Raw genomic sequence first — 57,671 nt, 5'->3', positions numbered from 1 at the left:
AGAATCGTTAGAATCTCAACTTATACCAGAAATATATCCAAATCCAGTAAGCGATTATCTGAATATTCGAGCAAATTCAGATTATGAATTATTCAACTCACTTGGAAATCTAATGAAATCAGAAAAAAACGCTACAAAAATTGAAATGAGTGGCTATCCTGCAGGTATATACATTTTGAAATCTCAAAATAAAACATATAAAATTATTAAGAACTAAGTAAATTTAAAAAAAGGGCTGTCAAAAAAAAGACAGCCTTTTTTTATAAAAAGGTTTAATTATATGCATAAATATAGATCAAGATTCATTAGCTAAGAATTTTCACGCAATTAAATTAAAAATTAGCAAGTACATAAATATTTAAATCTTTTTCATCGCAACATGCGGAATATCATCTTCTAAATACATTTCGGAAGTTTGCACAAAACCGTGGCTTTGATAGAATTTAGTTAGATATTGTTGTGCCGAAATTGTAATGGCTGTAGTTCCATAACTAGAACTTATCGTTTCAATAGCCACTTGCATCAATTCATGTCCTAATTTTAAGGCACGGTATTTTGGAGCAACCACTACCCTACCTATAGAACTTTCCTCGAAATAATCGCCAGCATCAAACAAACGACAATAACTAGCCAAATCTTCTCCGATATAACCTAAGACATGAATCGCTTTACCATCTTTGTTATCAATATCTAAATACACGCAATTTTGCTCCACTACAAAGACTTCTGAGCGCAAATATAGTACTTGATATAGTTCTTCAGTAGAAAGCTCCTTAAAACGCTTTATTTTAAATATTTGTTTCATGAATTACGAATTTAAAAGTAAAAGTATCGAAAATAATAGATACTTGGAAAACTTGAGGTATAAACTAAAAAAACCTAACAGGTCTCAAAGTCCTGTTAGGTTTAAATTACATTACAAAAAAAGAACACCTAGGCGTTCTCTTCATTATATTTTTAATTTCATTCCTGGTTGCAATTCATTCTCTTTAATGTTATTCTTTTTACGTAACTCAGCAACCGTAGTATTCATTTTCTGAGAAATTTTAAATAAAGAATCTCCTTTTTGAACTACATAAAGACGTTGTTCTTCAAATAACGACTTCTTTTTAGGCGCCTCTGGAACTACAGTGGTTTGTTTTTCAATTTTAAGCTTTTGTCCTACATTAATATTATTAGAAACTAAACCATTCCATTGCATAACCGCTTCCACCGACACTTTATGTGAACGGGCAATACTTCCAATATTATCCCCTTTTTTAACCACATAGTCTTCGCTTACAACTAGCATTTCAGGTTTAGGTTCCGCTAACTTAATAACATCACCAGGATTTACTACTGCTCCCACTTCTAAATGGTTCCATTTTTTTAAATCAGAAACATAAACGCGGTATTTTTTTGCAATAGCATATAAAGTTTCACCAGGTTGCACGGTATGATGAGCACTCGCTGTATCTTTAACGGCTACCGCATCTTCTACTTTCGATTTAACCTCTCTAGTCGCTTTTACCTTAGGTTCTTTTACAGTAGCTTCAGCTAAAACAACTGGTTCAGGTTCTTGAACAGCGTGAGCAGCCACCGTGTTACTTTCATCATACTTAATACGAAGTTTAGCACCAGTTCTGGCCTGAGTTCCTTTCAAGCGGTTCCATTTTTTAATATCGGCAACAACTACATTGTACTTTTCAGCAATTTGAGACAAGTCCTCTCCTTTGCGAACCGTATGGAATTTTTGCAATAAAACCTTTTTAGGTTCCACTTTAACAATAGCTTCTTGAACTACCGTTTCCGTTCCTAAAGTATCTTTTACAATACGAGGTTTAACAGTTTTGATAAAAGGTTTTTCACGTCTGCTTTCTTCATAATCCACATACGCATACACTTTATCTTCATTAGAAGCTAAAACTGCAATTTTCTTTTTGGGCAAACAGATAAAATTAGTTTTTCCTGTTACATAAGGAACCACTTTCATTTTATAAGATGGATTCAAAAATTCAATTTCTGATTCCGATATGTCTAATAAGCTAGCTAATTGTTTGAAGGAAACTTTACGTTTTAAAGCAATAGTATCCGTTTCAAAATGTTTAACCACCGGCTTATAAGGCACCATACCATGTTCTTTGTGGTATTCAAATATGTACATGGTAGCTAAGAAAGCAGGAACATAGCCTTGCGTTTCTCGCGGTAACTTATTTTTGATGTTCCAAAAATTTTGAAATCCACCCGAACGACGAATCGCTTTACTTACATTACCCGCACCTGAATTATAAGATGCTAAAACCAATTCCCAATCGCCAAAGATTTTATACATCCCTTGCATATATCGTGCTGCCGCGTCAGTAGCTTTGTACGTATCTTTACGCTCATCTACATACGAATCGATTTTTAAGCCGTATTGCTTTCCTGTTTCAAACATAAACTGCCACAAACCAGTAGCCCCTACTCTGGAAACCGCACTTGAACGTAAAGCAGATTCAACAATTGCCAAATATTTAATTTCTAGAGGCACATCGTAACGTGCCATAGCTTCTTCAAACAAAGGAAAATAATACTGAGATAATCCCATCAAACGCTCATATGAACGTTTACGATTCTTAAGAAAATTTTTAACTAAATTCTCTAATTGTGGGTTGTATTCAATATTGAAAGGCGATTTTTCATCCATTAAACGCAAACGTTCTTTGAACAAATCGGTAGGTAAATCAAAATCCACCTTGGCATTCAAATCTAGGTTTTTGATGTCCGAAACGATACCATCAAAAATATCTTGAGTATTCGATAACTCCTTGATGTATTGATTATCGATACAATCCGAAGTTTCATCTGCTATAAATGTTTTTTTAATAGAATCCAAATAGGAAACTTTAACCACTGGTTTCACAACAGAATCTTTGACAATTCCTTGTTGACCAAAAGTGACACAGGCAGATAAAAGTAAAAATAGATTGAGGGCTTTCTTTTTTCTAATCATCAGCTTTAATTTACAAATAACTTATTTTCAGCTATTTATGTTAGATTTACAAACATAAAACCTAAATTTGAATAATAACAATAAAAAGTGTTAAAATTGACTTAATTAGTTCAAAATAGCCGCAATACCAGGTAAAGTCTTACCTTCTAACATCTCTAACATGGCACCACCGCCTGTAGAAACGTAACTCATTTTAGGCTCAAAACCAAATTGTTTTACAGCCGCAACGCTATCGCCACCACCTACTAATGAGAAAGCTTTATTTTCTGTAGCTTCCGCAATAAAATTACCTAATTCGATAGTTCCATTAGCAAAAGTATCCATTTCAAAAACTCCTAAAGGCCCATTCCAAAGTATCGTTTTAGAATCTAATATTACTTTTTTGATAGCATCTAATGATTTTGGACCTACATCCATACCCAACCAGCCTTCAGGAATTGCATTTACATCTACCACTTTAGTATCTGCATCATTAGCAAATTTATTAGCGGCCAAAACATCGACTGGTAAATGAATTTGAACCCCTTTTGCTTTAGCCTTTTCCAAGATTTCAAGGGCTAAATCTAATTTATCATCTTCGCATAAAGAGTTTCCAATTTGTCCACCTAAAGCCTTGATAAAAGTAAAAGTCATTCCACCACCAATAATCATGTGGTCAATTTTGTCTAAAACATTTTCAATAACTGTAATTTTTGAAGAAACTTTACTACCTCCTAAAACGGCTGTAACTGGTTTTTCGCTGTTATTTAAAACCTTATTTAAGCTTTCAATTTCTTTAGCTAATAAAACACCAAAGCATTTATCATTTGGAAAAAATTGTGCTATAATTGTGGTAGAAGCGTGGGCGCGGTGTGCGGTACCAAAAGCATCATTCACATAAACATCACCAAGGCTGGCAAGTTTTTGAGCAAATACCACATCACCCGCTTCTTCTTCTTTATAAAAACGTAAGTTCTCTAGTAATAAAATATCCCCTGCTTTCATGTTTGCTGCAGCATTTTCAGCAACAGTACCTATACAATCAGAAGCAAAAGTAACTGGACGACCTAAAATTTCAGCTGTACGAGCCACGATATGACGCAATGAAAATTCATCTTGCATTCCTTTTGGTCTTCCTAAATGAGACATTAAGATAACACTTCCTCCTTCGTTTAAAATTTTTTCAATCGTTGGTTTAGCTGCTTCAATACGCGTGCTATCAGTAACGTTGAAAGTATCATCTAAAGGCACGTTAAAATCAACGCGGATTAATGCTTTTTTATCTTTAAAGTTAATGTCGTTTAATGTTTTCATTGTGTTGTGTAAATTAATTAGCGATACAAAAATAAAATAAAAAAGGCTAATATTTATTCAAGTCAGATACTTAAAATAAATATTAGCCGTATAATTAAAAAGTAACTATACTAATCTTCAGCTACTGAGTTCTGTGTACAAGGACAATTACTGATACCTTGGAAGAAATCCCATCCTAGGGTCAACATATGCGTTCCTGAATTATACTGTGCCAATTCATTAGTAGTAATTTGATAAGAATACCCCATATAAAACTGACTCTTTTTTAATCCTAACATAGGTCCGATAGATAAAGGTTTCATAGGTTGATCATTTAAGAAACGGTACGTAGCACCAAGCCAGAAATAACCCGTACGCTGAAAATCCATATATCTATATTTCAGATTGACGTCTGTACTCGAACGTCCATCACTTTGAAAATATTGGAAATAAACTGAAGGTTCAATTTCAGATCTTGAATCTCGGTTACCACGAAAAACATAACCACTATAAATTTGATAATTACGAAGTAAACTAGGTTCCGGTGCTGTGTTAAATTGACGCAAATCTTTACTTAACAAATTACTTACGTTTAACGCAGCATAAAACCTATTCTTTCGATATAAGAAACCTACATCAAAATTACTATTTGCAGTAAAACGATCATTAGGTAAACTCTCAGATTTTATTTCACTAGTTTCAATTCTGAAATTATTGAAGTTATAAGAAATACCAAAAGACAAATATTGTTTGGAAGGGTAATCCAAAATGATATGGTGGGCAAAACTCAATTTACCACCAGCTTGTCTGGTATTACCATTCTTATCATTATACACTTGAATTCCCACACCTGATTGATCTAATATTCTAAAATCGGCATATAAAGCTTGATTTTGCGGGGCATCCTTAATTCCTACCCATTGTAAAAAACCGTTAGCCCTCACTCTAGCATTATCACCTATCCCAGCAAAGGTAGGTGATAACACAAAAGGATTATCGGCTAAATATTGTGTGGCAGCAGGTAAATGCAACTCTTGAGCAATTCCTGAACTAACCATTGACAACCCAATAAGGGTAAACACTTTTTTGGCTTGTGTATATAAAAAATCTAATGTCATAGCTCTTGAGTTAAATTATCTGTATAAAGTAAAATGTCCAACAAATTCTTGACCATCATTACTGTCAACTTTAATTACATACCAGTAATCCCCAGAAGGCAATTCTTTACCATCATATTTACCATTCCATCTAGCACCTACAGGTAACGTAGCTAATAAACGTCCGTAACGGTCATACACTTTAGTCACTAAACGAGGGTACACAGTAGGATCAACAAAATCAGGTCCCCAGTCGTCATTTTGTCCATTTCCATCAGGAGTAAGTACATCTGGTACTTTAACTGGAATATAAGGGAAATATTTGCTAAAGCTTGCACTACATCCATTAATATCAATCGCAATCACTTTAATGAGTTTGTATTGTTCATAATAGATAAAAGTATCTTGAGACCCTGATTGCATCAATTGTCCATCAGCATAAAACTCGTAAGTATAACTTCCACCGCCACCAGTAGCTACAGCCATCACAGTATTCAGACCAGATTGACTCAATGTAACTTCTAAAGGCATTAAAGGTACAATCGGCTGAGCGGTTACAACCGTTTTGATACATTTGGTTGGACTAGTAACTGTAACCGTAAAATTACCACCATTAACTAATGTAGGATATACATTAGAAGCAAAAACAACGTTTTGATTAGCAGCAGTAACATTGATCACAGGATTTAATGGAACTGCAGCAGGACTCACACCTTCAAATAACTGAATAGCAGTGCCTATTGGGAAACTAGAGGCATTACCAGTCAATAAATTATTACTTACCGAAAGCATATAAACAGGTACATTGTTAACACAATCTACAGATTGTAATAAGAATGGATTTATATCATCACCTGCTTTAATTTCAAATACATCAGTCCAAGAACATCCATTACTGTCTATGATATCAACATTATATAAACGTGCTGCTAAAACAGCACTAGTATCGTAAGTTGTTTGACCAATAGGGATTTGAGTATAAGTACTCACATTAGGCTTAGGACTACCAGCTGCATAAATAGCAATCTTATACCAACCACCCGCTGTAATAGTTCCACCACTTATATTGCGAATTATCACACGACCATCCATATTTCCATAACAAGTTTCCCCGATTACGTCATTAACAATATCGATACTTGCAAACACTTTTGTTGCAGGTTCACCAATTGGAATTGGGAACTTATTTAAAGCAAGACATCCGTTGCTGTCTTTAACTGTAAGATTATAAACTCCAGCAGGTAAATTAGTGATATTGAATCCACCTGTAGCATAAGGATTAGTGATATCAAAAGTTTCTTGAGGTCCAAAAAGAGGGGTTAGTATATATTGTATAGTACCTGTACCTCCAGTTATAACTAAGTTAATAATACCATCGCTACCCCCTTTACATTTTGCATCAGTTTTAGTTGCAGTAACTACAAAAGGAACATTAGGACCTTTTATTTCAAAACTTCTAGTAACTGGAGTACAAGCAAAACCAGGGTTTCCACTAGTAACAGTAATTGTGTAAATACCTCTTGGTAAACCTGTAAAGTTACCAGTAGTATTATTAGAAATATTTACAGGACCCGTAAGATTATATATATAACCTCCTAAACCACCTACTGCCTGTACTGAAATACTTCCATCTGTATCCGAGAAACATTTTAATACATCTTTAATCGAAATTAAATTTAATGCTAATGGTTCTAAAGTATCAATAGTAATTTGAGCTACACTAATACAATTATTAGCATCCATTACATAATATTTATGAGGCCCCGGAGCAACATTAGCAATCACGATTGAGGATGCAAAACTTGCAGAAGTAAAACTTCCGTTAAGTGAAATATCATAACGATAAGGAGGAACACCTCCAGCAGCACTTAACAATAAATTTTGGAAACTATTGTTACAATTCTGAGTACCTACAACTTCTGCTAAAGTAGCTACTACTTGAGTTGGTTGATTAACTACAAAATTAAAAGTTGAACCACATGAATCATAGTCGTCATTTATCGTTATTGAATAATTACCAGCGCTCAATCCTGTAAATAAAGGAGCTGCTTGAGGACCAGAAGAAGGTCTAGCAGGAGCCGATAAATAATTCAAAGTATAGGTATAATTAGCTGCAATATTATGACCTCCAGTAACATTAGTAATATTTAATTGACCATTAACATCACCAAAACAAGATAAATTTACATTAGGAACATTAGCATTAATTTTAGCAGGTTGACTCAAAGTAACATTAACTGTATTCGTACAATTATTTTCATCCTTAACTGTAACTGTATAATTACCCGCACTTAAACCAGTAAACACGTTATTAGTTGTATATGCAACATTTACAGGACCTGTTAACTGATATTGAAGGACACCTGTGCCTCCATTTCCGCTAGCTGAGATAACCCCTTGAGTATTAGTACAAGTAACATTTGCTGTTTCAGAAGCACTAATAAGCAACTCTGGAGCAGTACCAATTGTTAATAAAGGTGTTTTATAAGTACAGAATGGAGAACTTGTTTCAGTAATGTTTACATAATAACTGCCAGTAGCTAATCCTGTAATTAGAGTAGCTGAATTAGTATTAGTTGATACAGTAGGCTGAACAACAGCATTAGTTAATGCATCATGAACAACATAATTGAAATTACCAGTGAAATTTTGAATATTTAAATTCATTGCTCCTGTATTTCCACCAAAACATTTTACATTACTAGCTAAAGTCAAATCAGCATTGATGAAATTGTAAGGTGTAACATCATGTTCTACAATTGTACTACATAGAGTAGTTAAATCAGTAACAAGGAAAGTATAGTGTCCTGGTTGCGTGATATCAAATTGATTTACATTCAATCCAGCACCTTGAATAACCACAGCAGGTACCGGGGCAGGAGTAGGAGCTAGATATTGATAACTATAATTACCAGAACCACTAGAAACAACAATACGTATTTGTTCATTATTGGTACACGTAATCTTCACAATTGCTGGATCAATACTTGCTATTACAGGAACATAAGCTGGAATTGTTAATGGTAACGTATTTGCAATACAACCATGAGCATCTTTCACAAATAATGTAAAAGTTTGAGCAGCTCCATTATCAGCAATGTTAAATTGATTTCCAGAAACAAAATTAGTACCGTTTATGCTATAAGTATATCCAGGAGTTCCATCGTTAGCGGTAATAGTAATCACAGCATTTTGCAATGCATTGCTCGCATTACAGCCATATGGTGTAAATGCAGCACTAACTGTTAATGGAGTTGGTTCGTTTATAGTAACAAATTGTTGTAGTGAACAATTACGATTATTAATTCCTTGAACGGTATAAGTACCAACCGGTAAATTGCTAAACACATTTGCTACACTATTAATAGGGTAGGTCAGTGTTGGGTTAGTACCTGCAATTATTGAATAAATGATAGGTAAATTACCATTCAACGTTGTTACGGTAATAGTACCATTATTTCCACCATTACAACTCACATCTGTGGCAACTGTTGAAAAATTAACAGTTAATGGAGCTTCAACTTCTATCGTAGCTTGTTTACTACAAACTTCGTTAAGACCTGTAACTGGATTTAAGAAAGTATCATTAATCTGAACAGTATAAGTACCTGGCGTCAAGTTATTAAATACGTTACCTGCTTGAGCTGGAATAATAATTGGAGATGGAGCTATCGTTTGATAAGTATAATTACCAGAACCACCACTTCCTGAAACTGTAATTTGACCACTATTAACAGGAATACAATCTGCATCCGCTGTAACTGAAAGTGCTAAATTTAAAGTTGGGTAAATACGTATAGTACCAGTTCCAGTACAATCATTTTTGTCTTTAATAGTTACTGTGTATAGACCAGGCTGAGTTACATTAAAAGTACCAGATGCTTGATAAGATACACCATCAATACTAAACTGATAAGGCGCAATTCCGAATAATGGATTTGCTGTAGCTGTAAAAGTATATACCGTTCCATCGCTTGTGCATTGGTTAGCAGCAACACCAGGTAAAATAACTTGAGGGTCCGAGTCTAAACCTACATTAACATTTATTGATGTTTTACAGTTGTTGGCATCATTTACCCAAATATCCCAAGAACCGCTACTCAAATTAAAGATGTTGTTAGTTACAAATAAAACTGGTGCTGGAGATCCAGCTACTACAGCTTCATAACTATAAGGAGAAGTACCTCCAAAACCTTGTACTGTAACAACTCCAGTCTTAGAACAAGTAGCATTAACATTGTTTACAAGATTTAAACCAATAGCATTAGGTTGACCAATTGCTATTGTTGTTGTAGCTGTACAACCTGTAACATTATCAGTAACAACTATAGTATAAGATCCAGCTGTTAAATTCACTAGATCAAAGAATGATGAGGATTGATTGATCACAGGTGCACCTCCATTAACCGTATAACTATAATTTCCAGTAAAATTACCTACAGAAATTCTAATACTAGCATTATTACCACCATTACAAGAAACAGCTGTTAACTGTTGCGCACTTGCAGTAATATTTATAACTGGTTTAATATCGAAATACTTAGTGGTTGTACAACCATTAGCATCAGTAACTTGGAATAAATACGTATTAGGGGCTAAACCACCAAAAATATTACCCGGTTGATTAGGAACCACAACTGGGGAAAGTATTGCGTATTGATAAGGTCCCACTCCAGAAGTTACACTAGTAACTGTGACAGTACTCGTAGTTGCTAAGCATGTAATAGCAGTAGCAGAAAAAGCCATATCAGTAGGTGGAGTCAAGTTAGGCACTGTTAAAGTGGCAGCAGCAGCAGAAATACATCCTTTGCTATCCATAACAAGTACACTAACTGGTCCATTAGCTACAGTAGAATATGTAGCTGTGGTAGAGTAATTAGTACCACCGTCAAAACTAAATTTATAAGGTGGAGTTCCTCCTGCTCCATTTGCAGTAACTGTTGCAGCTTGAATACTATTACCCACACCACATGTTAAACCTTGAGTTAAAGAAATTCCAGCAATTACAGGTAATGGTTGCCCTATGATTACATTTGTAACACTTGAAATACAATCTTTAGCATCTTTAATCATAACTGGATAAGTAGCTGCAGATAAACCTGCAAATACATTAGAGGAAGTGTAAGTTAAGCCATTGTTTATACTATATAAATAAGGTGCTAAACCGTTAGATGCAGTTATCGTAATGCTACCATCAGAACCTGCTGCACAACTTACATCATTTTGTGTAAATGTAAATGTTGGCGTCGTCTTAGGAGTAACAACAATTGGATTTGAAACAGCTGTACAACCTTGTGTGTCTGTAACTTGGAAATAATAAGTACCAGCAGTAGTTATCGTATGTGTGGCACCTGCTGTTGTAGGAGCAAATGGTCCTGCAACATTAGTACTCACTCCGTAAGCAACATAAGGTGCAGTTCCTTGACTCGCAAAAAGATTAACAGTAGCGTCATGACTACATGCTAAATCTTGAACTAAATTAGCTTGCAATAATAACTGTGGTGCAACGATAACTGAAGTAGAAGCTATACATGAATTAACATCTTTTACAAAGAAATAATATGTACCAGCAGAAGAAACACTAAATGTATTAGTAGCCACAAAAACAGCTGGTGGTGTATTTACAGTATTCATTCCGTAAACAATATTCCCATTAAAAGTTGTACCGTTAACTGTGAAATTCAAAGTAGTACCTGTATAACATTGTTGTGGTATTGCATTAATAGTAGGTAATGCATCTTTAACAATGGTATGTGAAATCATTTTCGTACAATTATTTGCATCTTTTACCCATATATCCCAATTTAAAGAAATTGCAGGATCTAGAACACCTAAATTTGATGCAACATAGCCTCCTGGAGGCGTGCCAGCTGGCATAAAAGCATACATATAAGCTGGTGTACCACCAGTGGCAGTAACCGTAACTTGTGCATTTGCATTACAATTAGCATTTACACTTGTAGCAACAACTAAATTTAAAGGTTGAGATGGCTGTGTAATAAGGAAATTATAATTTGCACTACATAATGTACCCGTTGCTTCGGTCACTTTGATATTATAATTACCAGGTGGTAAATTAGTAAGTGTAGTAGTCACTGGTCCACCTGCTGGGCCAACTAAGGTACCAACAACAGCAGGCACTATAGGCAAATTAGTCAATGCATTAATTAACTGATAATTTATATTAGTAACGGTTGGATCGTAATTTTGTACGGTAAATTGCAACGAACCATTAGCACTGCCATTACAACTAACATTTGTTTTAACTGCACCTGTAATGTTGATCCCTGACGGAGCAGATGGTGTAGTAAATTCTAAAACAGAAATACAATTGTTTGCATCGCGAACTTGTAAATAATAAGTGGTACCATGACTAAGCGCATTAATACCCGTATACGTGAATGTGGTAGAATTTGTATTAGTTATTAAATCTGGTTGACCAAAAAATCCATAATCATATGGTGCAACTCCTCCAGTTGTATTAACTGTAACAGTTACTCCAGTCGCACAATTATTAGAATCTACAGTAGCACCAAGTATCATATTTGGAGCTGGATCTATCTTTTCAACAGGACTTAGATATTTACATCCTTTAGCGTCAATTACTTCTATATAATAAAAACCAAAATTTAATCCCGAAAAAGTATGCGTAGTGGCAGCAGTAACTCCAGAAGTTTGTAATAATCCAAAAGAACTATCTAATAAATTAAAAGTAAAATTAGGAGTACCCCCAGAATTAATAGTTACTGCAAAAGTACCTAAAGTATTGATGTTACAAACAATACCTGTTTTAACATAACTTACAACGATAGGCGCTGGATTATTTAATGTTATAGATCCTGATGTAGAACAACCACGTGCATCTGTAACTGTATATGTATGCACACCAGGTGCTAAACCTCCAAATACATTAGTAAACACAGGTGTAGCCCCGTCTACGATATAAGTATAAGGTGCAGTTGCTCCACTAGCGTTTAATATTAAAGTACCATCAGTACCTCCATTACACGTTGGATCTTTAGTAATATTCGCAACAACTGGTGGTACTGCAGCAGTCATAGTAACTGAAATAGGAGTAGTATACGTACAACCATTAGCATCAGTAACTAAAACAGTGTAGTTACCAGCTGCATTAACTGAAATAGTGGTTGAAGGTCCTACAAAAGTACCATTAATAGCTGTAGCAATGTTATTCAAATAAACCAAATAAGAATAATTAGCTTTACCTCCATTTACAGAAAGCGTCATCGTACCAGCCGTTGGATTTGAGCACGTTAAATCTTTTACAAAAGCTAAACTTGCACTTAATTGAGGGTAAACAGTGATACTCGTAGGACTTACAGCTGTACAACCATTACCATCTTTAATGGTAACGAAATAAGTACCTGGACTGTTAACGGTAAATGTTGAACTTGATTGGAATGAAACCCCATCAATACTGTAACTTAAAGGAGCTATACCTGTACCTGTCGCAGTAAAAATGAACCCTGTAGCTACAGAACATTGGTTAGCAGCAATAGTTGGTACCGTTACTGTTGGCAATGGATCAGAAATAATTGTTACAGAACGTTTATAAATACATCCATTTGCATCTTTCACATACACATCCCATACTAAATTAGCAGCATTATTAGTATCTACTGATAAAGGATTTACAGTGTTAAAAACTGTGGGAGCGGCAGCACCAGAAATAACCGCTGCATAAGCATAAGGAGCTGTACCTCCACTAGGTGTTACAGTAATTAGCGAAACATCGTTATTACAATTAACATTAGTAGCAACTAAAGTCGCAGAAGGTAATGATCCTGGCTCTGTTATAGTGATACTAGCGTTTGCAGTACAACTTGTATTAGGATCAACAACATTTATAGTGTATATCCCAGCAGACAAATTATTTAAATTAATTGTACCTGATGTTTGACCTACAAATCCAGGTAAAACACCATTTATAGTATAATTATAAGTAGTAGCAAAACCACCTACTGTAAACACAGCAGCGCCAGAAGTACCTCCATTACATAATACATCACTTAGTTTAGTACCTGTAATCGTAATTGGGGTTACAGGGACGATAGTCAATGATTGCGTTGCAAAACATCCGTTAGTATCAGTAACGGTAACATTATAAGTACCAGAAGGCAAGTTTGTAAAATTACCTGTCGTGTTAGTAGCATTACTAGGTCCAGCAATTGCATAATTCAAAGGAGCTACACCACCAGTTACATTTATTTGAATAGTGGCTGTCGTTGCGGCACATGTAATTGTACTTTTCGTAATTGAAGCAATAACAGGTGGATTCAGTTTTTGTAAGGTTACATTATTTGAAACTATACATCCGTTAGCATCTTTAACACTATAAGTGATAGTTTGGTTAGTACCATTATCATTAATAGTAAGTGTATTTGTATTTGTATAACCTGTACTATTAAAATTATACTGGTACGGAGCAGTACCTTGACTCGCAGTGACTGTAATAGTTGCAGGCATAAATGCATTTGAAGCATTACAACTAAAAGGAATCACTGTATGTGAAGCGGTTAAATTATTAGGTTGTGCCACTACAGCTGTACCATTAAAAATACATCCTTTGCTATCTCTTACGATATAATTATAAGAACCCGCAGTTAAACCAGTATAATTAGTAATCGCACTAAATCCTAAACCATTAAAGTTAATTTGATAAGGCGCAGTACCTAAACTTGGAGTTATGGTAACGCTACCTGTATTTCCTCCATTACACAATACATCTGTAACTACATGTGTTGCTGAAGGATTTATAGGAGTAGTAACCGTGATTGTATTTGAAGTAGCATTACATTTTGCATCTGCTACTGTAAAGACATAAGTACCAGCTTGTGTAGCAGTATATGGAAAACTTGCAACAGGTGTTGGCACTCCGCCATTATAACTCACCGTAATTGTAATAGGAGCAATACCTCCAGAAATAGTACCGTTAATAGTTGCACTTGTAGGGTTACTACAAGTTATATCCTTTACTAAAGTAGTACTAACTGTTAATTGAGGAGCAATTATTTGATTATTAATTGTTAAACCACAATTGTTTGCATCTGTAATTGTCACAGAATATGTACCTGGAGACAAATTAGGGAAAGTGTTACTACTTTGTGGTGTACCTCCATTTAAACTATAAGAATAGGGAGCAGTTCCAGTAGTTACATTCACTACTAATGTTGCAGCATTTGTTCCATCAAAACAAAAATCTCCAGTTATATTAGCAGTAATTGCAGGAGGTGCTGTAAAAGTTTTATTAATAGAAGTCGTACAACCTTTAGCATCCGTAACTGTAATAGTGTAAGCTACATTAGGAAGCAAGTTTGAGAAAACATTCCCAGATACGTTAACACCAGCATTTGGTGAAATACTGTATGTATAACTTCCCCAACCTCCAGTAGGAGAAACGGTTATAGCACCATTTGTAGTACAAGTTGGGTTTACAAAAGTAAAAGGAGCCGTTAAAGCTTGAGCTGGACCAGCAATTGTTAACGTTTTAGTATAAGTACAATTATCGTAATCCTGACTGCTAAAAGTAATTTGATAAGTTCCAGCAGGCTGGTTAGTAATAGGCACTGTTAAAGTAGTAGATCCAGTACTTGGCGTACGTGGATTACCAGTTGTACTTACAATAGGTACACCAGGATTAGCTACATTCACAACAGTGTAATTATATCTCACGTTATTAGGCAATCCAGAAATGGTAAATACAGCATTACCATTAGATTGTCCGAAACATACTACATCATTAGTCACCTGAGCAGTAATGGTTGGAGCAGGCAACGATTGTAATGTAAAAATTTCTTGATACGTACATCCATTGGCATCTATAACTTCAAAAGTATAAGTACCTGCTGGTAAGCTACCGAAATTACCCGAAGCTTGGTAGGCTGTTGCATTTGCTGCAGGAGAAACAATACGGTAACGCACTGGAGTTACACCTCCACTTCCAGAAATATTCACGTTCAAATCACCTGTAGCTGTACACGATGTAGCTGGAGTTTGACCTACAAGAATCATATCAATTGGTCCATTCAAAGCTGGAACTGTAACAGGATTTAAGCTAATGGTACAGCCATTCAAATCTCTAACTTGAATTGTATATGTACCAGGACCTAAATTTGTAAAATCTTGAGTAGCAACCCATGTTATTCCACCATCAATACTAAATTGTAAGCCTCCAGCACCAGTTAAATTCATAACTACAGTAATGGTAGCTCCAGTATTATCACAACGTCCTTGGGTGGTAATAGAGGCAGATCCAGTAATCGATGTTGGTGTATTGATAGAAACTAGTTGACTAGGTAATGTACACGTAACGCCATTAATTGTATAACGAACCGATGTAGTATGTAAACCAGGTGCTAAACCTGTAAAAACATTGCTTGCTAAATAAGGTCCACCATCAACACTATATGTCAATGTTTGCCCACTTGAACTAATAACATTGAATGTAATAATACCCGTATTTGGACTTGTAGCACATAGGGGATGCGTAACAGCTGGGGTTACAACAGGGGTTGGAATTAAATTTATAGTTTGACTAGTAGTTGCAGAACAGTTATTCGTGTCAACTACTTGTATATTAAAAGTTCCTGACCCTGTAGTGGTTATTGTTGCATTAGAACCTTGTGAAATTCCATTAACAATAAATGTATAAGGAGCAGTACCTCCTACCGGAGTAATAGTGATTACCCCATTTGAACAAGTGGTTAGGGGAGTAGTTATAGCTGCAGAAACTGTTAATGCAGCAGGATTAGCAAAAGTATGAGTTACTTCTTTACTACATTTATCATCTATAGTGACTAACCAAGTATACGTTTGCCCCGCATTTAAATTAGGGAACGTGTAATCATTGGTTACAGAAATAGGACCTGAAGTTGCTAATGGAACACCCGTAGCCGTAGCTCCTGAATATAAAGCGAAATAATAGTTTGGATATACATCATTAACCACTAGACGTATGCTTCCTTTATCTCCAAAACATCTTGGTTCAACATATGTATCTGTTACAGTAAAATTTCGTTGACGAATACCTATATTAGGAACAAAAAACAGACACCCTCCTGGGAAATTTGCTTTTCTAACCCATACCGTATAATTTCCTGCAACATTAATATTACTGAATACATTTGAAGTCTGCCAAACATTAGTTGCAGCACCTGCAGCTGTTGATAAACTAAATTCATAGCCTGTAGCAGGAACATTATTAATCGTTATTTTTCCAGGTGTAGTACACACGATATCTCTAGAATCAATTTGAGGATCTAAAAATTCTAAACTGGCATTAAAATAAAATTTACGATCACATCCACCTGGGAAATTAATGATTACTCTATATTGACCCGGTCCAGTAACAGTGAAATTAGGATTTGTTGCTAAAGTAGTCCAAGTACAAGCTGAATTAACATTGGCACAGTTTGGATTGGCAACGGCAGGACATGAGCCAGTATTTAGTTGTTCCCAAACAATAGAGGTAGCACCTGCAATATTAGTAACTATAGGAGCCGTATCGTTTGTCCCACATAGATATAAAAATGGTAATTGGGGATCCAGACCTAAATCAGGACAGTTTTTAATATCATAATTGATACCACTATTAGCAGGCAACCCTTGCAAATAAGTAATTACGGGATTCACTAATCCTGTACCATACGTACTCACATTGAAAGTGATTGGAATATTAACACATGGTGAAGGTGCTACACACATTACACTATAAGTTCCTACCATATTAACAGTTACTGTCTGATTGTTAGTACCAGCTACAGGAGTTATGGTTGCTCCAGCGGGTCCAGTCCAAGTATAAGTTGTATAACCAGCTGGTGCTGTAAGTTGCGTAGTGGTGCCACACAAATAAACATTTTGACTAGATTTACAATCATCTATGTTTCCAATAAAGTTAGTAGGAGAGGGGCTGTTCACGGAACAAGCATTGTATGAAGCATAACTAGGATCATCTGTAATTTGTGCCGTATTGATAACCCCTTGATAGGAAACAAAAGCTTGGTTGTTGATTCTATTTTCACAAGCATCTTGAAGTTCAGCACAATCAGGTACAACTTGTACTCTTATTCTTAAAGAATATTTACCACCTCCAGCGGTCACTAAACTCTTATTAACTGATAATATTAGTTCTCTAGTTGTACTGTTATAAGAAACTACAGTAATCCCTGCTGGAAGTGTTAATCCAGATGGATAAGAGAATACTGTATTAACGGGTAAAATATCACGAATAGTGACATTTGTTGCATTATCATTTCCAACATTTTGAAGACTGATAACATAATCGACTGTTTGTCCTAAACTAAGTGGAGAACCACTTGCAATTGGTGTCCCAGCTGGAGTTTCAATAGTTTTTGTTAAAACAATTTTAGGTTGAATTACATCTACAGCAAAAGCATCGAAATAATGATAATAAACATCACCATCCGTACCTAAGGTGATATCAGCACTTGTTGCATTGTTAGCAATCACACTATTTCCAACATTGGAAACATTAAAAATACCAGCATCATAACCTAACGTATTAGTACTATTAGGGCTTCTACCTGCTAAATATCCTAATGGATCAGTAATAGAACTATTAAAGAAATTATCACTTAAACTATTTCTAATCGGTGGACGCATTTTAGTTCCATTAATTCTGTAAAAATCGCCAACAATACCTTGATCTCCTTCTAGCGTTGCAAACGCAACTTTGGCATTTACAGGACCTGCAGGAATGGTCTGGAAACCACTAACATTAATATCTACACTAGAAGAACCATTTACATTAGCAAAACCATTAAAGGAAGTAATATTTTTTGCTGGTAAATTTGGATTTTCATAAATGACATATAAATGCCAACCAGCAGAAAACCCTGGATTATCTTTTCCAGTAGTAGCTTTAATATTGGCAACAGCATAAGTCCCTTCAGCATTAGTAACATTTAATAAATTTGTTACATCTGCATAAACTGCATAGGGTTTCATACTCAACGAAGTAGCATCATGAATAACTGTTCCTGTCACTGTCTGGTAAGTGGCACTATTAGGTACTTTAAATTTAACTTGGTCAATTCCTGATCTACTACTATTTGTATAAGTCGCTCCCCAATATAAAGCTGCATATTTAATCTTATAACAAGATCTATAAGCTACTGGTATTGATAAGTTGGCACGACTCGAATTAGTAGTTGTAGGGTCACTATCTATATCAACTTCTACCAAAGTTAAATCTTGATTAGCTGCTGGACCAGTATATGCATTTGTTTTATGTGTAGAAAGGTTATTATTACCTATTAGTAAAATATCCGCATTCAAACCATTGGTTTGATTGACCGATGTAAAACTTTTCAAGAGTTGTCCTGAAATAGTATTTACACTAAATAAATAAAACAGCAAAATCCATAAGTAATACTTCGATCTCATAGGGCGTTGGGTTTAATTCTTTTCAACTTATAAAGTTATTTATTTTTATTGAAACCTAGTTTGTAAATCGTTTAAAACTTTTCTACAAACTAGGTATTGCATTATTTTTCCACTTTGATAATCACCATTTTACCGTTATACGGCTTAGCACCTTTGTCTTTCATAGCGCTATCTGCTTCATTAATTTCATCGTAACGTTTGCTATAAATGAAATATGTTCCTGTGCTTACGTCGTAGAAGAAATCAATATTGGTTTCTCCAGCTTGAATGGCTTTTTTCAAGAATGCATCTCTACTTGCTTCGTTTTTGTGAGTAGCTAATACCATATAGAAACCTTCTTTCTCATTGGTCACATTTTTCACAATTTGCATGTTATTTTGTGGATCACCAAAATCAAAATCATTCGGTGTAAAGGCTTGACCCGTTGGTTTAGTCGTAGCTTTAATTTGACTTAAAGTGTTACGATCCTTTTGGTATTTCGCATTGGTATCCTCAAAAACGGCTTTTTTGATGCGACGTTTTTTCTCTATCTCAGTCTGTACTTTAATATCTTCCAATTTACTTACTAATTGTTTACTTAAAGTTTCAGATTCAGCTCTCTCTTGTTTTAAGCGTTCAATAGTAGCAACATAACTCTTATTGATAGCGTCATTTTTGTTTGGTATCTTTTTCAAACGTTCCGCAGCTAATGTTTGATATTCTGCAATAAACTGATCTTGTTGCTTGATGTTAGTAGCAATTTCATTTTTAAGATTTTCAATGGCTTTATTCGCTTGGGAAGTACTTTGATATTGTACTTCTTTAGTTGGAGCCACGATTCCGCGTTCTGAATCATCATTTGCTTTACGCATCTCTAATAATTCTTGTTCTTTTTGTGCTACTAAATTTTGGAATTTTTTGATCGATTCCGATTGTAATTTTTGGGAATCTTCAATCACTCCTGACAAGTTATCAATTTCTTTATCTTCAGCTGTTTTCAAAGCTTCTTGGCGAGCACGTTCTGCTTCTTCTGCTTTTTTACGTGCTTCGGCATCTGCTTTCTCTTTAGCTATACGAGCTGCTTCATCTGCCTTAGCTTTTGCGTCAGCATCTGCTTTCTCTTTAGCTATGCGAGCTGCCTCTTCTGCCTTAGCTTTTGCATCAGCATCTGCTTTCTCTTTAGCTAAACGTGCAGCTTCTTCTGCTTTCGCTTTAGCGTCCGCTTTCTCTTTAGCTAGTCGAGCTGCCTCTTCTGCCTTAGCTTTTGCGTCAGCATCTGCTTTCTCTTTAGCTATGCGAGCTGCTTCTTCTGCTTTCGCTTTAGCGTCCGCTTTCTCTTTAGCTAGTCGAGCTGCCTCATCTGCCTTAGCTTTTGCGTCAGCATCTGCTTTCTCTTTAGCTATGCGAGCTGCCTCTTCTGCCTTAGCTTTTGCATCAGCATCTGCTTTCTCTTTAGCTAGTCGAGCTGCCTCATCTGCCTTAGCTTTTGCGTCAGCATCTGCTTTCTCTTTAGCTATGCGAGCTGCCTCTTCTGCCTTAGCTTTTGCAACAGCATCTGCTTTCTCTTTAGCTAAACGTGCAGCTTCTTCTGTTTTCGCTTTAGCGTCCGCTTTTTCTTTAGCTATGCGAGCTGCCTCTTCTGCTTTAGCTTTTGCATCAGCATCTGCTTTTTCTTTAGCTATGCGAGCTGCTTCTTCTGCCTTAGCTTTTGCATCAGCATCTGCCTTCTCTTTAGCTAGTCGGGCTGCTTCTTCTGCCTTAGCTTTTGCGTCAGCATCCGCTTTCTCTTTAGCTAAACGTGCAGCCTCTTTTGCCTTAGCTTTTACATCAGCATCTGCCTTCTCTTTAGCTAAACGTTCAGCCTCTTCTGCTTTCGCTTTTGCATCAGCATCCGCTTTCTCTTTAGCTATACGAGCTACCTCTTCTGCCTTAGCTTTTGCATCAGCATCTGCTTTCTCTTTAGCTAAACGTGCAGCTTCTTCTGCCTTAGCTTTTGCATCAGCATCTGCCTTCTCTTTAGCAAAACGTGCAGCCTCTTCTGCTTTCGCTTTTGCATCAGCATCCGCTTTCTCTTTAGCTATACGAGCTGCCTCTTCTGCTTTCGCTTTTGCATCAGCATCTGTTTTCTCTTTAGCTAAACGTGCAGCTTCTTCTGCTTTCGCTTTTGCATTACGTTCCGCCTCAGCTTTTAGTCGTGCCTCTTCTAAAGCTCTTGCTTTTGCATCAGCATCGGCTTTGTGTTTGGCTAACGCATCTGCTTTCTCTTTGGCTAGTCTATCTTGCTCTGCTTTAAGACGAGCCGCTTCTTCAGCTTTTAATCGAGCTTCATTAGCTAAACGTTCACGACGTTGTTTTTCAGCTTCTGAAAGTGCATTGTTTTTATCTTGTTCTGCTCTTAAACGAGCCTCTAATTCTGCTTTAGCACGTGCTTCAGCGGCTTCTTTAGCTTTCAGTGCAGCTAATCGATCTTGCTCCGCTTTTAATCGAGCGGCTTGTTCTGCTCTAGCTTTAGCTTCTGCTAATTCCTTCTCTCTTCTTAATCTATCTGCTTCCAAGCGTGCTTTTTCTTGCTGCTGTTTTAAAGCTAAGTCAGCTGCTCTTTCTTTAGCCAATTCTTGCGGAGATTTCTTTTTAACAGGTTGAATTTTGCTACCCGCTGTTGGATTAGTTTTATTGCTTGCTCTTACAATTGGTTTTTCATCTTCATAATCTCCATAACCTTTCATTTTATAAGCTAGAGTAAATTCGTGCGAATATCCAAAATTACTAAAAGCTCCTAGCGGTTTTTCAATAGTATAACCAATCGATAATTTTTTTCCTAAAATAAAACCAATACCACCAGAAACACCATTTATTGTATGGTACCCCGCTTGAGCCCATCCCAAACGTGGTGCATTCAAAAGTACATTACCTGCTATGGCAGTATTTTCAGATGCTAATTCAGTACGCAACATAGCGTTAAATTTTGCTTTTTCTAAAATACCATCATTATTTAAATAACCAGTATACATGGCATGTAATCCAATATTTTTAGCTGGGTTACCCTCAACTAATCCTGAGGGACTAAAGTTATAATAGAAAACATTATTAGCGGCTATACCGAAATCAAGGAAGGTAGTTCCAAAATTAATTCCAGGATTTATAGCAATAGCTGAAAATTTTGGTGCATTATTAAGTAATTGTTCGGGAACATTTGAAACAACATCTGAAGTATTAATACCGCTATTTACATAGGCTAAATTTAAACCTAAAGTAAAATTGCTTTCACGACCTACTTCAATATTATGCGCAAAATTTCCTACAAGTCCGAAAGTTGAATAAATACTATACTTATTTTGAAATAAACCAATACCATACGAATTTGTTTCCCATAATTTAGATGATAAACTAAAGAAATAATCCGTTTTGGCATTTTCGAATCCTAACCACTCCCTTTTATTATAAAAACTCAAAAAAGATTCATCTTCACGAACAAAACTGAAAGATGGATTGATTAAGAATTTATTAAATTTTAATGAGTTTTTAGCAGAAACGTCAAATGGTCGAACTCCATTGCTAGAAGTTTGACCATATATTTTTACTACTAATAGGGTAAAAATTAATATGCTAAAAACTTTAACTTTCATTATAAAGTTGTATTTCATTTATTTTAATACTGTTAAAGAGCCCTTTTTTAGAGGTGAACCATCTTTTGAAATGATATAGTAAAAGATAGGGTTGACCGTTTTAAATTCAATAGGTTCTTTGGGCCAATTATCTTGATAATTAAATGTTTTAAAAACTTCCTTTCCGTAAGCATCTAAAATAATTACTTCAATATCAGTTCCTTTATATTCCTTAGGCAAAATCCAAAAATCATTTTCTCCGTTTTGATCATTAGGGCTAATTATATTAGGAACTGCAATGGATTCTACTCCTGATTTGATATTAAATTTATAAGTCTTAGTATAACTACACGTAGGATCGTTATTTGTTACTTTTAAGGTATATAAACCTGTTTTTAATGGTTTAGATTCTTTAGGTTTATTGATTAGACTAATCGTATTTGTGTTTGAGATAGCGATAGCATTGTTCGGTTCAAACCAAACGAAAGATGGATTGACTGCATTTTGCGCTTCAGCCACTAAATCTAAACTGGTTCCTTCTGCTATGGAATAACTATCTGAAATAGCACTTGAATTTATCGTTGAATCAAAATCTTTGGAGGTAATTTGAATACTGTTGGTAGTAACTTCACAACTTGAACCAGGATTCACTTTAACATAATAGGAACCTGTTAAATATGCTTTAATTGAATTAGATGTAGCGTTTGCAAGTGGTGCAGAGTTATAATACCATTGATATGAAAATCCTGGTGTTGTACTCAAAGTTGTAGGGTTTTGAGGACAAAGTATGGTAGTTGGATCAATACTTGAAGTAATATTAAAACTACCTGGACCATTAGCAACACTAACTTGTACCGCTTGAGATTGCGTAATTGCACCCGCTGGTGCACAAACTCCATAATTTATTCTACATTGATAAACTCCTGAAGCATTAACGGTAAGTTTTTCTCCTGAAGCATTTGGAATTACGACTCCGTCTTTAGTCCATTGATAAACAATACCTGTTATACCTTTTGGCGAAGGTTGCGTGGGTGTAGCTGGATCAATTTCAAGTGTCACACTACCATTTAAGCAAAAACCTGTAGAAGTAATATTACCGTTTAACGTGAAATTCTTTGCATAGGGCATGTAATAAGCCGCTACAAAAGTTGTATTTCCGGAATAAACAGGAGTTGCCGTATTACTTTTTACTCGCAATCTGTAAGTATCACTAGCGATACCTGGTGGTATAGTAAAATTAAAAACAGCAGGACTTGAAGCAAAAGATGTAGGTCCAACTAATGTCTTAGTATTAGCATCAAAAATACCATTAGACCCTGAAATTTCAAGTGAAAATTGCACATTTGAAGGGAATCCTGCAAATGTAAATTGACTTTGATAATTTCCTGGATTAGAAGGAACATAACAAAAACCAATACTTATAGGATTACCTGGTAATCCCAAAGTAGGATCACCAATAGTTTGTGCACTATTTTTATGGTAACAAAAAATTGTTATCAAAATCACAAAGCAAAATTTAACAAAATTATTCTTCATAAATATAAAAATAGAGTCACACATAAAGCCAAAAATCCATTAAAAGAAATGTAGCTTTTAATGGATTTTAAAAATTTTCTAAATTATTTACCTGCAGTAAATTTACCTACTTTAAGTCTAAAGTCAGGTGTTTTAGTGTCATTATTTGAAGCAGAGATGAATAAATCATTATTTGGTGTTTTTTCATATAAATTGAAAAAAGCAGCATCTCCATAATAGTTTTCTAAATCATCATTATTTGATGAATTAGCAATGAAAATATTACCTTTACAGTTGTTAAAGAATACTTCAGAGAAACCAATTTTTTTCAAACCACCAGCTTCTGGATTAATTTCACTATCTAATACAGCAGCAGGAGCAAAGCCTGATATCACACTTCTTTTTAAGCTTAAAGCTGCATTTGAACCAACAAACACTCCTTCTTTAACTAATCCGCTAGTCAAATCAGCATCAAACGTTTCTGTATTATTCACTAAAGTACAATTTGTAGCAGATACACTAGTCATTGCCTTTGAAAAATCAGCTTCATCTTTTTTCTCATATGAATTTACGTTTAAACATCTTGCTCTAGAAGATCCTGAATACAATGAATGTCTAACAGCTAATGAGTTATCTAATTTAGATTGAGCTCCTTGGGTAAATTTGAAATCGTCACCTGTAACACGTAAAGATACTAAATTTTTAATATTAGTGTCTCCACCTAACACTTCTACACCATTTCCAGCTGCAAAACTAGTCATAACATTTTCAATAACCGTTTTATTACCTACACCAGCAAGGGTTAAAGCGTTATAATCTTTAAAACCTTTTATCTTTTTACCCGCAAATTCAATTCTTAAGAAACGCATCACCCCAGAGTTAGCTAAAGGATTAGCACCTCCATAGATAGTTTGGCTTGGATCTAAATCATAATTAACAGAAGCAACTCCTCCAAATTTATTGATAGGTGCATCATTCAAAATTACAATTCCTCCCCAGTCCCCAGCTTTTTTTACAGGTTTATTAGAAGTGAAAACGATAGGATCTGTTTCAGTACCGTTAGCATCAATTTTTGCACCTTTAGCAATAATTAAAGCACCGTTAGTTTCTGAATCCCCTTTTATAATCGTTCCAGGTTCAATGGTTAAAGTTACACCGGCAGTCACATAAACTGGACCTTGCAAAAGATAAGTATTTCTTTTCTGCAACGTTTTATTTGCAGTAATTTTCCCATACAATATCTCCGTAGCTTCGTTATATTCTTTTTTACCAGGTTTGAACTCAGTCCAATTATTCAGCCAATTTGAGCTTCCTATGATCCCTTTTTCTTGCTGTCCATTCATAGCTATCGCTACAAATAAAGCCATCCATTTTAAGTTAAGCAATTTTCTCATGGGGTAGATTTTTAGAAATTTGAAACTAATATAATAATTTTTTTCTATTGTTCATACAATTGATTCAATTCACGTAACATATTTTCGTAATATAAAATAGAGGTTACTAAATTTCCTTTATCTGCAAAAGGAATCATTAATGATTGAAAATCGATCGTAGACGTTACAAACGTTTGAATATTTGCTTGTTGCGTATCCAAAGCCTTATTGTTTTCCGATGTGTCAGGAATACCTACATCTTGCATTGTCATTCCTGGTTTATTTGTTAAAGCTAAATAAGGCAATAAATTTACTAAAACCTTAATTCTTTCTTTGTATAACTCTAACAATTGTCCTTTCGGCATTGCGTCTAATTCACTTTTTTCATGAAATTTTTTTAAAGCGGCACCACTCGTACTGATGATACTTTTTGGCTTTTTTGCTTGAGCGTTTACATTTCCTACTGCAAAAAGCATAAATAAGCTTAAAAAGATAATTTTCTTCATGGCTGTTTTTTTTTAAATTTTAGTTGTTAAAGTACTTAATGTCCAAAAATATACTTTTAATTTCAATTAACAATTTTTTAATAACCAATTTTAGTGTTTCTATTGTTAATTCTTTGTAAAAGCGTTCAAAAAATTCAATGCATTTTCATTTTTAAACATCAATACCAAAAGCGTGCCAAAATTTATTTTTAATCTAAAAACGCTTAAAAAAACCAATTTTTATGCATTTTATCGATAAATACTACTTTTTATCGATACAAATATAAAACATTTTTTTTATAAAAGACTAATATATAATAAGTTTCGAATAATTTGAGCATTTTTTTTTATAGTTATAATATACAAAATAAAATCTTATTAAAAATGTTATTAACAATTTTAACAAGTAACGACTAAAAATCTGATATTTTTGGTTTTACAGTTCTAGAGAAGTATTTTTGTTCTATGTTATTTCAAGAAATCGTTGGTCACGACCATATAAAAAATCATTTACTGACTAGTGCTAGTCATGGAAGAATCCCTCATGCGCAGCTATTTGTTGGTGCGGAAGGAACTGGAGTCTTACGTACTGCTATTGCTTATGCACAGTATATTCTTTGTACTAATCAGGATTTTGAAAATACTGGTGGTAATGAAGCTTGTAATTTGAAGTTTGAGCATTTTGCACATCCCGATTTGCATTTTGTTTATCCTACCGTTACTACCGAAGAGGTAAAATCTAAACCTAAAAGTTTGGATTTTTTACCGTTGTGGAGAGAATTCCTTGCGGAAAAACCTTATGGTGGTTTGTTTGATTGGTATGATAAACTAGGTGTAGGGAATAAGCAAGGAGAAATCAGGGTTGAGGATGCCAGTGAGATTTTAAAATCTCTTGCTTTAAAGTCTTATGAAGGTGGTTATAAAATACTTATCATTTGGATGGCGGACAAAATGAACGTAGCGGCATCTAACAAATTATTAAAATTATTAGAGGAACCTACCGATAAAACCTTGTTCATTTTAACTACTGAAAATGAAGAAGATTTGTTGCAAACCATACGTTCCAGATGTCAAGTGGTTCATTTTCCTAAATTAAGTGAAGCGAGTATCGCAAAACATTTGATGACGTATGAAGGAGTAGAGGAGAAGCAAGCACAAAAACTGGCGCATAAAGCACAGGGAAATTACAATAAAGCTTTGCAATTGTGCCATCAAATCAATGAGGATGCCCCTTTTGAACAATGGTTTGTTACTTGGGTAAGAGCAGCTTTTAGAGCAAAAGGTAATGCCAGTGCTATTCAAGATTTAATTGCTTGGAGTGAGGACATTGCGAAATTAGGGCGTGAGAATCAAAAGAAATTTTTAAACTTTTGTATTGAAATGTTTCGCCAGGCTTTGCTGCAAAATTATCAAGCCGATAAAATGGTGTTTTATGAATCGAGTATTCAAGGTTTTGATTTGAAAAAATTTTCACCCTATATTACAGGCAATAATATTCAGGAGATTTATAAAGAATTGAATGACGCCATTTATCACATAGAACGTAATGGTAATGCTAAAATTATTTTAACCGATTTATCTATAAAATTAACCCGTTTAATCCATAAAAATTAACTCTATGAACCATTTAGCTGAAATGATGATTTTAGGCTTTTTAGCCATTACTTTTTTACAATCCGGATATGATAAATTTACTGATTATCAAGGAAATTTAGACTGGCTTAAAGGTCATTTTAAAAATACTATTTTCGATGGTAAAGTAGATTTATCATTGAAATTACTACTTATTTTTGAATTAATAGCAGGCTTATTAAGTGTAGTAGGTATCATTGAATTGTTAGTAACAGGGGAGAAGCAGTTTGCAAAATATGGTGCCTTAGTTTCTTGTGCAACGCTTTTAATGTTGTTGTTTGGTCAACGTATTGCAAAAGACTATGATGGGGCTCGTACGATAGCGATTTATTTTGCTTCTGCGGTATTAGGATTGTATTTGCTACAATAATCCATCAAACCAAATGAAAAGGGCTCAGTATTTGAAAACTGAGCCCTTTTTTTTATTTCTTAACTTCCTTTTTTTCTGATTTTGCTTCAGATTTTTTTCCTTCTGTAGCATACTTATCATTTAAAGCTTTTGTTACAGCCTTAGTAATATCGTAGCTGTCTTTAGCGTATAAAACAGAAGCTGCATCGCCTGTACCGTAGATATAATCGTATCCTTCTTTCTTACCGTAATCTTTGATGAATTTACGCACTTTTTCAACGATAGAATCACGCTTAGAACCACCTTCAGCTTGCATTTGTTGTGCAATAGCTTGCTCAGCATAAGCTAATTGCTGTGCACGTTGCTGTAATTCAGCGTATTTTTGTTGTGCCCAAGCTTGCCCTTTAGCCATTGCATTTTGTTGAAAAGCAGCTTTTTCAGCTTCTAATTTGCGGGCTTCCACTTCTAATTCACGGCCTTTAACTTCGCCCTGCGTTTTAAATTTATCTTGCAATTCCTTAGCCTCATTGTAGTCTTCCATCAATTTTACTGTATCGATATAGGCTGTTTTATATTCTTTGGCTTCTGGTGCTTTATTACATGCCACTGCTGCAACCAATACCGCAGCCATAACTACTACTTTCTTCATTCTATTTGATTTGTTTAAATTTTTAAATTTTGGTAAAAGTAAAATTTTTATTTAAATATTTTTTCAAGAGGTAAAATTTAAAAATGAAAATTTCACGTGAAACAAAAAAAAGTTTTCAATCTGCTATAAAAAAGCGGAAAATTTTTACCACACAAGACTATAAGAAAATACAATACTAAACGCAAATTATATAAAATATCTATATAAAAATCGACGTAAATAAATTCATTTTAAGACAATAAAAAAAATGACTAATATGATTTTATAGTAAGACTTAAAAAAGAGTCTTAGCGTTAATTTAATGCGTTTTTACCTTGAAATAAGAGAAAACCAGGAACTAAAATAGGCTAAAAACATAAATCATAAACAAAAACTATTTACATAACAAAAAACAATAAATTCTACCAATACAATTTTCAAGTGAAACAAACAACCATAATTTTTACTAAAACTAAGCTGTTGAAAATTTAAAATGATAGAAACAAAAAATATCCTGTTAGAGCTTGAGTAATGATTAAAAAGTAAAGTTGTAAAAAAATGAAACCTTACAACTGCAAATAAAAAAGTTACATTATTTAAAAAAAGGATTTAAACGCGTTTTCAAAACAACAAAATCTCAATAACAATATGAATACTCAAAAAAAGATAAAAACACTCGTAAATACAAGAAAAAAGGGAAATAAAAGCAAGGTAATAAGTAACTATCGTTTTAATTTTTCACGTGAAACAGAAAACATCAAACTTTAGTAATTGAAAATACATATAAATTACTGATAATCAATAAATTGATTACAATTTATTCAATAAATATTGAAAGTAAATCAAAATAATAAAAATAACGACGAATTTAAAAAGGAGTAATTCCGATAAAATAAACCTAACAGGTCTTAAAGACCTGTTAGGTTTAAAAAAAAAGAAATTTAAAGCTACAGCTAAACAGATTTTGGCAGAAGAAGTAAGTTCTTGCATTTAACTTAAAATTTATTAAAACCTTTGAGCTATGCATACAAATTTTCCAATAAGTAATTTTATCAAAACAGAACAGTGAAAACTTTTGTGAATCAGTGGCAAAAAATAATACAAGGCTAATAATTTACGACTACATAAATAGCTATTGAAGTTAAACCTTAAAAATTGACCCAAGGAAATGATATTTAACTTTAAAGTTACTGAGTGATTTCAATTCTTAATTTTTCAATAGAGATAACTGCAATTTTAAAAACAAAGTAGATATAAAGCAATCATATAAATTTGAGAGAAGAATTTGATATAAGTAGAATAGGTTAGTCTTTTAAGCAAAAAAAATGTAAAAAGAATAGCGGTAGGAAATTTTATTTCAATATCATTTTAAATACAAAACGAGCAGTACATAATGTTGAGCAACAAAAAATTCACTAATGAATTACTATAAATTTTAGTTTTTAATTAGGAAATAGCATTATAACATTAAACGTATCTTTTAAAAAGGTTTCCTAAAAAGTAACCAAATTTTACATAAGCTCTCGATAGGCTTCGTACTACCAATGACGTTTTTTAGGTATTCGTAAGAAAAAAAGTCATTTCATATTGCTTTTTTGAAAAAATTATCCATCGAGTAGGCGATGCTTAAAATTTTGCAGGTAGCAGTCAGTATCTATTAGTTTTAGGAATCAAATAAAAAAATAAAAAAAACTTAACTTACTTTTTATTGCCTAAATGCTCCATCAAATACTAAATGAAATAGCAAAAACGTATCGTAAATAAAAACCTAAAAAAATAGGTTTATAAAACAGCAAAAAAAAAGTAGAGTAACATTTACATTACTCTACTTTTTAGTATTTAAAAAGAACTAATTTAAATGTTCTTTATGATATAAATATGGGAAGAGAATTCTTTAGTTCCACCAGCTTTGATATTTGATTTCAAACCAATCCAAAAAGCTTTTAGGAAATTCATTTTTCCGTTTTTATATTTCTCGGATAGGAGAGAGACATAAAAACTATCAAAAACCATTGGATGGATTTGTGAAACTTTCATATCTACTTTTGCAGTAAGAGTATCCATACTTTTTTTAGAAAAATGCCACAAATGACGCGGCACGTCATAAGCAGCCCAATGCGCCCCATAATATTGTGCATCGTACGATTTGTAATTAGGCACCGCAATGACTAAAGTCCCATTTGGTTTAAGCAAACGCTTTAATTCGCGTAACTGTGCTTCCACATCTGGTACATGTTCTAACACATGCCACATCGTAATAGCATCTAAACTATTATTTTCTAATAAGGCAGTTTCCTCAACTAAAGCAATACCCTTAGAAAGGGCAAGATTTCGAGCTGAAGTATTAGGTTCAAATCCGATAGTATCCCAACCCGCATTTTTAGCAGTAACTAAAAAATCACCGGTACCCGCTCCGATATCCAATAATTTTCCTTTTCCTTTTTGTATGCTACTTACCAAGGCAACTTTTTTGATTAAAGCATAAGTTTTCACTAAATGATACAAACGTTCGAATAAGGAACGTTTGGCATCGGTATGCGAAATATAATCTTCGCTTTCATAATACGAACCTAACACATCTAGTGCAGGTTGTGGATGTGTTTTTAATAATTCTGTTTCCGCATCAATTAGCAATTCAAAATTTTCTTTTGAAACAGAATGGTCTGTGACTTTTATATAAACGTTTTGTTCTGAAAAATTCATTTTTATAAATAAAACGAATTAAAAATTAAAAAAGAAAAATTAAAAAGTTTCACGTGGAACATAGTTAAATTCTTAATTCTTAATTCTTAATTCTTAATTCTTAATTCTTAATTCTTAATTCTTAATTCTTAATTACTTATCTCCCCATAAACACCAACATCACCGAAATATCACTTGGTGAAACTCCACTGATACGAGAGGCTTGTGAAATGGTTACGGGACGTATTCTTTTTAATTTTTCAAGAGCTTCATAAGACAAGGACTTTAATAGGTCGTAATCAAAATCAGCAGGAATTTTGATATTTTCCAAACGATGTAATTTTTCAGCATTCGCACGTTCTTTATCGATATATCCAGAATACTTCACTTGGATTTCTGCTTGCTCAATAATTTCTTCATCCAAAATATTTGAAGCAATGTATTCTTGAACTTTATCAAACTTTTTCATATCCTCCATTTCAATTTGCGGACGTGAAAATAGTTTAAACATTTTATCCCCTTGTGAAATAGGCGTAGAGTCCTTAGCTTCTAAAACAGGATTAGCTTCTTTAACAGAAACCGAAGTTTCTTTAAAGAAAGCAACCATTTTTTCTGCTTCTTCAAACTTATATTCCATACGTTTCAAACGCTCCTCACTAGCTAAACCAATAGCATGCGATTTTGGTGTTAAACGAAAATCCGCATTATCTTGACGTAATAAAGTGCGATATTCGGCACGAGAAGTAAACATACGGTAAGGTTCTTCTGTTCCTTTCGTAATCAAATCATCTATTAAAACCCCAATGTAAGCTTCATCTCTTTTCAGAATGAATTCCTCTTTTTCTTGCGCTTTTAAAGCCGCATTTATACCCGCCATTAATCCTTGCGAAGCAGCTTCTTCATAACCAGTAGTACCATTAATTTGTCCAGCGAAATATAAACCAGAAACCAATTTAGTTTCCAAAGTATGTTTCAATTGCGTAGGAGGGAAGTAGTCATATTCAATAGCATATCCAGGGCGGAAGAATTTTACATTCTCAAAACCTTCTACGGAACGCAAGGCTTTGAACTGAACATCCTCTGGTAAAGAAGTTGAAAAGCCATTTACATATACTTCAACCGTATTCCAACCTTCAGGTTCAACGAATAACTGATGACGGTCTTTATCAGCAAAACGATTAATTTTATCTTCGATAGAAGGACAGTAGCGAGGCCCTAAGGATTTGATACGACCATTAAACATAGGCGACCTTTCAAAACCTTCACGCAATAAATCATGCACCAATGGAGAGGTATACGTCATGTGACAATCGCGTTGTACTTGCAACGGCTGGGTTACATCAGAAAAGGAAAATTTAGCAGGATTTACATCACCTGGCTCTACACGCATTTTAGAATAATCTAACGAGCGTCCATCGACACGGGGAGGAGTACCTGTTTTCATACGTCCAGAAATAAATCCTAAACGCACTAAATCTTCCGTAATACCATACGACGCACTTTCACCTGCACGACCCCCACCAAATTGTTTTTCTCCAATATGAATCAAACCGTTTAAAAAAGTACCATTCGTTAGCACAACTGTTTTAGCATAAATAGATAAACCGATAGCCGTTTTCACCCCTATCACTTTATCCCCTTCGGTTAAAATTCCAGTAATCATTTCTTGATAAAAATCAAGATTAGGCGTTTGTTCTAACATCAAACGCCATTCTTCAGCAAAACGCATACGGTCGCTTTGACAACGTGGCGACCACATAGCAGGTCCTTTAGATTGATTCAACATCTTAAATTGAATTGCTGTTTTATCAGAAACAATTCCAGAATAACCACCTAAAGCATCAATTTCACGGACAATTTGTCCTTTTGCAATTCCACCCATAGCAGGGTTACAAGACATTTGTGCAATGTTTTGCAAGCTCATGGTAACCAACAAAGTTTTACAACCAAGGTTCGCGGCTGACGCCGCGGCTTCGCAACCTGCATGTCCAGCACCCACAACTATTACATCATACTTTTCTAAAAACATATTTTCAAATGAAAATTTAAAATTTAATTTCTTTATATTTTAATTTGTTTCACGTGAAACAAATTAAAACTTTTTATTTATCTTATATTTTAAAAATGTTTCACGTGAAACATTTTTAAAACCTTAATTATTACTCATATTTAAAATTGTATTTTTTAAATACAATTTTAAACCAGAAACTTTGTTCCACGTGAAACAAATAAAACTAAAACACTGTTTCACGTGGAACAAGAAATCTTAGTTATGTTTCACGTGAAACATTTTAATTTTCTCATCTTCTTTAGAACGCATAAGTAATTCCTCTGCTTCCGATTTATCTTTATACCCACAGTAATGCAGTACACCGTGTATCATTACACGTTTTAATTCTTCTTCAAAAGGGATGTTAAACTCTAAAGCGTTTTCTTGAACACGTTCCACTGAAATAAAAATATCTCCAGAAATTACCGTGCCTTCTGTGTAATCGAAACTAATAATATCTGTTAAGGTATCGTGGTCTAAATACTGCTGGTTAATTTCTAACAAATAAGCATCGTTACAAAAGATATAAGAAATTTCACCTAAATCTTTAGACTCAGAAACTATCACCGATTCAATCCATTCTGTATAAATAGTTTCATCAGGAACAGTGAAATCTAATTCGTAATTATAATTTATCATTATTTTTAAAATATTCTTGAATGCGTTTATTAAATTGCGAGCGCAAAGGTAAGCTTTGTCTGTTTAATATTTCTATACTATTCAAATAATCTTGAAGCTTCTGCGGTAGGGCAGGAGCTACGTTTTGAAAGTCTTTCGTATTAGTAGTTCCTTCGCGTTTCTCGTCTTGATGTTGCTGTTGCGCGGCTTGTTGCAATTTTAATAATTCATATTTCAAATTCAGAGCTTTTTGAACGACTTGTTGGGTAAAGCCTTTATTGATTAATTGCTTTTCTATTTGCTTCATTTGTTCTAAAGCATTTTTCCCTTGTTGCCCTAAACCATTACGCTCTAATTCTTTTTCTAAAGCATCACGCAATTGCTGTTGTTGTTTTAAAATATCTAATACATCTTTAGCGTCGCCTTCACCATCTTGACCTTGTTCTCCTGAAGAGGAACCGCTTTGAACTGAACCTGATTTACCAGATGGTTTATTGCCTTGACCATCCTTAGGATTTCCATCGCTACCTGATTTACCATCACCAGCTTTTTGAGGCTTCCCTTGTCCCATTTTTTTACCTAATTCTTCTTGACGCATAATGATGTCGGGAAGTTGCATACCGCTTCCTTGTCCTTTACCTGGTTTAGGTGAACCTTGTCCCATACCTGACATAGACATTTGCATGCTATTTAAAACCTCACTCAACATATTAGCTAAGGTATTCGCACTGGTAAAAGTATATTGTTGACTCGCTGTACCACGACCAATTTGATTATCGGTAAAATAATCAATAGCCTTATCTGTATGATAATATACGTTACCGATTTCGTTGGTAATTTTTTCGCCAATCTTTGGATTACGTAAACTCATAGCAAACAAACTATCATCGACATGCTTGAATTGATATTTTAAATCTTGCTGGTTTTTAATAAGTTTCGATAGGGAAGTAGCATTACCTTTTACAGCTTTAAAACTATTCATTAACTTTTCCTGAGAAAAGGAAAACTTCAAAAGGTTATCTACAATCTGACGCAACATTTTAATATCTTCATTCATTTGCTCCTTCTCACCACCTTGCATATCACTTTCCATCGATTGTGCCATTTGCTTCATTTTGCGGGAAGCACTCTTCTGCTTAGGACTGGCTTTAGAAGCATTATTTTTCTTCAATTCATTAGAAGCATTCTTTAAATCCGAATCAATACTTTCTTGCTTTTGTTTATCTGTAGGAATATCTAAAGGCTTCTTTAATCCTTTATTTTCCTTCTCCAACGCATTTAATTCTTGTTGTAACTTATCGAATTCTTTATTAATTTCATTTTGTTTTTCTTCAGAATTTTCTTTACTATCAGAAAGTTGTTCTTGCTTTTCTGCAAGTTTTTCTAATTTATCAGCCAATTGTTTTGCCTTCTGTTCTACATAATATCTTTTAGTTAACTCAACCAATTGCTCAAGACTCTTAGATTGGTTTTTCGATTTCTGCTGAAACTTTTCTATCTTTTCAAAAAGTTCTTCATGTTCTAATTTTTGATTCAACTCTTTAAGTTCATCCAATAATTTTTTATTCTTTTCTAAATCCTTATCAACATTATCTAAACGTTTTTCTAATTCCTCTTTCTTTGGGTCATTTTTAGTAGGATGGAATTTATCTAGATTCTCTTTTACTTTTTCAGAAAATTGTTTCATCAATTCTTCTTGCTGTTTCTCACGCTTGATAAAATCATTAATCTTTTGTTGGTCTTTATAATCTAGTTCTTTTTTCTCTTTCCCGGCTTGTTGCAATTTTTCCATTTCAGATTGTTGCTTTTCTTGTGCCTTCAACGTCTTAGAAAGACTATTGATATTCTCATGTTGTTGTTCTAAGAAAGATTCCTGTTTCTCCGCTTGAGTAGCTTCACGGTGGGAGAATACCGAAGACTTAACTGTTTTAAAACCATTGACCGCATCGTTATCTGATACTTCAAAATAATACTCATACGCCACACCCTCGTTTATAGGAAGCGTACCTGGGAAAGCAAAAACGAATTTATCATACACCCCTTGCTTGAAAGCAATTGTTCCACGTTTAGCAAGCTTAGAATTATCCTGTGGATAGTAAACAATTCCTAGACGACTAAATCCGTAATCATCTGAAATTTGCCCCACCACATAAGGCTTACCATTACGCAAACTATCAGGAACCTGCTCCACTTTGATGCTTGGATGTTGGTCTTTGATGATTTGCAAGGCATACGTGAGCTTTTCGTAGTTTTTAACCGATTTATTAGAGGTAAATATCTGATATTCTGTATTTTGACGTATATTTTTACTTAAAACAAATTGATTATTAGTAAATTGGAAACGAGATAGACTTTCATTTGCTTTAAAATCAATATTTTGAGTAGCGGTAGCTTTAATTTTCCAGTGTACCGTGGTTCCTTCAGGAATAATAGCATTACCTGTACCACGCAAAACTTCATTCTTTTTACTAAGATAACTAGGAAAATTTAAAAGCATTTCAAAATTTTCAACCGCAGGAACGGTAGTCACTTTTAAAGTATATTCAGGAGAAATAACTTCATTGGATTCTATATGAAAAGACTGGTCAGCCATAGGCTTTTCAAAAGTGTAAGAAAATTTACCATTGCCTTTTGCTTCCATGAAATAATTTTCATCACCCAAAACAATAACCGCTTTATCTGGAAGTACCTTTCCAGTGGCAACAACTTCTAAAATAAAATCTTTGTTCTGTTCTGTGACTAAATTAGAACTTACAGCTAATTGAAATGGGGCAGGAGGTGTAAAGTGTTTATCATAATTGACCACACGTGACATTCCTTGTGCTATATATTCTTGTTTTCCTGAAATAAAAAAAGAAGCAATTATCAATAAAGGTAAAATAGCCAAAGGGAGAAATTTCTTATTCTTTTTAAAATCAATGGCATTAGAAAAGGGAATAGGTTGTAGTGATAAGGCCTTTTGTTCAATAGAAGCTAGCAATAATTCCGATTGATTTTTATCCTGTGTTAACTGCAAAAAATTGGTCAACTTATCATTTACATTTGGAAAATGCGTTCCAATGATTTTGGAAGCCTCTGCATAACCTAAACCTTTTTGAATTTTGAATAGTTTAAAAATAGGGAAGAGGATAAAACGTGCCAATAAGAAAACTTCCACAGCAATAAAGGTCCAAAACAAAATCGTACGACCACTCGATTGTAACCACAAGAAATATTCTATGAAAGACGTAAACAGAAAATAGAGTAATCCTAAGCCTACAAAGAATAAACTCCCACGGATTAATTCGTTGGTATAAAACTTTTTAATGAAAGCTTCTAATTTGCTGAATATAATTGATTTTGAATCCAATGTACAATACTTTTATTATAACCTATAAAGTTAGTAATTTTTGAAATACAATAATTGTAGGATAAATTTGACTTTTTTAAACACTTATTAACAGTCATAAACGGTATAAAACAGAAACTTTTGAGTACAGTACTTGTTGAAGGCGCAACTTACCTATATCTTTGCAGGGTAAAAATAAAATACTATGTCAAAGCCAGTTAGAGTGCGTTTTGCACCAAGTCCTACAGGACCTTTACATATAGGCGGTGTGCGAACTGCTTTATTTAATTATTTATTTGCCAAGAAACATGGAGGAACTTTCTACTTACGTGTAGAAGATACCGACCAAACACGATTTGTACCAGGGGCAGAAGCCTATATATTTGAAGCTTTAGAATGGTTAGGAATTGCTCCAGATGAAACCGTGGGCAAGAATGAAAAATTTGGACCTTATCGTCAAAGCGAGCGTAAAGCTATGTATAAAGAATATGCTGATACTTTAATTCAAAATGGGTGGGCATATTATGCTTTTGATAGCGCTGAAACTTTAGATGCCTTAAGAAAAACAGCCGAAGCAGAAGGAAAAACTTTTATATACAATCATACCATTCGTGAAACTTTAGAAAATTCGTTAGTACTTACTGAAGAAGAAGTGAACAAACGATTAGCTAATGGTGATGCTTATGTAGTGCGTTTTAAAACACCTGTAAATGAAATTTTAGAATTAAAAGATATCATCCGTGGGGATATAAAATTTGATACTAATTTATTAGACGATAAAGTATTATTTAAAAGCGATGGAATGCCAACGTATCACTTAGCTAATATCGTAGATGACCATTTAATGGAAACCTCACATGTAATTCGTGGGGAAGAATGGTTACCATCATTACCATTACACGTGTTATTATACAAAGCCTTTGGTTGGGAAGCGCCTGAATTTGCTCACTTACCGTTGATTTTAAAACCAGTAGGCAACGGAAAATTATCAAAACGTGATGGTGATAAAATGGGATTCCCGGTATTTCCATTAGAATGGAAAACAGAAGAAAGTACTTCTATGGGGTATCGTGAAAATGGATTCTTCCCGGAAGCTGTTGTAAACTTCTTGGCTTTATTAGGCTGGAATGACGGTACAGAGCAAGAGCTATTTACCTTAGAAGAATTGGTAAACAAATTTGATTTAGCTCGTGTTAATAAGTCTGGGGCTAAATTTGACCCTGAAAAAAACAAATGGTTCAATCATCAGTATTTATTAGGGAAAAGTGACAACATATTAGCCAATAGTTTTGCTAAGGAGTTAGAAAAAAGAGGGATTACAACATCCTTAGATTTAGAGCGAATTGTTTCCTTAAACAAAGAACGTGCAAATTTTGTGACTGATTTATGGGATTTGACTGATTACTTCTTTATTGCTCCAACAGCTTATGATGAAAAAGGCTTAAAGAATTGGAAAGAAGAAACTCCTGAATTAATAAAACAATTGATAACGGTTTTAGAAGGTATTTCAGATTTTACTAGCGCAACTATCGAGACTGTGGTAAAAGAATGGTTAACCGCAAATGAAATTGGTATGGGTAAAGTAATGCAACCCTTCCGATTGAGTTTAGTAGGCAAAATGATGGGACCTCATTTATTTGATATTGTTGAAATCATTGGAAAAGAAGAAACAATCAAACGTTTGAATACAGCCATTACAAGTATCTAAAAAAAGGAAACCCCAGCAAATGCTGGGGTTTATTGTTATAAATTAAACGTCAACTGACCACTAATCATTCCCATATGGGCATTAAAACTACTGCCTTGATTTTTGTTTTTAATTTCTTCATTATCATTTAAATTTCCCATTATATTAGTTAATCCAAATTGATAAAAGAGATTAGCTCTCAAACGCTTACAACCTCCTGATACACCAAGATAAAGATTAGCATTAACTTTAGAAATATCTAAAATATCTTGAGCTAATAATCCATGTTCGTTAATTAAATTCGAATTTTGAATATCATTCATAGCTAATTTGCCATTGACTTGTAAAACAGGACCAAAATCAAGAGCTAAAAAATCATCTACCAAATGATAGCTTCCTAGTATACGTATTTGAGCACCAGATAAAGTATAATCGATACTTTCTTCTTTTCCATTTGGGGCTATACTATTCAAAGAGCATTTACTCTCTGTAAACTGCATCCCATAAATCATACTCCATTTATCATTGTAAAAATTACCACGTACCGATAATCCTGCAATCCAACCCATACCTGGCTTGAACTTTAAATCAGAGAAATATAAGTTAGTATTATTAATCCCTGCTGTAATACCAATACGATTTCCATCATTTTTACGATATTGCGAAAAAGAAAACATACTAGTTAAACAAAAGAAAATCAATATTTTATATTTCATATTTTGGGATTTTAAAACGAAAGTATAAAATAAAATTTAAATACTAACTGTAACAATTAGAAACTTACTACGTATAATTATTATATTTTAACAAACTAATCCTTTTAATTATGGGTCTATTCCTATCTGTATTTGCCTTTTTTGGCTTTATCATTTTAGTATCTGCATTTTTTACCGTCAAACAACAAACCGCTGTAGTGGTGGAACGCTTTGGAAAATTTAACAGTATTCGTCAATCAGGTTTACAAATCAAAATTCCAATTATAGATCGCATTGCTGGACGCGTCAATCTGAGAATTCAACAATTAGATGTGGTGATTGAAACCAAAACCAAAGACAATGTATTTGTGAAAATGAAGGTATCTGTACAGTTTAAGGTTATTCAAGAAAAAGTTTACGATGCCTTTTACAAATTAGAATTTCCACATGACCAAATTACATCCTATGTATTTGATGTGGTACGTGCCGAAGTACCTAAATTAATTTTAGATGATGTTTTTGTTCGCAAAGACGATATTGCTGTAGCTGTAAAACGTGAGTTAAATGAAGCAATGACTACTTATGGTTATGATATCATAAACACCTTGGTAACTGATATCGATCCAGATATTCAAGTAAAAAATGCGATGAACCGAATAAACGCAGCTGATCGTGAAAAAACTGCTGCCGAGTATGAAGCCGAAGCACAACGCATCAGAATTGTTGCCAAAGCAAAAGCTGAAGCTGAAAGTAAGCGTTTACAAGGTCAAGGTATTGCTGATCAACGACGTGAAATAGCAAGAGGTTTAGTAGAAAGTGTTGATGTATTGAATAAAGTAGGTATCAATTCGCAAGAAGCATCCGCTTTAATTGTGGTTACACAACATTATGATACTTTACAGGCAATAGGAAGTGATACAAACTCAAATTTAATATTGTTACCAAATTCGCCTCAAGCTTCAACCGATATGTTAAATAATATGGTAGCAAGTTTTTCCGCAAGCAACCAAGTAGGTGAGGCTATGAAATTAGGAGCTAAAAAGAAGCAAGAACAAGATAAAAAATTTCCAGACGAAAATTTTGGGGATAACGATACACCTGAAACGGTATAAAAAGCAAAAAAGTGGTCAAAAGACCACTTTTTTATTTTAAAGCTATTTAAGCTATTATTATAAGAGCTATTATAAAATCACCTTACTAATTTTTTAAAACGGCTTAAAAACAAAATATTAAAGTCGATTTTAAATTAAAAAATCTATTATTTTAAAATAATAATAAATAAAAACTATAATAAATTAAATTGATTAAAAATTTAGTTTTTAATAATTTTTATGATACTACGCTTATCGTTTTCAAATATTACTTCTAAGAAATAACAACCTTTAACTAAAGTATTCACATCAATCGATGAAAACGAAAAAGGTAATTTTAAACTTCTTCCATTAGTATCATATGATATAACTTCTTTAATAGTTTCTTTGCTATCAATAAAAATAGTGGCTTGAGTAGGATTAGGATAATGATTAACAGAAATGCGTTCGAAATTTGCAGTTCTTAAGGTTTGACCAGCAGTAATACTTTGACCAGCCACATTATTATAAGCATAGCTTTTAAGGGTAATTATACCACCAGCAGTACTATTAACTAGCAACCAACCATAATATTTAATGCCTGAAATTTTAAAAAAACAACCCACATAAGAATCTCCAGTAGGGAATTTTTCGTTTGCATTAGCCCAACTCGCATTAATATAAGCATCACCTTGAGCATCAAAACTACTTGAAGATAAAATAGTTGTACCTAAAGTTAATGATTTTATGATATCCCAACCATGACCACTCGCAAAAGTACCTGTACCTATAAAATTAACATCAGTAGGAGTAAAAAAACTACCCACAGAACCACCCATTTCTTGGAGGCTGAACTCAGCAACTGCATCATTATTAAAATCTATATCAAGAGACGCATTAGCAGTAAAGGTAAAATCTGCTATGTCACGAACAATAATATTTGCTTGTGATTGTACATACATAAAAAGGCAAAAAATGCCAGAAGTAATTTTTTTCATAGGTTAAATATTTAAAATTTGAGTAGACTAAATATAATAAAAAAAAAGAGCTCAATACTTAAATTGAACTCTTTTATATTTAAAAACTATTTGGTTATTCTTCTTTACTTTCAACCTTTGCCCAAGTGTCTTTCAAACCAACTGTTTTGTTGAAAACAAGCTGATTTTCAGTCGAATCCTTATCTACACAGTAGTAACCTAAACGTTGAAACTGGAAGTGTTCTAATTCTTTTGCAGTAGCTAAACTAGGTTCTAAATATCCTTTAATAACGGCTAACGAATTTGGATTAATAAACTCTTTAAAATCAACTTCTTTGTTTCCATCTGGATTTTCATGCGTAAATAAACGGTCATAAACACGAACTTCAGCTTCAATTGCATGATCAGCTGATACCCAATGAATAGTCCCTTTTACCTTACGTTTAGAAGCCTCTGTACCACTACCTGAACGCGAATCAGCATCATACGTCGCATGAATTTCTATAATATTACCTGCTTCATCTTTAATAACAGACTCCGCTTTAATGATATACGCATTTTTTAAACGTACTTCTCCGTCTAACTTCAAACGGAAAAACTTTTTATCTGCCTCTTCTTTAAAGTCCTCTCTTTCAATATATAATACTTTAGAAAAAGGTACTTTTCTAAAAGTCAATACTTCTTCTTCTGGATTATTTTCAGCTTCTAACCATTCTTCTTGCCCTTCAGGATAATTAGTTATTACCAATTTTACAGGATCTAAAACCGCCATAACACGTGGGGCAGTCTTATTTAAATCTTCACGTACGCAGAACTCTAATAAAGAAACATCAATCAAATTCGTACGTTTAGCAATACCAATCGTTTTAGCAAAATTACGAATTGAAGCTGGTGTATAACCACGACGACGCATCCCAGAAATGGTACTCATGCGAGGGTCATCCCAAGCAGTTACATGTCCTTCTTGTACTAATTGTAACAATTTACGCTTTGAAACTACTGTATGTGATAAATTTCTACGTGCAAATTCACGTTGTTTTGGACGTGTTTTTGAACTATCATAAATGTTATTTAAGAACCAATCATATAATTCACGGTGAGGCAAAAATTCAAGTGTACAGAACGAATGCGAAATCTGTTCCATATAATCACTTTCGCCATGAGCCCAATCGTACATAGGGTAAATACACCATTGATTAGCCGTACGATGATGGTGTTCGTGCATAATACGATACATCAACGGATCACGCATCAACATATTAGGAGATGCCATATCAATTTTGGCACGTAACACATAAGAACCATTCGGAAATTCACCGTTTTTCATACGAGTGAATAAATCTAAATTTTCTTCTACAGATCGGTCACGATTTGGACTATTTACTCCAGGTTGGGTAGGCGTACCTTTTTGCTTTGCCATTTCTTCAGATGACAAATTATCAACATAAGCCTTGCCATTTTTAATTAAAACAACAGCCCAGTCATATAATTCTTGAAAATAATCTGAAGCATAACATTCTTTATCCCATTGAAAACCAAGCCATTCTACATCACGCTTTATCGCATCAACATATTCTTGTTCTTCTTTAGAAGGATTAGTATCATCAAAACGAAGGTTAACGGGTGCGTTATAATCTAATCCTAAACCAAAATTCAAACAAATAGCACTAGCATGTCCAACATGCAAATAACCATTAGGTTCTGGTGGAAAACGGAAACGCAATTTATCTTGTGACAAACCATTTTTTAAGTCCTCTTCAATGATTTGCTCTATAAAATTCAAAGATTTTTCAGTATTCGACATGGTAATTTTTATACTTTTGACAAAGATAGAAAAAAGAGTTTATAAGTTAAATTGTTTAGAAGGTTTAGAAGACCAACCTAACATTATAAACTTATAAAATCTTAAACTTTTGAACAAAATGGGAGTAATACGATTAAAAAACATACGAACCTTTTCGAATCACGGGTGTTTAGTAGAAGAGAGTAAAATAGGCAGTCATTATAGAGTAGATTTAGAAATAGAGGCTGATTTAACCCAATCTGCACAAACCGATAAACTTGCAGATACCGTAGATTATGTACATTTAAACAAAATTGTGGTGGAGGAAATGGCTATTCGTTCGGAATTATTAGAGCATGTAGCCCAAAGAATTATTGACAGAACACTAAACGAGCTGCAATTAGTGGAAAAAATAACTGTAGAAGTAGCAAAAATTAATCCCCCGATAGGCGGTGACGTTCAAGAAGTTAGTATTTTGATGACAAAAAAAAGATAAAGTTTTAGCAGTAACGCTTTTAAAATTTAAACTTTTCACTATATTTGCACTCGCAATGGCGTCGTGGCCGAGCGGCTAGGCACCGGTCTGCAAAACCGTCTACCCCGGTTCGAATCCGGGCGATGCCTCAAAAACCTTCCAAAAAATTGGGAGGTTTTTTTTTTATTATTTATTATTTTAAAATCATACAAATGAAAAAAATTTTACTCTTTTTAAGTTTAGTAACCTCAGGAATTGTATCAACCACAAAAGCGCAAAATACTATTACTGCTACCAATGATATTATAGCAACATCTGCTGGAACAATAACATTTTCTGTACTTGACAATGATACCTTAAATGGAAATTCTGCCACAACAAACAACGTAACAATAACGCCTGTAACCACTCCAAATGGATTTTCGTATACTAATAAAGGGGAGATTATAATAGACTCTAACATTCCATCTGGAACTTATCTTTCAACCTATAGTATTTGTGAAAATGGAATAATACCAGCAAATTGTAGTACAGCAACAGTAATAATTAATATTCACAATCCTATCATTGCCGTGGACGATACGCTTAATATAAGCAATGTAACCCTACCAAGCCCGAGCATAACACAAAATGATACGTTAAATGGTTCACCAATAATCGTAGACATCAATTCAAATATTTATTTGACGGTACTGGCAGCGCCAAATGGAATCACTATGCATCCATATGGAATCTTAACATTTGACCCAAATATACAAGATGGAATGTATTCTTTAACCTATCAAATATGTGAAAGTGGAGCAATTCCTGTAAACTGTGATTTAGCAACAGTAAGTATTTTTATCAATAAATCGCTTGCTAATCCTTCATTTAAAAATGCAGAAACATTAAGCTTATATCCAAATCCAGTACAAGATGTTTTAACTATCGAAAATTTAACCGATAGTGCTGATTATACTCTTTACAATGCAATAGGTGTTGAAGTTAAAAGCGGTAGTGTAACTGAAAAGAATAATAAAATAAACACAGAATCCCTTGAAAAAGGAATGTATTTGATCCAAATAGGTAATACTAAACTAAAAATTATAAAGGCTTAAATTGTAAAACTTCCAAGAAATTGGGAGTTTTTTTTTAATAGATCATAAAATAGTAATTTTTTGGCATAAAAAAAGTCCTTCTAATTGAAGGACTTTTGCGGTCTGGACGGGACTCGAACCCGCGACCCCATGCGTGACAGGCATGTATTCTAACCAACTGAACTACCAAACCTTTTTTAGAGATATGCTCTCCGTTTATCTGGGTGCAAATTTAGCGCTTTTTTGTTTTTCTGCAAGAAAAAAACACTCTTTTTATTCATTTTTTTTTTAATTACTTATAAATAAGACCTTTATAAAGGAATATTTTTAGCTTACGAACAGTCTTAGTAAAACCAATAACAAAAAGTTTAAAACAAAAAAAAAGGTCTGATTTCTCAGACCTTTAACCCTTTTGGTTTGCGGAGAAAGAGGGATTCGAACCCCCGGACCTGTTACAGTCAACAGTTTTCAAGACTGCCGCATTCGACCACTCTGCCATTTCTCCAGTATGTTTCGCTTTACTTCCGTATTGCGAGTGCAAATATAAGACTGTTTTTTATATTTCCAAACTAGTTTTCTTAACTTCTTATAAAAAAATTAAATTCAAATTAGTAAATAATTAGAATATAGAAGGTTATGATTAGTAAAAAAATTAAACTTTTTTAATTTTTATCATTGGAGTCTTAGCAATTGCTAAGTTTAAATCAGATGAAAAAGTCATTTTATGTATAACAATCAGGTTTGCCTTATCATTTTTCAGAATGGATTCATAAACATCACCATGTATTTTATTCCCTTTGATATCAAAACTATCAAGAAATTCACCCGAATTATTAGTTAAATACAATCTAAAACCAGTTACACTTATTTTATAATCCAATAAAAAGTCAATCAATTTGAAACTAATTTCAGCATTTAATAACTCTTTAGTTGGAATTTCTAGTACACAATCGCTATTTATACATCCTTTTTGATTGACTAATAAAGCAGCTAGTGGCAAGTCTTTTACTCTAAAGATATGCTCTTCAATCACTTTAGTACTATCGGAGGTATTAATTTCTACAAACACCTTCGTTTCTTTGCCATTTTTAGGTTGTAACGTATAGGAACCATCGGAGGCTTGAACAATGGCTTCCCCTTTAATTTTAAAGGGTTTAGTTTCCTTAACTTGAATGGAAATAGGATTGGGTATTCCTTTATAAGCTACATTCAATTTATTTAAACCTATCAAAGAAAAGGAAGGCTTATTGACTACTGTAGAATCTTGCTGACTGTATAAAGCAATGGGTAAGAGAATAAGAAGTAAAAGTTTTTTCATCATATTAATTTTAAGTTGGGACTTGATTGGATAACAAGTTACTAAAAATAATATAAGGAATTGAAAATAAATAGTATTCAAAAAAAAAAGAGTAATGTTTCCATTACTCTTTTTCAATTTTCTCGATAGTATCTTTTACAAACTGTTTATCGGAAGGGAACCAACCTTGCGCGAGCAAAATAGCTCCAAAAACAATTAACAGGATTGAACTTATTTTCTTGATTTTAATGATATTGGCAGGTGTTAATTTAGAACGTAATTGTTTAGCGGCTAAAATTTTACACACATCGGTTGCTAAATAAGAAATAATTACCGTAGTGAAAAACCAAAAAACATTGGAACTATCCATTTGCAAACGTGGTCCAAAGGTGATGATAATCAATAACCAAAATCCTAAAACACCAATGTTGATAAAGTTTAAAAGAAAACCTTTGATGAATAAACTAAAGTAATTCTTCTTGATTAAATCAACCACTTCTTCGTCTTCGTCAATGTTTTTACTGGCCTTGTATAACTTGGCATACGAAATGATTCCGTAGGCTAACATGACAATCCCACCAAAGATGAATAGGGCAGGATCATCTTTCAAACTCTGAATCAAACGATAACTTCCTAAGTAAGCTAATCCGATAAAGAATATATCTCCAAGTACAACTCCAAAATCAAAAAACAAAGCGGCTCTGAATCCTTTAGTAATACTGGTTTCAAGTAGTACAAAAAATACAGGACCTATCATAAAGCTCAAGAAAATACCTAAAGGAATTCCATTGCTTAAAATATATTGCAACATAAATTAACTGCTAAAATGAATTGGCAAGTTAATTCTATATTCTTAAAAAATCTAATTTTTAATGATTTTAAGAAAATTTTATTTCACAATAATATCACCACCTAAAAGGGTTTGCTTGGTTATTTTTTTAGGATTGCCTTCAATAAAAATACTTCCGCCAGCGCGCACTTTAGCATCAACCGACTGACTTGCATTGACATAGATTTCTCCACCCGCATTGGCATTTACCACAGCTTCTTGAACCGTACAACTGTTGGCATTTATTTTTGAAGCATTGTTAGCCACTACGTCTAAACTTAAGGTACTGCCTATTAAATCTAATTTAGAACCTTGCGAAATACGTGCATTGACTTTATCAGCTTTGATATTCAGCTTAATTTTGGAGCTTTCCATGGCAACAATATCAAAATTAGACGTTGTAATTAATCCAGAAGCACCAATGTTACAGCCATCGTTTGCTTCTAAAGCGTTTAATTGAATGAAATATACTTTTACTAAGATATCATTCCCTTCAACAGGATTTGATTCGGGAAAATGAAGATAAAGTACCTTATTTTCAACTTTGAGCTGTACCTTCTCGGCTTGGAAACCTGAAATCTCAACTTTTTGCTCATTTGATGGGATTAAAAATACGGTTATGGCATCATTAGCCACGACTTTTGAAAAAGTATCTACTTGTTTCGTTAATTGACCGTAAAGATTAACTGAAACTAAAAAGCTTACGATAAGGAGAATGACTTTGTTCATAACCATGGTATTTTACATGATAAAAGTTTACATACCATTAAGTTATAGGTTTATCAACAGTTTACCATAAAAACTCGATGAAGAGTAAAAATTGTATGTTGAACCAAACAAAAAAAGGAATCTAATTCCTTGAAAATTAGATTCCTTTAAAAATTTTATCAACTAGAAAAGAGAAAATAGATAATAGACTTAAGACATAAATAGTCTGTATGATTTATCTCTTATTTTCTTCAATTTAAAAGTTTAAAAATTAACTTCTATCTCTTCGGATAATGATATTCCCACCAAAAATGGTTTTCTCATTCACTTGTTTTGGATTCCCATAAATGATGATACTTCCACCAGCACGGGCTTTAGCATCCACCACATCATAGGCTGAAATATCAATTTGCCCACCCGCATTTACGGTAACCGTAGCTTGTTGTGTAACACAATTTTTAGCTGCTAAAATGCCACCCGCCGTAGAAACCGCATCGATGTTTTGTGTTTTTCCGCCTAAAGTAACTACACCGCCGCTACTGGTTTTGACATTAATTTTAGAGGCCTCGACAGCTATGTCAACTTTACCACCTTCTTTAGCAATAATGTCAAACATAGCTGATTTTAAAGTAGCATCACTAGTAACTAAACTTCCTTCATTGGCTTCAACCGCCTCTAAAGCTTTGAAATACACCGTAGCGGTAATAGCATCGCCTTTTAACATTTTACCAAAAGGCATACGCACTTTCAATTCTCCATCTTTAGTAACTAATTCAACTGCTTCAGAATTAGTTCCTTTTAATTCAATTTTGTTTTCAGTAGCGGGAACCAAATGAATTTCAATTTGGTCAAAACCCGTTACTTTAGAAATGGTTCCTAAAGATTTACTGGTTTGTGCACTCATCACACTTACAGCAAATAACGAAAAGGCTATTACATGTTTTTTCATTGATATCTTTTTAAATTAAATTATTCTAGTGTTCAGATGATAAACTGCTAACTGCTACTGAACACTGAATACTCATTTAATTTCTTCTAATAAAATGATAATCCAATTGTTTTTTCACTAAGTCAGCGTTTTTCACTTTTACCCAAACTTCATCCCCTAACTGCAACAAATCTTTAGTCACTTGACCTACTAAAGCATATTGTTTTTCATCAAACGTATAATAGTCTTCTTTTATTTCACGAATGCGAATCATTCCTTCACATTTGTTTTCAATAATTTCTACATAAATTCCCCATTCCGTTACCCCAGAAATCACACCCAAAAACTCTTGGTCTTTGTGGTCTTGCATGTATTTCACTTGCATATACTTGATAGAATCACGTTCGGCATTGGAAGCACTATTTTCCATATTTGATGAATGCACACATTTTTCTTCATAGGCTTCTTCATCAGCACTTTTAGCTCCATCTAAATATTGCTGTAGCAAACGGTGTACCATAACATCTGGATAACGACGAATAGGCGAAGTAAAATGTGAATAATAATCAAACGCTAATCCGTAATGACCAATATTTTCAGTAGAATACTTAGCTTTACTCATAGTTCGGATAGCTAAAGTATCCACCATGTTTTGCTCTTTTTTTCCTACTACATTTTCTAACAAAGTATTCAACGATTTAGAAATGGTATCTTTTGATTTGAAATTCAATGAATACCCAAACTTAGAAATTACGCCTTGTAAATTCATTAACTTATTTTCATCTGGTTCATCGTGAATACGATACACAAAAGTTTTCTTTTGTTTACCAATGAATTCAGCAACTTTTCTGTTAGCTAACAACATGAACTCTTCAATCAAGTGATTAGCATCTTTTGCTATTTTAAAATAAACCCCTACAGGTTCATCGTTTTCATCTAATTTGAATTTCACTTCAACTTTATCAAAAGAAATAGCACCGTTGTTCATACGGTTTCTTCTTAAAATTTTAGCCAATTCATCTAATTTCAAAGTCGCTTCAACGATAGCATCAGGAACGATGTACGCTTCCTCGGTCAATGAAATTTCAGCAGGAATAGTATTTCCTTTTGTTTCAATGATATGCTGCGCTTCTTCATAAGCAAAACGTTGGTCAGAATAAATTACGGTACGACCAAACCACTGGTTCACCACTTGCGCTTTTGCATTGATTTCAAAAACAGCAGAGAAAGTATATTTTTCTTCATGCGGACGTAACGAACAGGCAAAATTACTCAAGACTTCTGGCAACATAGGCACCACGCGGTCCACTAAATACACCGAAGTAGCACGCTTGAATGCTTCATCGTCTAAGATAGTCCCTTCCTGAACATAGTGCGAAACATCAGCAATATGAACCCCAATCTCATAGTTTCCGTTTTCTAAAACTTGGAAAGAAAGAGCATCATCAAAATCTTTTGCATCTTTAGGGTCAATCGTGAATGTCAATACGTTACGCATATCACGACGCTTGGCAATTTCTTCAGGTTGAATAGTAGTATCTAACTTTTTAGCATAGGCTTCTACTTCCACAGGGAAATCATAAGGCAAACCATACTCGGCAAGAATGGCATGAATTTCTGTATCATGTTCTCCAGGACGACCCAATACTTTTTCAACACTTCCGAAAGGGGAATCTGCTTTTTTAGGCCAATCTTCAATTTTAACTAAAACGACATCACCATCTTTAGCTTCACCTATTTTTTCTTTGGGAATAAAAATATCCGTGTACATCTTTGGGTTAGCGGTAGTTACAAAAGCAAAATTCTTTTGCACATCAATCACTCCTACAAATTCCATACGTTCACGTTCCAAAACTTCAATCACTTCAGCTTCGGGACGTTTGTCTTTACGACGGTTGTACACATACACTTTTACCTTATCGCCATGCAAGGCATGATTCAAATTAGCGAAAGGAATAAATACATCTTCCTCAAAATCTTCGCAAAGCAAATACGCTGTTTTACGCGTAGTCATATCAATTATGCCTTCGTAGTAATCCTGACTCTGCGCTTTTACGATATATTTTCCAGGTTCAATTTCTAAAATCTGTTTTTTAGAAGCTAGAATTTTTAAATCCTTTATAATTTCATTTCTACTTTTGGTATCATCCACATCTAATCGGGACGCAATCTGCTTGTAATTAAAAGGCTTATTGGCCTCTTTAGAAAGCAGTTTCAAAATTTTTCCCGAAAAGTCTTTCACCCCTTTACTAAATCTTCTAGGCTTTTTACTCATCTTCATTTTTTAAATATCGCTGAAAATTACGAAATAGTATCCACTTATCAGTAACTAGTCATCAGTTTTAAAAAAAATATAAAGTTTAACAGTTTTAATTTTTTCTAAAAACAAGAGTTTTTAACAACAACTAAAAAAATAAAAAAGAAGATTTTTAAAAAATTAAATTTTTGATTGTTATGATAGGGTGTTAATAAAGGGGAAAACTTTTGTAGGATTCCTTTTGTTATTGAGTTATTCAAAGTTATACAGAGATATTAACAGACTTGTTAATTTTTAATGTATTGAAAATTAAGGTAAAGTAAATTTTTAGTTACGTTTATTAACAGTTGTTAACATACAGATTTTAGTTTCTTTTTTTGAAAACTTAGGTTGTTAATAGTTGTTAATAACTGTGAATATCTATTGAATAATTTTCCAAAAAGTCACTGAAACTTTTCTTGTATAATTAAAACTGATTTTGGATTAGGAAAAAAATCTTTAGAAGGCAAAAAAAGTTTTGTTTTTCTCTTACTACTTATTAACAATTTTTATTAGACAGCAAACCCTTGAAAATCAAGCCTTATTTTTGGTTTGTTAACAACCTAAAAATCCTTGTTTTTTTAAGTTTATAAATCCTTGGAAAATAAGGTTTTAGGTTATTAACTGGTTTGTTAATAATTATATAATATATTAAAAATCAAGTAATTATAATTTTATAAACATCATTTTAAGGTATAGTCATTCTATATAGTAATAAAAAGATTTCATTTTATTTCGATGCGTTCTCTTGATACATATTAATATGTATTTTTGTACTATAAATACAAACAACACACTTATGATTATTTCAATAGGAAACGACCATGCTGGTCCTGATTATAAAAATGCTATTGTACAATACTTAGAAAACAACGGTCATACGGTTATCAATCATGGTACGGATGCTTTTGATAGCGTTGATTATCCTGATTTTGGTCATCCTGTGGCTTATGATGTAGAAAGCAAAAAAGCCGATTTTGGTATTGTGATTTGCGGAAGCGGAAACGGTATTGCGATGACAGCAAACAAACACCAAGATATTCGTTGTGCTTTATGTTGGACTGTAGAAATTGCGGAACTTGCTCGTCAGCATAACGATGCAAACATTATTAGTATACCAGCGCGTTATACTTCAATTCCACAAGCTGTAGCAATGGTGGAAGCATTTTTGGATACGCCATTTGAAGGTGGTAGACATGCTAATCGTGTGAAGAAAATTGCTTGTAAATAGATTTTTAGATAATTAGACTTCTTAGACAATTTTAGATAAGAGGTCTAATTCATTTAAATATTCTATGAAATAAGAGTGTCTGCATAGTCTAAATTATTTAAAAATTTCAAAATGTCCCATAATCATGTACATATTCATAAGCATGAAGTAGAAGGGAAGAACCTTGTTTTTTCTATACTATTGAATTTGTTAATAACCTTAGCGCAGGCTATAGGTGGATTGATTTCAGGTAGTTTAGCCCTGATATCTGATGCTTTGCACAACTTTTCGGATGTACTATCTTTAGTATTTAGTTATGTAGCGCATAAACTTTCTAGACGGAAAGCTTCAATAGACCAAACTTTTGGTTATAAGCGAGCGGAGTTAATTTCGGCCTTTGTCAATGCAATGACTTTGTTAATTGTTGCTATCATTTTAGGTATTGAAGCAATTAAGCGTTTTTTCCATCCAGAGCCTATTCAGTCCAATTTAGTCATTTGGTTAGCCATGTTAGGCATAGTTGCTAATGGGTTATCTGTTTTGCTTTTACAAAAAGATGCCGAGCATAACTTAAATATGAAATCGGCTTATTTGCATTTGTTAACTGATATGATGGCATCGGTTGCCGTTTTAGTAGGTGGATTATTAATGAAATTTTACGGTTGGTTTTGGGTAGATAGTGTGCTGACATTGTTCATATCAATTTATTTAATTTTTGTTGGTATCGATTTATTAAAATCTTCTACTAAAATGTTGATGTTATTTACACCTGAGGAGATTGATATCAAAGCCATCGTTCGCGAAGTACATCGAATCCCTGGAGTAGGGAAGTTACATCACATTCATGTTTGGCATTTGAATGAAGAAGAATTGCATTTAGAAGCTCATTTGGACTGTGCAGAAGATATTAAAATGAGTGAATTTAATGATTTATTACTACAAATTGAAGTGCTTTTATTTGAAAAATTCGGTATCAATCATATTAACATTCAACCGGAATATAAAAAATCCGACCCAAAAGAATTTATAGTTCAGGATTAAAATAAGAGGATGCTTGTTGAGCATCCTTTTTTATATAATGGGTAATTGTAATTTTCTTCGAATCGCATAAATACGAATCGCGGCGGTGATAAACACACTTAAAATCATACTGGTATCGGATTGCATTTTGTAATTTACCATTATCAAATACAAACCACCTCCTATTATGCAAGCCGTGGCATATAATTGTCCTGGTTTTAATAAGGCAGGGACTTTGTTGCAAAGTACATCACTTAATAAACCTCCGAAAGTTGCGGTAATAATTCCCATGATTAAGGCATATCCATCAGAAATACCATTGCGTAAAGCTACTTGTATTCCTACGACTGTAAAAAGCCCAATACCAAAAGCATCTATCCAAAAGATTAATTTTTTGATGAGGCTTGAATTTAGTTTAAAGAAAAATGTAATAATTGTTGAAGCAAGTACAATAATAATGGCCACGTTATCATGTACCCAGTTTACTGGTCGCACACCTATCAGTAAGTCACGAAGAGTTCCTCCACCATACGCCATACAAAATGCCAGTACTGATGCTCCAAAAATATCGAAACGTTTAGTTCGTGCTTTTAGTACACCCGTTACGGCAAAGACAAATACACCCGTATAACTTATAATTTGTAAGGTATCCATATTCAATTTTTTTGCAAAGATATTGCGGATTTCCCCAATTTATTGCTGTATATTTACTTATAACAATGTAGAAATTTTTCGTGATTTTTTGTGTATGACTTCGGAAAAACCTTTATTAAAAAAACAATATTATCCTATCAACGATTCATTGTATCAATATCTTGAAAAATACAGGAGATTGACAAAGACTAATGTTTTTTATGACGATTTACTTCGTTTTCAAGGTTCTGTGGTGGTTTATGATGCTAAAGGGAATGACTCGCTTTGGGTACGGGTGTATTACAATGAACATGAAAAATCAGAAATTGATTACAATTTAAAGAAGATATATACTTTGCTTCACGCAGATGGTGATGAAAGTAAAATTCAGTTCTTGAATGTTGACCACATCGATTTTTGCACTTTTGGAAATTCAAAACCCTTTCGAGTAAAGGTTCGAAATATTTTGAATGATAATTACACACATTTTTATGTTAAAAAAGCTGATGCTTCGCGAATTTTCGGTTTAGAATTAGAAGATATCCTTTCGCCCAATCGTATTAACTATTTGGTTTTTAAAGACACGCTTATAGAAGAACATATTGTAGGGATTCCCGGTGATATGTTTTTACAACATCATCTTAAAAATTGTACCGAATCTGAAAAAGCACAAATTGCCAAGGAGTTTGTTAAATTCAACGAGCGTTGTATGATTGGTTTATTGGGTGATATGCGTTCGTATAATTTTGTGGTAATACCTATTTATGACTATGACCATTTGGTTTTCAAAATTCGAGCTATTGATTTTGACCAACAATGTTATGAAGGCGATTTTAAACTATATAAACCTCATTTGTTCAAGGAAAATTTCTTGTTTAGTCAATTGGTTAGCGAAAAATTAGAAGCTAACTCCATAGAACAATATCAAAACGAAGAACGCTCGGTTATGGTCAAACGGATGGTAGGTGCAGAAGAACGTTTGAATGATTTGTTATTTGCCATGCAATCTATGGAATTATCCTCTCCAGAAAAATTACAACAACTCAAGCATGAAATTTTTCAATTTACCCGTGACGTAAATTTCAAAAAAGCAACTTCTATGGGCGATGTGATAGCTTCTGCATTACAATTTATGAAACGAAATTACCGTAATAAGACCTAGCCGTTGACTGAATTTATATAAATTGCGTCAGTTAATTGACTGAATTTATATAAATTGCGTCAGTTGATTGACGGATTTTACAATTTTTTAGTACCTTTGTAATGTAGATTCTTAAATAAAAGGCTATGGTACATTATTATAAAAGAGCCATTTTTGATGACATTAACACCTCATTACAACCTAATAAAGTATTGATTTTATTGGGCGCAAGGCGAGTTGGTAAAACACAATTAATTAATCAATATTTAAAAACTACCAAAGACAAGTTTTTACATTTGAATGGTGAAGATAGTGTAGATGTCCGTTTATTAGAAGATAGGAGCGTGGCTAACTATCAAAGACTGTTGCAAAATGTTGATTTGTTAGTGATTGATGAAGCTCAAAATGTACCCGATATTGGTTTAATATTGAAATTAATAGTCGATTCTATTGATGGAATAAAAGTATTAGCTACAGGGTCGAGTATGTTTGATTTGAGTAATCAATTAGGTGAACCTCTGGTGGGCCGAAAAAACACTCTGTATTTGTACCCTTTTGCCCAATTAGAGTTGGCTAATTATGAAAATTATAAGCAAACCACCGAAAAATTAGAAATACGTTTGGTTTACGGGGCTTATCCAGAATTAGAACATTTAGAGTCAACTTATGAAAAGCAAAAGTATTTGCGTGAAATGGTAAATTCGTATTTATTGAAAGATATTTTGACTTTTGATGGCATTAAGAATTCGAATAAAATTTATGATTTATTACGATTGATAGCTTTTCAAATAGGCAAAGAAGTTTCCTTGCAAGAATTAGGGAATCAGTTGCAAATGTCTAAAAACACTGTAGAACGTTATTTAGATTTATTGACTAAAGTTTTCATATTGTTTAAAGTAGAAGGTTTTTCTAGAAATTTACGCAAGGAAGTAACCAAAAGCAGTCGTTGGTATTTTTATGATAATGGCATTCGTAATGCTATCATTCAAAACTTTAATACTTTTCAAAACCGTACCGATATAGGTGATTTGTGGGAAAACTATTTGGTTTCAGAACGTAGGAAGAAACAACAATATCACAACATGCCACGTAACAACTATTTTTGGCGAACTTATGACCAACAAGAATTGGATTGGTTAGAGGAAAACGCTGAAGATTTAGCAGGTTTTGAATTCAAATGGAACGAAAGTAAAAAAGCGAAAGTTCCAACTGCTTTTGCTAAAGCTTATCCTGATGCGACTTTTGAAGTGGTGAACAGGAAAAACTATTTGGATTTTATACTATAAACCATAAAGAGTCCTTTTAACTTTCAATTAAAAGGGCTTTTTATTATCGCAGCAAAAAGAAAATCCCCACTACATTTGCTATAAAAATCAGAGCGAAACGCCAAATAAAACTCATTTTGGACGTTTTATGTTTAAACACAAACATCCCTAATAATCCACCAATAGCCCCACCAATCAATGACATTCCTAACAAATCTTTTTCAGGGATACGTCGTTTGTCCTTTTTCGCTAACAACTTGTCAATTCCGAAAAGCAGTAACGAAAGCGCATTCACAGTTAAAAAATAAGGAAGTAGGATTTTCATCAAAAAAAAATTTAAATATGCACAAAAGTAACCAATATAGTTATCTTTTTTAGTTAATTTATTTAATACAGGTATTCATTGAAAACGTTTTCTATATACACATTTTTACTATGTTACTATTTAACATATACGCTTCGAAACATACTCTTTTTACCCTTTTTTAAGTACTAAATCGTATCACTACTGAAGTGCTTTTATCTCAAAGTGAAATTATCTAATTTAAATCATCTCCACCAACTCCAACGCCTTTTTAACCGATTTCACATTTTCAAAAGTCAATAATAAACGGAGACCATTTTTGGTCTCTTTTTCTTTCATTTTACACAAATTTGGATTTTGTTGTACAAATTGTAATACTTTATGAAAACGAGTCGATTGGTAATAGTCGCTTTGTTGGTCACCCAAGAAATAACATACCATTTTGCCTTGTTTCATAACCACTTTTTCAATGCCTAAATGCGATGCCTTCCACTTGATGCGTAAGCTGTCCAATAAGGCGGTGGCTGCTTTGGGTAACTTTCCAAAACGGTCTTCCAATTGACGTTGATAGTCTTGCAATTTGTCTTCGGTTTTTATCAAAGCTAAATCATTGTACAGGCTCAAACGCTCGGTCACACTGTTAATGTAATCATCAGGGAAAAGCAATTCAAAATCGGAATCAATTTGCAAATCTTTTACATATTCCTTAGTTTCTATATCGCTATCTTCAGGATATAAATCTTTGAATTCGTTTTCTTTCAATTCCTCGATGGCTTCTTGCATGATTTTTTGATAGGTTTCAAAACCTATTTCATTGATAAAACCGCTTTGTTCGCCGCCTAATAAATCGCCTGCACCACGAATTTCCAAGTCTTTCATTGCAATATTAAAACCACTACCCAAATCACTAAATTGTGTCAATGCCTGTATACGCTTACGCGCTTCTTCGGTCATTGCAGAATAAGGTGGCGTAATGAAATAGCAAAATGCTTTCTTGTTGCTTCGTCCCACACGACCTCGCATTTGATGCAGGTCTGACAAGCCGAAATTATTCGCATTATTGATAAAAATCGTATTCGCATTAGGCACATCTAAACCACTTTCAATAATGGTGGTAGCAACAAGTACATCAAATTCGCCTTCCATAAACGAAAGCATAATTTCTTCCAACTGTTTTCCGTCCATTTGTCCGTGTCCCACACCTACTTTAGCATTAGGAACTAAACGTTGAATCATACCCGCAATTTCCTTAATATTTTCAATGCGAT

At 33.7% G+C, this 57,671-nt stretch carries 36 protein-coding genes and 3 tRNA genes (2 of these 39 only partly in view); 12 read left to right on the top strand and 27 right to left on the bottom strand.

Annotation, left to right across the window (positions count from 1 at the left end; all coding sequences use genetic code 11):
• A protein-coding gene (locus ACQY29_RS03980) for a fibronectin type III domain-containing protein (RefSeq protein ID WP_428223951.1) crosses the window boundary here: on the top strand, positions 1-217 show its end. Its footprint begins 3,536 nt before the window's first position; only the last 217 of its 3,753 coding nucleotides appear in the window; its start codon lies beyond the left edge, outside the window; the stop codon is at positions 215-217.
• Between the two features lie 141 nt (positions 218-358).
• On the opposite strand, the gene ACQY29_RS03975 is transcribed toward ACQY29_RS03980, so the two are convergent.
• The 9 genes from ACQY29_RS03975 to ACQY29_RS03935 all read right to left on the bottom strand — a co-directional run bounded on the left by ACQY29_RS03975 (position 359) and on the right by ACQY29_RS03935 (position 25,743).
• Positions 359-805 carry a GNAT family N-acetyltransferase gene (locus ACQY29_RS03975; protein ID WP_428223950.1) on the bottom strand — a complete coding sequence of 149 codons (447 nt, stop codon included), beginning with the start codon at positions 803-805 and terminating at the stop codon, positions 359-361.
• 144 nt (positions 806-949) lie between these two features.
• Positions 950-2,971 (bottom strand): LysM peptidoglycan-binding domain-containing protein, encoded by a 2,022-nt coding sequence (locus ACQY29_RS03970; protein WP_428223949.1) that lies wholly within the window; start codon positions 2,969-2,971, stop codon positions 950-952.
• Between the two features lie 105 nt (positions 2,972-3,076).
• A complete protein-coding gene (locus tag ACQY29_RS03965; protein WP_428223948.1) occupies positions 3,077-4,264 on the bottom strand; it encodes a phosphoglycerate kinase in 1,188 nt (395 codons plus the stop codon).
• A gap of 110 nt (positions 4,265-4,374) precedes the next feature.
• Positions 4,375-5,361: a PorP/SprF family type IX secretion system membrane protein gene (locus ACQY29_RS03960; protein WP_428223947.1), complete on the bottom strand. Its 987-nt coding sequence runs from the start codon at positions 5,359-5,361 to the stop codon at positions 4,375-4,377.
• Positions 5,362-5,376: 15 nt separating this feature from the next.
• Positions 5,377-18,765 (bottom strand): T9SS type B sorting domain-containing protein, encoded by a 13,389-nt coding sequence (locus tag ACQY29_RS03955; RefSeq protein ID WP_428223946.1) that lies wholly within the window; start codon positions 18,763-18,765, stop codon positions 5,377-5,379.
• Between the two features lie 101 nt (positions 18,766-18,866).
• Positions 18,867-22,388, bottom strand: a complete 3,522-nt coding sequence (locus ACQY29_RS03950) for a PorP/SprF family type IX secretion system membrane protein (protein WP_428223945.1) — start codon at positions 22,386-22,388, stop codon at positions 18,867-18,869.
• Positions 22,389-23,849, bottom strand: coding sequence for a gliding motility-associated C-terminal domain-containing protein (locus ACQY29_RS03945; RefSeq protein ID WP_428223944.1), 1,461 nt, complete (start codon positions 23,847-23,849; stop codon positions 22,389-22,391).
• A 119-nt stretch (positions 23,850-23,968) separates the two neighbouring features.
• Positions 23,969-25,258: a hypothetical protein gene (locus tag ACQY29_RS03940; protein ID WP_428223943.1), complete on the bottom strand. Its 1,290-nt coding sequence runs from the start codon at positions 25,256-25,258 to the stop codon at positions 23,969-23,971.
• A gap of 44 nt (positions 25,259-25,302) precedes the next feature.
• Positions 25,303-25,743: a hypothetical protein gene (locus ACQY29_RS03935; RefSeq protein ID WP_428223942.1), complete on the bottom strand. Its 441-nt coding sequence runs from the start codon at positions 25,741-25,743 to the stop codon at positions 25,303-25,305.
• A 444-nt stretch (positions 25,744-26,187) separates the two neighbouring features.
• On the opposite strand from ACQY29_RS03935, the gene ACQY29_RS03930 reads away from it, so the two are divergent.
• Entirely contained in the window at positions 26,188-27,336 is a 1,149-nt protein-coding gene (locus ACQY29_RS03930; RefSeq protein WP_428223941.1) for an ATP-binding protein, read from the top strand.
• Positions 27,337-27,340: 4 nt separating this feature from the next.
• Positions 27,341-27,724, top strand: coding sequence for a DoxX family protein (locus tag ACQY29_RS03925; protein WP_428223940.1), 384 nt, complete (start codon positions 27,341-27,343; stop codon positions 27,722-27,724).
• Positions 27,725-27,776: 52 nt separating this feature from the next.
• Here ACQY29_RS03925 and ACQY29_RS03920 read toward each other — a convergent pair whose 3' ends face one another.
• The 5 genes from ACQY29_RS03920 to ACQY29_RS03900 all read right to left on the bottom strand — a co-directional run bounded on the left by ACQY29_RS03920 (position 27,777) and on the right by ACQY29_RS03900 (position 37,030).
• A complete protein-coding gene (locus ACQY29_RS03920) occupies positions 27,777-28,352 on the bottom strand; it encodes an OmpH family outer membrane protein (protein WP_428223939.1) in 576 nt (191 codons plus the stop codon).
• A 1,833-nt stretch (positions 28,353-30,185) separates the two neighbouring features.
• Positions 30,186-31,034 carry a class I SAM-dependent methyltransferase gene (locus tag ACQY29_RS03915; protein WP_428223938.1) on the bottom strand — a complete coding sequence of 283 codons (849 nt, stop codon included), beginning with the start codon at positions 31,032-31,034 and terminating at the stop codon, positions 30,186-30,188.
• A gap of 136 nt (positions 31,035-31,170) precedes the next feature.
• Complete coding sequence (gene mnmG, locus ACQY29_RS03910) at positions 31,171-33,042, bottom strand: tRNA uridine-5-carboxymethylaminomethyl(34) synthesis enzyme MnmG (protein ID WP_428223937.1); 1,872 nt, start codon at positions 33,040-33,042, stop codon at positions 31,171-31,173.
• Positions 33,043-33,279: 237 nt separating this feature from the next.
• Positions 33,280-33,702: an rRNA maturation RNase YbeY gene (gene ybeY / locus ACQY29_RS03905; protein ID WP_428223936.1), complete on the bottom strand. Its 423-nt coding sequence runs from the start codon at positions 33,700-33,702 to the stop codon at positions 33,280-33,282.
• A complete protein-coding gene (locus ACQY29_RS03900; RefSeq protein WP_428223935.1) occupies positions 33,689-37,030 on the bottom strand; it encodes a hypothetical protein in 3,342 nt (1,113 codons plus the stop codon). Before ACQY29_RS03900 ends, ybeY begins: the two co-directional genes overlap by 14 nt.
• A 184-nt stretch (positions 37,031-37,214) precedes the next feature.
• Here ACQY29_RS03900 and gltX point away from each other — a divergent pair, with 184 nt between their 5' ends.
• Positions 37,215-38,717, top strand: a complete 1,503-nt coding sequence (gene gltX / locus ACQY29_RS03895) for a glutamate--tRNA ligase (RefSeq protein WP_428223934.1) — start codon at positions 37,215-37,217, stop codon at positions 38,715-38,717.
• Positions 38,718-38,752: 35 nt separating this feature from the next.
• Here the strand turns inward: gltX and ACQY29_RS03890 are convergent, their stop codons facing one another.
• Entirely contained in the window at positions 38,753-39,412 is a 660-nt protein-coding gene (locus ACQY29_RS03890; protein ID WP_428223933.1) for an outer membrane beta-barrel protein, read from the bottom strand.
• 110 nt (positions 39,413-39,522) lie between these two features.
• On the opposite strand from ACQY29_RS03890, the gene ACQY29_RS03885 reads away from it, so the two are divergent.
• Entirely contained in the window at positions 39,523-40,503 is a 981-nt protein-coding gene (locus tag ACQY29_RS03885; RefSeq protein WP_428223932.1) for an SPFH domain-containing protein, read from the top strand.
• Between the two features lie 200 nt (positions 40,504-40,703).
• Here the strand turns inward: ACQY29_RS03885 and ACQY29_RS03880 are convergent, their stop codons facing one another.
• Both ACQY29_RS03880 and ACQY29_RS03875 read right to left on the bottom strand, forming a co-directional pair.
• Complete coding sequence (locus tag ACQY29_RS03880) at positions 40,704-41,459, bottom strand: T9SS type A sorting domain-containing protein (RefSeq protein WP_428223931.1); 756 nt, start codon at positions 41,457-41,459, stop codon at positions 40,704-40,706.
• 94 nt (positions 41,460-41,553) lie between these two features.
• Positions 41,554-43,242 (bottom strand): glutamine--tRNA ligase/YqeY domain fusion protein, encoded by a 1,689-nt coding sequence (locus tag ACQY29_RS03875; RefSeq protein ID WP_428223930.1) that lies wholly within the window; start codon positions 43,240-43,242, stop codon positions 41,554-41,556.
• 118 nt (positions 43,243-43,360) lie between these two features.
• On the opposite strand from ACQY29_RS03875, the gene folB reads away from it, so the two are divergent.
• From folB to ACQY29_RS03860, 3 genes are all read left to right on the top strand, one after another.
• The gene (gene folB / locus ACQY29_RS03870; RefSeq protein ID WP_428223929.1) at positions 43,361-43,717 is read left to right on the top strand and encodes a dihydroneopterin aldolase; all 357 of its coding nucleotides are present in this window, start codon (positions 43,361-43,363) and stop codon (positions 43,715-43,717) included.
• Between the two features lie 57 nt (positions 43,718-43,774).
• Positions 43,775-43,845, top strand: a tRNA-Cys gene (locus tag ACQY29_RS03865).
• Between the two features lie 63 nt (positions 43,846-43,908).
• Positions 43,909-44,793 (top strand): T9SS type A sorting domain-containing protein, encoded by an 885-nt coding sequence (locus ACQY29_RS03860; RefSeq protein WP_428223928.1) that lies wholly within the window; start codon positions 43,909-43,911, stop codon positions 44,791-44,793.
• Positions 44,794-44,891: 98 nt separating this feature from the next.
• On the opposite strand, the gene ACQY29_RS03855 is transcribed toward ACQY29_RS03860, so the two are convergent.
• The 7 genes from ACQY29_RS03855 to rnr all read right to left on the bottom strand — a co-directional run bounded on the left by ACQY29_RS03855 (position 44,892) and on the right by rnr (position 50,809).
• Positions 44,892-44,965: transfer RNA gene (locus ACQY29_RS03855), tRNA-Asp, on the bottom strand.
• Between the two features lie 227 nt (positions 44,966-45,192).
• A tRNA-Ser gene (locus tag ACQY29_RS03850) sits at positions 45,193-45,277 on the bottom strand.
• A gap of 147 nt (positions 45,278-45,424) precedes the next feature.
• Positions 45,425-46,093 (bottom strand): hypothetical protein, encoded by a 669-nt coding sequence (locus tag ACQY29_RS03845; protein ID WP_428223927.1) that lies wholly within the window; start codon positions 46,091-46,093, stop codon positions 45,425-45,427.
• A gap of 100 nt (positions 46,094-46,193) precedes the next feature.
• Positions 46,194-46,880 carry a LysE family translocator gene (locus tag ACQY29_RS03840; RefSeq protein WP_428223926.1) on the bottom strand — a complete coding sequence of 229 codons (687 nt, stop codon included), beginning with the start codon at positions 46,878-46,880 and terminating at the stop codon, positions 46,194-46,196.
• 78 nt (positions 46,881-46,958) lie between these two features.
• Complete coding sequence (locus ACQY29_RS03835) at positions 46,959-47,627, bottom strand: head GIN domain-containing protein (protein ID WP_428223925.1); 669 nt, start codon at positions 47,625-47,627, stop codon at positions 46,959-46,961.
• A gap of 250 nt (positions 47,628-47,877) precedes the next feature.
• On the bottom strand, positions 47,878-48,555 hold the full coding sequence (locus ACQY29_RS03830) for a head GIN domain-containing protein (protein ID WP_428223924.1): 678 nt from the start codon (positions 48,553-48,555) through the stop codon (positions 47,878-47,880).
• 76 nt (positions 48,556-48,631) lie between these two features.
• Positions 48,632-50,809: a ribonuclease R gene (gene rnr / locus ACQY29_RS03825; RefSeq protein WP_428225868.1), complete on the bottom strand. Its 2,178-nt coding sequence runs from the start codon at positions 50,807-50,809 to the stop codon at positions 48,632-48,634.
• Positions 50,810-51,629: 820 nt separating this feature from the next.
• Between rnr and rpiB the strand changes: the two genes are divergently transcribed.
• Together rpiB and ACQY29_RS03815 are read left to right on the top strand one after the other, a co-directional pair.
• Complete coding sequence (gene rpiB, locus ACQY29_RS03820; RefSeq protein WP_428223923.1) at positions 51,630-52,061, top strand: ribose 5-phosphate isomerase B; 432 nt, start codon at positions 51,630-51,632, stop codon at positions 52,059-52,061.
• A gap of 111 nt (positions 52,062-52,172) precedes the next feature.
• Positions 52,173-53,081: a cation diffusion facilitator family transporter gene (locus tag ACQY29_RS03815; protein ID WP_428223922.1), complete on the top strand. Its 909-nt coding sequence runs from the start codon at positions 52,173-52,175 to the stop codon at positions 53,079-53,081.
• Positions 53,082-53,111: 30 nt separating this feature from the next.
• On the opposite strand, the gene ACQY29_RS03810 is transcribed toward ACQY29_RS03815, so the two are convergent.
• Positions 53,112-53,714 (bottom strand): trimeric intracellular cation channel family protein, encoded by a 603-nt coding sequence (locus ACQY29_RS03810; protein ID WP_428223921.1) that lies wholly within the window; start codon positions 53,712-53,714, stop codon positions 53,112-53,114.
• A gap of 94 nt (positions 53,715-53,808) precedes the next feature.
• Between ACQY29_RS03810 and ACQY29_RS03805 the strand changes: the two genes are divergently transcribed.
• Complete coding sequence (locus ACQY29_RS03805) at positions 53,809-54,855, top strand: hypothetical protein (protein WP_428223920.1); 1,047 nt, start codon at positions 53,809-53,811, stop codon at positions 54,853-54,855.
• A gap of 125 nt (positions 54,856-54,980) precedes the next feature.
• On the top strand, positions 54,981-56,120 hold the full coding sequence (locus tag ACQY29_RS03800; protein ID WP_428223919.1) for an ATP-binding protein: 1,140 nt from the start codon (positions 54,981-54,983) through the stop codon (positions 56,118-56,120).
• Positions 56,121-56,163: 43 nt separating this feature from the next.
• Here the strand turns inward: ACQY29_RS03800 and ACQY29_RS03795 are convergent, their stop codons facing one another.
• Together ACQY29_RS03795 and mfd are read right to left on the bottom strand one after the other, a co-directional pair.
• A complete protein-coding gene (locus ACQY29_RS03795) occupies positions 56,164-56,424 on the bottom strand; it encodes a DUF1294 domain-containing protein (protein ID WP_428223918.1) in 261 nt (86 codons plus the stop codon).
• A 219-nt stretch (positions 56,425-56,643) separates the two neighbouring features.
• On the bottom strand, positions 56,644-57,671 hold the 3' end of the coding sequence (mfd, locus tag ACQY29_RS03790; RefSeq protein WP_428225867.1) for a transcription-repair coupling factor. It continues 2,281 nt past the right edge of the window; the window shows 1,028 of its 3,309 coding nt (coding positions 2,282-3,309); its start codon lies beyond the right edge, outside the window; it ends in the stop codon at positions 56,644-56,646.

This window comes from Flavobacterium sp. (genome assembly GCF_965262375.1).
In the GTDB taxonomy this organism is placed as follows: Bacteria; Bacteroidota; Bacteroidia; order Flavobacteriales; family Flavobacteriaceae; genus Flavobacterium.
The sequence above is the reverse complement of the archived record's forward strand: the minus strand, read 5'-3'. Positions and strand labels throughout refer to the sequence as shown.

What these genes read in the sequence shown, in the direction of transcription:
- ACQY29_RS03975 (WP_428223950.1), bottom strand. Translation starts at nt 805, where the DNA reads ATGAAACAAATATTTAAAATAAAGCGTTTTAAGGAGCTTTCTACTGAA.
- ACQY29_RS03970 (WP_428223949.1), bottom strand. Translation starts at nt 2,971, where the DNA reads ATGATTAGAAAAAAGAAAGCCCTCAATCTATTTTTACTTTTATCTGCC.
- ACQY29_RS03965 (WP_428223948.1), bottom strand. Translation starts at nt 4,264, where the DNA reads ATGAAAACATTAAACGACATTAACTTTAAAGATAAAAAAGCATTAATC.
- ACQY29_RS03960 (WP_428223947.1), bottom strand. Translation starts at nt 5,361, where the DNA reads ATGACATTAGATTTTTTATATACACAAGCCAAAAAAGTGTTTACCCTT.
- ACQY29_RS03955 (WP_428223946.1), bottom strand. Translation starts at nt 18,765, where the DNA reads ATGAGATCGAAGTATTACTTATGGATTTTGCTGTTTTATTTATTTAGT.
- ACQY29_RS03950 (WP_428223945.1), bottom strand. Translation starts at nt 22,388, where the DNA reads ATGAAATACAACTTTATAATGAAAGTTAAAGTTTTTAGCATATTAATT.
- ACQY29_RS03940 (WP_428223943.1), bottom strand. Translation starts at nt 25,258, where the DNA reads ATGAGAAAATTGCTTAACTTAAAATGGATGGCTTTATTTGTAGCGATA.
- ACQY29_RS03935 (WP_428223942.1), bottom strand. Translation starts at nt 25,743, where the DNA reads ATGAAGAAAATTATCTTTTTAAGCTTATTTATGCTTTTTGCAGTAGGA.
- ACQY29_RS03930 (WP_428223941.1), top strand. Translation starts at nt 26,188, where the DNA reads ATGTTATTTCAAGAAATCGTTGGTCACGACCATATAAAAAATCATTTA.
- ACQY29_RS03925 (WP_428223940.1), top strand. Translation starts at nt 27,341, where the DNA reads ATGAACCATTTAGCTGAAATGATGATTTTAGGCTTTTTAGCCATTACT.
- ACQY29_RS03920 (WP_428223939.1), bottom strand. Translation starts at nt 28,352, where the DNA reads ATGAAGAAAGTAGTAGTTATGGCTGCGGTATTGGTTGCAGCAGTGGCA.
- ACQY29_RS03915 (WP_428223938.1), bottom strand. Translation starts at nt 31,034, where the DNA reads ATGAATTTTTCAGAACAAAACGTTTATATAAAAGTCACAGACCATTCT.
- mnmG (WP_428223937.1), bottom strand. Translation starts at nt 33,042, where the DNA reads ATGTTTTTAGAAAAGTATGATGTAATAGTTGTGGGTGCTGGACATGCA.
- ybeY (WP_428223936.1), bottom strand. Translation starts at nt 33,702, where the DNA reads ATGATAAATTATAATTACGAATTAGATTTCACTGTTCCTGATGAAACT.
- gltX (WP_428223934.1), top strand. Translation starts at nt 37,215, where the DNA reads ATGTCAAAGCCAGTTAGAGTGCGTTTTGCACCAAGTCCTACAGGACCT.
- ACQY29_RS03890 (WP_428223933.1), bottom strand. Translation starts at nt 39,412, where the DNA reads ATGAAATATAAAATATTGATTTTCTTTTGTTTAACTAGTATGTTTTCT.
- ACQY29_RS03885 (WP_428223932.1), top strand. Translation starts at nt 39,523, where the DNA reads ATGGGTCTATTCCTATCTGTATTTGCCTTTTTTGGCTTTATCATTTTA.
- ACQY29_RS03880 (WP_428223931.1), bottom strand. Translation starts at nt 41,459, where the DNA reads ATGAAAAAAATTACTTCTGGCATTTTTTGCCTTTTTATGTATGTACAA.
- ACQY29_RS03875 (WP_428223930.1), bottom strand. Translation starts at nt 43,242, where the DNA reads ATGTCGAATACTGAAAAATCTTTGAATTTTATAGAGCAAATCATTGAA.
- folB (WP_428223929.1), top strand. Translation starts at nt 43,361, where the DNA reads ATGGGAGTAATACGATTAAAAAACATACGAACCTTTTCGAATCACGGG.
- ACQY29_RS03860 (WP_428223928.1), top strand. Translation starts at nt 43,909, where the DNA reads ATGAAAAAAATTTTACTCTTTTTAAGTTTAGTAACCTCAGGAATTGTA.
- ACQY29_RS03845 (WP_428223927.1), bottom strand. Translation starts at nt 46,093, where the DNA reads ATGATGAAAAAACTTTTACTTCTTATTCTCTTACCCATTGCTTTATAC.
- ACQY29_RS03840 (WP_428223926.1), bottom strand. Translation starts at nt 46,880, where the DNA reads ATGTTGCAATATATTTTAAGCAATGGAATTCCTTTAGGTATTTTCTTG.
- ACQY29_RS03835 (WP_428223925.1), bottom strand. Translation starts at nt 47,627, where the DNA reads ATGAACAAAGTCATTCTCCTTATCGTAAGCTTTTTAGTTTCAGTTAAT.
- ACQY29_RS03830 (WP_428223924.1), bottom strand. Translation starts at nt 48,555, where the DNA reads ATGAAAAAACATGTAATAGCCTTTTCGTTATTTGCTGTAAGTGTGATG.
- rnr (WP_428225868.1), bottom strand. Translation starts at nt 50,809, where the DNA reads ATGAGTAAAAAGCCTAGAAGATTTAGTAAAGGGGTGAAAGACTTTTCG.
- rpiB (WP_428223923.1), top strand. Translation starts at nt 51,630, where the DNA reads ATGATTATTTCAATAGGAAACGACCATGCTGGTCCTGATTATAAAAAT.
- ACQY29_RS03815 (WP_428223922.1), top strand. Translation starts at nt 52,173, where the DNA reads ATGTCCCATAATCATGTACATATTCATAAGCATGAAGTAGAAGGGAAG.
- ACQY29_RS03810 (WP_428223921.1), bottom strand. Translation starts at nt 53,714, where the DNA reads ATGGATACCTTACAAATTATAAGTTATACGGGTGTATTTGTCTTTGCC.
- ACQY29_RS03805 (WP_428223920.1), top strand. Translation starts at nt 53,809, where the DNA reads ATGACTTCGGAAAAACCTTTATTAAAAAAACAATATTATCCTATCAAC.
- ACQY29_RS03800 (WP_428223919.1), top strand. Translation starts at nt 54,981, where the DNA reads ATGGTACATTATTATAAAAGAGCCATTTTTGATGACATTAACACCTCA.
- ACQY29_RS03795 (WP_428223918.1), bottom strand. Translation starts at nt 56,424, where the DNA reads ATGAAAATCCTACTTCCTTATTTTTTAACTGTGAATGCGCTTTCGTTA.